General features: G+C 45.8%; 50 protein-coding genes, 1 tRNA gene and 1 other RNA gene (1 of these 52 running past the window's edge). 42 read left to right on the top strand and 10 right to left on the bottom strand.

Annotated features, from left to right (window positions below; genetic code table 11):
- The 24 genes from J2T19_RS26345 to J2T19_RS26230 form a co-directional block, all read left to right on the top strand.
- On the top strand, positions 1-1,009 hold the 3' portion of the coding sequence (locus J2T19_RS26345; RefSeq protein WP_145051889.1) for an ABC transporter ATP-binding protein. It extends 116 nt beyond the left edge of the window; only the last 1,009 of its 1,125 coding nucleotides appear in the window; its start codon lies beyond the left edge, outside the window; it ends in the stop codon at positions 1,007-1,009.
- A gap of 368 nt (positions 1,010-1,377) precedes the next feature.
- A complete protein-coding gene (gene hprK, locus J2T19_RS26340; RefSeq protein ID WP_307221299.1) occupies positions 1,378-2,316 on the top strand; it encodes an HPr(Ser) kinase/phosphatase in 939 nt (312 codons plus the stop codon).
- Between the two features lie 126 nt (positions 2,317-2,442).
- Positions 2,443-3,498 carry a prolipoprotein diacylglyceryl transferase gene (gene lgt, locus J2T19_RS26335; protein ID WP_239293569.1) on the top strand — a complete coding sequence of 352 codons (1,056 nt, stop codon included), beginning with the start codon at positions 2,443-2,445 and terminating at the stop codon, positions 3,496-3,498.
- A gap of 7 nt (positions 3,499-3,505) precedes the next feature.
- A complete protein-coding gene (gene ppaX / locus J2T19_RS26330; protein WP_307221293.1) occupies positions 3,506-4,162 on the top strand; it encodes a pyrophosphatase PpaX in 657 nt (218 codons plus the stop codon).
- Complete coding sequence (locus J2T19_RS26325; RefSeq protein WP_307221290.1) at positions 4,159-4,686, top strand: acyltransferase; 528 nt, start codon at positions 4,159-4,161, stop codon at positions 4,684-4,686. Before ppaX ends, J2T19_RS26325 begins: the two co-directional genes overlap by 4 nt.
- Positions 4,687-5,277: 591 nt before the next feature.
- Complete coding sequence (locus tag J2T19_RS26320) at positions 5,278-6,504, top strand: ATP phosphoribosyltransferase regulatory subunit (RefSeq protein ID WP_307221287.1); 1,227 nt, start codon at positions 5,278-5,280, stop codon at positions 6,502-6,504.
- Position 6,505: 1 nt separating this feature from the next.
- The gene (gene hisG / locus J2T19_RS26315; protein WP_307221284.1) at positions 6,506-7,165 is read left to right on the top strand and encodes an ATP phosphoribosyltransferase; all 660 of its coding nucleotides are present in this window, start codon (positions 6,506-6,508) and stop codon (positions 7,163-7,165) included.
- A 180-nt stretch (positions 7,166-7,345) separates the two neighbouring features.
- The gene (hisD, locus tag J2T19_RS26310) at positions 7,346-8,650 is read left to right on the top strand and encodes a histidinol dehydrogenase (RefSeq protein WP_307221281.1); all 1,305 of its coding nucleotides are present in this window, start codon (positions 7,346-7,348) and stop codon (positions 8,648-8,650) included.
- Positions 8,643-9,272: an imidazoleglycerol-phosphate dehydratase HisB gene (gene hisB / locus J2T19_RS26305; protein ID WP_275446303.1), complete on the top strand. Its 630-nt coding sequence runs from the start codon at positions 8,643-8,645 to the stop codon at positions 9,270-9,272. Before hisD ends, hisB begins: the two co-directional genes overlap by 8 nt.
- Before the next feature lie 3 nt (positions 9,273-9,275).
- On the top strand, positions 9,276-9,884 hold the full coding sequence (hisH, locus tag J2T19_RS26300) for an imidazole glycerol phosphate synthase subunit HisH (protein ID WP_307221277.1): 609 nt from the start codon (positions 9,276-9,278) through the stop codon (positions 9,882-9,884).
- Positions 9,885-10,082: 198 nt separating this feature from the next.
- Complete coding sequence (hisA, locus tag J2T19_RS26295) at positions 10,083-10,817, top strand: 1-(5-phosphoribosyl)-5-[(5-phosphoribosylamino)methylideneamino]imidazole-4-carboxamide isomerase (protein WP_307221274.1); 735 nt, start codon at positions 10,083-10,085, stop codon at positions 10,815-10,817.
- 29 nt (positions 10,818-10,846) lie between these two features.
- Complete coding sequence (gene hisF / locus J2T19_RS26290; RefSeq protein WP_128099833.1) at positions 10,847-11,608, top strand: imidazole glycerol phosphate synthase subunit HisF; 762 nt, start codon at positions 10,847-10,849, stop codon at positions 11,606-11,608.
- 13 nt (positions 11,609-11,621) lie between these two features.
- Positions 11,622-12,296 (top strand): bifunctional phosphoribosyl-AMP cyclohydrolase/phosphoribosyl-ATP diphosphatase HisIE, encoded by a 675-nt coding sequence (hisIE, locus tag J2T19_RS26285; protein WP_307221306.1) that lies wholly within the window; start codon positions 11,622-11,624, stop codon positions 12,294-12,296.
- Between the two features lie 12 nt (positions 12,297-12,308).
- On the top strand, positions 12,309-13,148 hold the full coding sequence (hisJ, locus tag J2T19_RS26280; protein WP_307221271.1) for a histidinol-phosphatase HisJ: 840 nt from the start codon (positions 12,309-12,311) through the stop codon (positions 13,146-13,148).
- A gap of 64 nt (positions 13,149-13,212) precedes the next feature.
- Entirely contained in the window at positions 13,213-14,160 is a 948-nt protein-coding gene (locus tag J2T19_RS26275) for a ribose-phosphate diphosphokinase (RefSeq protein ID WP_307221268.1), read from the top strand.
- 619 nt (positions 14,161-14,779) lie between these two features.
- Positions 14,780-16,690, top strand: a complete 1,911-nt coding sequence (locus J2T19_RS26270; protein ID WP_307221266.1) for a helix-turn-helix domain-containing protein — start codon at positions 14,780-14,782, stop codon at positions 16,688-16,690.
- Positions 16,691-17,172: 482 nt separating this feature from the next.
- On the top strand, positions 17,173-18,759 hold the full coding sequence (locus J2T19_RS26265) for an extracellular solute-binding protein (RefSeq protein ID WP_307221263.1): 1,587 nt from the start codon (positions 17,173-17,175) through the stop codon (positions 18,757-18,759).
- A gap of 130 nt (positions 18,760-18,889) precedes the next feature.
- Complete coding sequence (locus J2T19_RS26260; RefSeq protein WP_239293559.1) at positions 18,890-19,789, top strand: ABC transporter permease; 900 nt, start codon at positions 18,890-18,892, stop codon at positions 19,787-19,789.
- A gap of 60 nt (positions 19,790-19,849) precedes the next feature.
- Entirely contained in the window at positions 19,850-20,722 is an 873-nt protein-coding gene (locus tag J2T19_RS26255; RefSeq protein WP_307221259.1) for a carbohydrate ABC transporter permease, read from the top strand.
- Between the two features lie 68 nt (positions 20,723-20,790).
- Positions 20,791-21,735, top strand: a complete 945-nt coding sequence (locus J2T19_RS26250) for a sugar phosphate isomerase/epimerase family protein (RefSeq protein WP_307221255.1) — start codon at positions 20,791-20,793, stop codon at positions 21,733-21,735.
- 273 nt (positions 21,736-22,008) lie between these two features.
- Positions 22,009-23,769, top strand: coding sequence for a prenyltransferase/squalene oxidase repeat-containing protein (locus J2T19_RS26245; protein WP_307221252.1), 1,761 nt, complete (start codon positions 22,009-22,011; stop codon positions 23,767-23,769).
- Positions 23,770-23,959: 190 nt separating this feature from the next.
- On the top strand, positions 23,960-25,693 hold the full coding sequence (locus J2T19_RS26240) for a tetratricopeptide repeat protein (protein WP_307221249.1): 1,734 nt from the start codon (positions 23,960-23,962) through the stop codon (positions 25,691-25,693).
- Between the two features lie 206 nt (positions 25,694-25,899).
- Complete coding sequence (trxB, locus tag J2T19_RS26235) at positions 25,900-26,859, top strand: thioredoxin-disulfide reductase (protein WP_307221247.1); 960 nt, start codon at positions 25,900-25,902, stop codon at positions 26,857-26,859.
- Positions 26,860-27,023: 164 nt separating this feature from the next.
- On the top strand, positions 27,024-28,055 hold the full coding sequence (locus J2T19_RS26230; RefSeq protein WP_275446305.1) for an AI-2E family transporter: 1,032 nt from the start codon (positions 27,024-27,026) through the stop codon (positions 28,053-28,055).
- A gap of 200 nt (positions 28,056-28,255) precedes the next feature.
- Here the strand turns inward: J2T19_RS26230 and J2T19_RS26225 are convergent, their stop codons facing one another.
- From J2T19_RS26225 to J2T19_RS26210, 4 genes are read right to left on the bottom strand one after another with little or no spacing between them, the layout of a single operon-like run.
- Positions 28,256-28,858, bottom strand: a complete 603-nt coding sequence (locus tag J2T19_RS26225; protein WP_307221243.1) for a response regulator transcription factor — start codon at positions 28,856-28,858, stop codon at positions 28,256-28,258.
- Positions 28,855-29,988, bottom strand: coding sequence for a sensor histidine kinase (locus tag J2T19_RS26220; protein ID WP_307221241.1), 1,134 nt, complete (start codon positions 29,986-29,988; stop codon positions 28,855-28,857). Before J2T19_RS26220 ends, J2T19_RS26225 begins: the two co-directional genes overlap by 4 nt.
- Before the next feature lie 9 nt (positions 29,989-29,997).
- Complete coding sequence (locus tag J2T19_RS26215; RefSeq protein ID WP_307221238.1) at positions 29,998-30,735, bottom strand: ABC transporter permease; 738 nt, start codon at positions 30,733-30,735, stop codon at positions 29,998-30,000.
- A gap of 1 nt (position 30,736) precedes the next feature.
- The gene (locus tag J2T19_RS26210) at positions 30,737-31,717 is read right to left on the bottom strand and encodes an ABC transporter ATP-binding protein (protein WP_307221234.1); all 981 of its coding nucleotides are present in this window, start codon (positions 31,715-31,717) and stop codon (positions 30,737-30,739) included.
- Positions 31,718-32,073: 356 nt separating this feature from the next.
- Between J2T19_RS26210 and J2T19_RS26205 the strand changes: the two genes are divergently transcribed.
- The 6 genes from J2T19_RS26205 (at position 32,074) to J2T19_RS26180 (ending at position 37,344) form a co-directional block, all read left to right on the top strand.
- Positions 32,074-33,024, top strand: a complete 951-nt coding sequence (locus tag J2T19_RS26205) for an ROK family glucokinase (RefSeq protein ID WP_145051959.1) — start codon at positions 32,074-32,076, stop codon at positions 33,022-33,024.
- 50 nt (positions 33,025-33,074) lie between these two features.
- Positions 33,075-33,974, top strand: a complete 900-nt coding sequence (rapZ, locus tag J2T19_RS26200; protein ID WP_056695257.1) for an RNase adapter RapZ — start codon at positions 33,075-33,077, stop codon at positions 33,972-33,974.
- Between the two features lie 13 nt (positions 33,975-33,987).
- Positions 33,988-34,974 (top strand): gluconeogenesis morphogenetic factor MgfK, encoded by a 987-nt coding sequence (gene mgfK / locus J2T19_RS26195; RefSeq protein ID WP_056695259.1) that lies wholly within the window; start codon positions 33,988-33,990, stop codon positions 34,972-34,974.
- A gap of 6 nt (positions 34,975-34,980) precedes the next feature.
- On the top strand, positions 34,981-35,919 hold the full coding sequence (gene whiA, locus J2T19_RS26190; RefSeq protein ID WP_145051962.1) for a DNA-binding protein WhiA: 939 nt from the start codon (positions 34,981-34,983) through the stop codon (positions 35,917-35,919).
- 257 nt (positions 35,920-36,176) lie between these two features.
- Positions 36,177-36,446, top strand: coding sequence for an HPr family phosphocarrier protein (locus tag J2T19_RS26185; protein WP_056695263.1), 270 nt, complete (start codon positions 36,177-36,179; stop codon positions 36,444-36,446).
- Between the two features lie 145 nt (positions 36,447-36,591).
- Positions 36,592-37,344 (top strand): SIMPL domain-containing protein, encoded by a 753-nt coding sequence (locus tag J2T19_RS26180; RefSeq protein ID WP_307221223.1) that lies wholly within the window; start codon positions 36,592-36,594, stop codon positions 37,342-37,344.
- A 101-nt stretch (positions 37,345-37,445) separates the two neighbouring features.
- Here the strand turns inward: J2T19_RS26180 and J2T19_RS26175 are convergent, their stop codons facing one another.
- Positions 37,446-39,380: a hypothetical protein gene (locus J2T19_RS26175; protein ID WP_307221221.1), complete on the bottom strand. Its 1,935-nt coding sequence runs from the start codon at positions 39,378-39,380 to the stop codon at positions 37,446-37,448.
- Positions 39,381-39,725: 345 nt separating this feature from the next.
- On the opposite strand from J2T19_RS26175, the gene J2T19_RS26170 reads away from it, so the two are divergent.
- A complete protein-coding gene (locus J2T19_RS26170) occupies positions 39,726-40,823 on the top strand; it encodes a stalk domain-containing protein (RefSeq protein ID WP_307221219.1) in 1,098 nt (365 codons plus the stop codon).
- Positions 40,824-41,023: 200 nt separating this feature from the next.
- Here J2T19_RS26170 and clpP read toward each other — a convergent pair whose 3' ends face one another.
- Both clpP and J2T19_RS26160 read right to left on the bottom strand, forming a co-directional pair.
- On the bottom strand, positions 41,024-41,620 hold the full coding sequence (gene clpP / locus J2T19_RS26165; RefSeq protein WP_145051974.1) for an ATP-dependent Clp endopeptidase proteolytic subunit ClpP: 597 nt from the start codon (positions 41,618-41,620) through the stop codon (positions 41,024-41,026).
- Between the two features lie 179 nt (positions 41,621-41,799).
- Positions 41,800-41,874: transfer RNA gene (locus J2T19_RS26160), tRNA-Arg, on the bottom strand.
- A gap of 482 nt (positions 41,875-42,356) precedes the next feature.
- Between J2T19_RS26160 and J2T19_RS26155 the strand changes: the two genes are divergently transcribed.
- The 10 genes from J2T19_RS26155 (at position 42,357) to ssrA (ending at position 55,095) form a co-directional block, all read left to right on the top strand.
- Positions 42,357-43,382 carry a sugar-binding transcriptional regulator gene (locus J2T19_RS26155; protein ID WP_128099853.1) on the top strand — a complete coding sequence of 342 codons (1,026 nt, stop codon included), beginning with the start codon at positions 42,357-42,359 and terminating at the stop codon, positions 43,380-43,382.
- 110 nt (positions 43,383-43,492) lie between these two features.
- Complete coding sequence (gap, locus tag J2T19_RS26150) at positions 43,493-44,500, top strand: type I glyceraldehyde-3-phosphate dehydrogenase (protein WP_056695277.1); 1,008 nt, start codon at positions 43,493-43,495, stop codon at positions 44,498-44,500.
- Positions 44,501-44,650: 150 nt separating this feature from the next.
- Complete coding sequence (locus tag J2T19_RS26145; protein ID WP_307221209.1) at positions 44,651-45,832, top strand: phosphoglycerate kinase; 1,182 nt, start codon at positions 44,651-44,653, stop codon at positions 45,830-45,832.
- A 33-nt stretch (positions 45,833-45,865) separates the two neighbouring features.
- Positions 45,866-46,618 carry a triose-phosphate isomerase gene (gene tpiA, locus J2T19_RS26140; RefSeq protein WP_307221206.1) on the top strand — a complete coding sequence of 251 codons (753 nt, stop codon included), beginning with the start codon at positions 45,866-45,868 and terminating at the stop codon, positions 46,616-46,618.
- 1 nt (position 46,619) lies between these two features.
- Positions 46,620-48,164, top strand: a complete 1,545-nt coding sequence (gene gpmI, locus J2T19_RS26135; protein WP_307221203.1) for a 2,3-bisphosphoglycerate-independent phosphoglycerate mutase — start codon at positions 46,620-46,622, stop codon at positions 48,162-48,164.
- 238 nt (positions 48,165-48,402) lie between these two features.
- Positions 48,403-49,689 (top strand): phosphopyruvate hydratase, encoded by a 1,287-nt coding sequence (gene eno / locus J2T19_RS26130; RefSeq protein WP_128099857.1) that lies wholly within the window; start codon positions 48,403-48,405, stop codon positions 49,687-49,689.
- A 209-nt stretch (positions 49,690-49,898) separates the two neighbouring features.
- The gene (secG, locus tag J2T19_RS26125) at positions 49,899-50,132 is read left to right on the top strand and encodes a preprotein translocase subunit SecG (RefSeq protein ID WP_056695287.1); all 234 of its coding nucleotides are present in this window, start codon (positions 49,899-49,901) and stop codon (positions 50,130-50,132) included.
- Between the two features lie 526 nt (positions 50,133-50,658).
- Positions 50,659-53,430: a ribonuclease R gene (gene rnr, locus J2T19_RS26120; protein WP_307221196.1), complete on the top strand. Its 2,772-nt coding sequence runs from the start codon at positions 50,659-50,661 to the stop codon at positions 53,428-53,430.
- A gap of 293 nt (positions 53,431-53,723) precedes the next feature.
- Positions 53,724-54,206 (top strand): SsrA-binding protein SmpB, encoded by a 483-nt coding sequence (smpB, locus tag J2T19_RS26115; protein WP_145051992.1) that lies wholly within the window; start codon positions 53,724-53,726, stop codon positions 54,204-54,206.
- Between the two features lie 524 nt (positions 54,207-54,730).
- Positions 54,731-55,095: a transfer-messenger RNA gene (gene ssrA, locus J2T19_RS26110) on the top strand.
- Positions 55,096-55,170: 75 nt separating this feature from the next.
- On the opposite strand, the gene J2T19_RS26105 is transcribed toward ssrA, so the two are convergent.
- The 3 genes from J2T19_RS26105 to J2T19_RS26095 form a co-directional block, all read right to left on the bottom strand.
- Entirely contained in the window at positions 55,171-55,461 is a 291-nt protein-coding gene (locus tag J2T19_RS26105; RefSeq protein WP_307221193.1) for a transporter, read from the bottom strand.
- Between the two features lie 42 nt (positions 55,462-55,503).
- Positions 55,504-55,809 carry a hypothetical protein gene (locus J2T19_RS26100; RefSeq protein WP_307221189.1) on the bottom strand — a complete coding sequence of 102 codons (306 nt, stop codon included), beginning with the start codon at positions 55,807-55,809 and terminating at the stop codon, positions 55,504-55,506.
- Between the two features lie 185 nt (positions 55,810-55,994).
- A complete protein-coding gene (locus tag J2T19_RS26095) occupies positions 55,995-56,507 on the bottom strand; it encodes a hypothetical protein (protein WP_307221187.1) in 513 nt (170 codons plus the stop codon).
- A gap of 309 nt (positions 56,508-56,816) precedes the next feature.
- Between J2T19_RS26095 and J2T19_RS26090 the strand changes: the two genes are divergently transcribed.
- Complete coding sequence (locus tag J2T19_RS26090) at positions 56,817-57,443, top strand: polysaccharide deacetylase family protein (RefSeq protein ID WP_307221184.1); 627 nt, start codon at positions 56,817-56,819, stop codon at positions 57,441-57,443.
- Positions 57,444-57,671 lie beyond the last annotated feature (228 nt).

Here is a 57,671-nt window from a genome sequence, read left to right as displayed (position 1 = left end):
GTCCGGTTGTGGTAAATCAACAACACTGCGTATGATCGCAGGCCTTGAGGAAATTTCCGAAGGTAAACTCTACATCGGTGACCGTGTCGTAAATGATGTTGCTCCTAAAGACCGCGATATCGCGATGGTATTCCAATCCTACGCCTTGTATCCGCATATGAGCGTATATCAAAACATGGCGTTTGGTTTGAAATTGCGTAAAGTGAAAAAAGACGAGATCGACAAACGTGTACGTGAAGCAGCTAAAATTTTGGATATCGAGCATTTGCTTGAGCGTAAACCTAAGGCATTGTCCGGTGGTCAACGTCAGCGTGTCGCTCTAGGACGTGCGATTGTCCGTGACCCACAAGTCTTCTTGATGGATGAGCCACTTTCCAACTTGGATGCTAAACTTCGTGGTCAGATGCGTGCGGAAATCACAAAACTGGCTAAACGTTTGGAAACAACTGTTATCTACGTAACGCATGACCAAATCGAAGCAATGACGATGGGTGACCGGATCGTAGTTATGAAGGATGGTATCATCCAACAAGCTGCTTCTCCTGAAGAGCTTTACAACCATCCGTCCAACCTGTTTGTAGCTGGTTTCATCGGTTCCCCGACAATGAACTTTATCTCGGGTAAACTGGCTGAGCAAGGTGCAAACCTTCACTTCGTAGCTCCAGGCGTGGACGTTGAAATCCCGCAAGGTAAAGCACAAGTGCTGAAATCTAGAGGATATGTTGGTAAAGAAGTGATTCTGGGTGTTCGTCCAGAAGACATTCACGAAGAGCCAGTATTCTTGGAAGCATCCCCGAACTCTGTATTCTCTACACATGTAGATGTAACAGAGAACTTGGGTCACGAAATGCTCCTCTACTTGAGTGGTGTAGGTAACGATACTACAATCGCACGTGTAGACGGACGTTCTAACACTCGTGATGGTTCCACAGTTAAAATGGCAATTGACATGAACAAGGTTCATATCTTTGACAAAGAGACTGAAGTGAACGTACTTCTTCAAGACTAATATTACTGGGATTCCTCGGTAACGATGAAATCTATCAGTTAACGCAATCATACATTGTATTCAGAGCCCCTTCCGTTATTGCTGGAAGGGGCTTTTTTGACTAATAACAGGCATAGTCCAAGATTGCATTCAGTGGTGAATTCATTTAAGATTATTTGAAGGTTATCGATTGATGAAACAGAGTTCGAGTATGCTATACCTGCATAGAAAACATCCGATAACTGTGGTCTGTCTTCGCTGAATGACGTTGATTGACGTTTCGTATAGGCTGCACATGGAATCAAACTGAATGCGCTCTTAAAGTAGTGAAATAATGTGTCATCTTGATGTACATACAGAGGCAGCGAATGCTGAAAGGAAGAGACAAAATGGCGAAAAAAGTGAAAGTATCCGAGTTAGTGCAACAATTTCAGCTTGAAGTTGTTTCAGGATCTCATGGATTAAAGAGATTCATTACAGTAGACGATCTGAACCGACCTGGCCTAGAAATGGCTGGTTATTTTGAATATCATCCGCAGGAACGGGTACAGCTTCTTGGAAGAACCGAGCTGGCCTTTTTTGCAATGTTGCCTGAACAAGAACGCCGTGATCGGATGCAGCGTCTATGCACAGAAGAGACACCTTGTATTGTTGTCACGCGTGGGCTGGACGTTCCACAAGAGCTGATCGATATAAGTGAAGAGCAAAACCTCTCTGTACTTCGTAGTAATATGGCAACGACGATCCTGTCGAGCCGGATTACTGGTTTCCTTGAGGGCAAGCTGGCACCAACAGCGACCATCCATGGTGTTTTGTGTGATGTGTATGGTGTAGGGATGTTGATTACGGGAAGTAGTGGTATCGGTAAAAGTGAGACGGCCTTGGAATTGGTTAAACGTGGACATCGCTTGATTGCCGATGATGCGGTAGAGATTCGCCAAACCTCCGACTTCCAACTTCACGGAACAGCGCCAGAGTTGATTCGTCATTTGCTGGAGATTCGCGGAGTTGGTATCATCAACGTCATGACGCTGTTTGGTGCGGGTGCTGTACGTAACAATAAACGAATTACGCTTGTTGTTCGACTTGAAGCATGGCAACAAGACAAGCAGTATGACCGTCTTGGATTGGACGAGGAGACTACACGAATTATTGATACGGATGTACCTCTGGTTACGATCCCGGTTCGTCCTGGTCGAAATCTAGCTGTAATCATCGAGGTTGCAGCCATGAACTACCGTCTGAAGCAAATGGGATTGAATGCGGCGCTGCAGTTTACGAATAAGTTGACAGCAACCATCTCAGAAGATATGGAAGACATGGATTAATTAAAAATAGTACAGGGAATTGTGGTATGAGACAAAGCTGTGCTTTGCTATACCACTTTTTCTTGGATATAGGTTACGTAGGAAGTATGCACAGTGGCATGAGTGAATTTATAGGAGTGTGAATGAATGGATACATTATTACTGTTGGACCCGGTTGCGTTCTCTATTGGACCGCTGACGGTTCACTGGTACGGATTAATTCTGGGTGCAGCAGCGCTTGTTGGTCTATTGCTGGTCATCCAGGAGGGAAAACGATATGCCATCCCGCAGGAAGTCTTCATGGACATGGTTCTGCTCGGCGTACCGTCTGCTATTATTGGAGCCAGAATTTATTATGTGGCATTTAAATGGGACGATTATAAGGACAATTTCTGGGATGTATTTAAAATATGGAATGGCGGTATCGCCATTTATGGGGCACTAATTGGTGCCATCATATGTGCAGTTATTTTCTTCCGTCGTAAAGGATATAACTTCTGGCGTATGGCCGATATTTGCGCGCCAGGTCTCATCGTTGGACAGATGATTGGGCGTTGGGGGAACTTCGTGAATCAGGAAGCCTACGGCGGACCTGTAGAGGAATCATTTTTGCGGAACAATCTGCATCTTCCAGACTTTATCGTCAATCAGATGAACGTAAATGGTGTATTCCATCATCCGGCTTTCTTGTATGAATCGTTATGGAGCCTAGTAGGTTTAGGGATTCTGCTCGTATTGCGTCGTCAGAAGTTTCTACGTGCAGGTGAACTGTTCATGTCTTATTTTATCTGGTACTCTATCGGTCGTTTCTTCATTGAAGCATTGCGCACAGATAGTCTTGGGTTCCAAGCGCCAGCATGGGTGGCTTCTGTCGTAAATGGAATGTGGTCTCCAATGACGGCAATGGGCTTCGAACAAGGATATCTAGATCCAGCGTATGGCAACGTTAGAATTTCGCAACTGCTGGCGATCGCTATTATCATTGTTGCGGTAGTATTCATCGTGGTAAGAAGAGTGACGGGTCGGGCAGATGTACGTTATAGTGACCCAATCGTATCGACGAAAGTACCCTCAGAACCATCGGATGATATGCCACAGACAGGTGCGCCAGGTACAGGTGCTGGCAAAGACAGCAAAGAAGATAAAACAACATCAACGCTAGCTAGAGAAGAGCAGAGGCAAGCTGAAGACAAAAAGGAGTAATGCAGGTATGATCAACACGGTTTTGTTTGATCTCGATGGAACGATTATAGATACGAATGAACTGATCATCAGCTCGTTCCTACATGTAATGGGAGAATGGGAGCATTCAGCTCCGTGGACAAGGGAAGAGATTATTCCACATATGGGTGGTACGTTGGAACAGCAGATGCGAACATTTTCTGGACAAGAGGATGTCTCTGAGTATGTGAAGGGCTACCGTGCATATAATGATATTCACCATGAGGCAATGGTGCAGCCTTTCCCGCATGTGTTGGAGGTTATTGAAGCTCTTCATCAAGCAGGTATTGTAATGGGAGTAGTGACAACGAAAATTCGTCCTTCTACACTTAAGGTGTTAGAGCGCTTCGACTTGCTCAAGTATATGCAAACTATTGTAACAGTCACGGATGTAACCCATCCGAAACCTCATGCTGAACCGGTATTGAAGGCGATGAACGAGCTTGGTGCCGATCCTGCCAAAACATTGATGATTGGTGACAGCCCCGTGGATATTCAGTCGGCTCAAAATGCAGGTGCACTCTCCGTAGGTGTGGCTTGGTCTCTCAAGGGAGAAGAAAAACTGAAAGAATACAACCCGGATCATATTGTGCACGATATGAGGGATCTGCTTACACTTACAGGTATTGAAGCGAGACGTACATGAGAAAAGTAACCCGCTATCCGGTAGAAGGTCATAATGCATTATGGCACATCTATCAGACCGTAAGCCCATGGAAGGGTGTTCGTAATTTTATCTGGATTCAGCTATCACGTTACTGTCCGATTCTATCGGTAAAGAACTGGATCTATCGCCGAATGCTTGGCATGAAGGTAGGTAAACATACGGCATTTGGCTTAATGGTGATGGTAGATGTGTTTTTTCCGGAGAAGATCACGGTGGGCGAAAACTCAGTCATCGGATACAGCACGACCATTCTGGCTCATGAATATCTAATCAAAGAGTACAGGCTGGGCGAGGTCATTATCGGTGAGAATGTACTCATTGGTGCGAATACAACCATCTTGCCGGGGGTAACCATCGGGGATGGAGCTGTGGTTGCAGCAGGTGCTGTAGTTCACAAGGATGTTGCACCAGGAGCCTTTGTGGGAGGAAATCCACTACGGGATCTATCCCGGTCTGCATCTCTAGAGCATGATGTGCTCGTGAAGACAGATGAACCATTTTAGGAAATGAAGGTCGTTGGAAAACGGCATTTAAGGCATTACATGAATACCTAAGACTTATTATTAGAAACATAGGAACTAATAAGATATATCCAGTGGTTAAGGTGAAATCTGAACCGCTGAGGGAGAAGCTGCTAAGGGCAGCTTTTTTCATATATAAATATTCTCGTCACGCTTATAAAATGCGGGTAAACCATAGAAGGAAGATGGCAGGCTAGCTGTGTGGTTTTGTTGACGATGTGGCGTCATTCATGTTATCATATCCCATATCCTTTAGTTTGTTAGCACTTTACCATGCGAAAGCAATAGGGACAGAAAGAGAAATAAAAATTCTCCTCTCGCTGAGGGTCTGAACCCATAGAAATAATGCGCTGCATAGCAGCTAGAGCACAAGAACGGCTTAACAGAAGAACGCATAAAGGATTTACGAAGGCATTTTGGGGCTTAGGCTGATACAGATAGATGCTAACTACATAAATCCTGTTGAGATACAGATTGAAATGAAAATTGACGGATGAATTGATGCAAGAATCCATATACAGACTTACAGACTGCTGCACAATCTAAACTACTGACTCGGGGTGAATGATACAAATGTCTAAACCAAAAGGCTTCGAGAAACCAACCGGTTTCCGTGACTATACACCGCTTGTCGTGAACAAGCTGAGAACGATTGAGCGAAATGCACTAGAATGCATGGAACGCTGGGGTTATCGCCAGATTATGACGCCAACGATTGAGTATTACGATACGGTAGGTGTAGCCAGCTCTACATCAGATCGTAAATTGTTCAAGTTGCTGAATAGCCGAGGAACAACGCTCGTGTTGAGATCGGATCTGACAGCTCCTATTGCGCGGGTGGTATCTTCTCTACTGAAGGATGAGCCGCTACCACTCCGTTTGTCTTATCATGCAAATGTGTTCCGCTCCATTGAAGAGGAAGCGGGACGTGAAGCTGAATTTTTCCAGACGGGTGTTGAACTCGTAGGTGATGATTCCCCTGAAGCGGATGCAGAGGTGGTTGCTTTGGCGATTGCCTCTTTACAGGCAGCGGGTGTGTCTTCTTTTAAAATAGCGATGGGTCACATGGGTTTCCTGAATGGATTGTTGGAAGAGGTTATCCCGGGTCAGACTACACAGCAGCAAGAATTGAAGAAGGGATTGCTCGGGCGGGACTACGTTGGTTATCGGGAATCTATTGAAGCACTTGATCTTGAACCAAAGTTGAAGGCACAACTTGAGGCAATTCTACGTTTGCGAGGTGGCAAAGAGATCTGTGCTGAAGCAACTCAATTAAGCTCTAGTCCGGAAGCGGCAGAGTCTATCGCCCATCTGTGTGCAGTATTTGAGGTGTTAGAGGCGTATGGAGTCTCTGAGCATGTGTTGATCGATCTGACGATGATTGGTGACTTCTCGTATTATACAGGTATGACATTTGAAGGTTATGCGGCCGAGCTTGGATCGCCTGTATGCAGTGGTGGACGATATGATAATCTGCTGCAGCAGTTTGGACGTGCGCTTCCGGCTACAGGGTTTGCGCTTAAAACAAACCGGATCATCGACGGAGTACATGGCATTACAATAGAAGAAGAAAAGCCTGTGCTGATTGAATATCAGTCTGAATGCCGAGCTGAAGCACTTACGGAAGCGGCGCGGTTACGCAGTTTAGGAAAGAACGTTGTGACAGCCCTTCTCTCCGAAGAGAACAGCATCACTGAAACGGCGAAGGTAGCTGTAACCTCTGGTGAACATGAAGCGCGGAGTGACAAGCGGTATGCCGAGGTCATTCGTTATTCATCTGAAGAAAGGGGAGCACGCTGAGATGTCGGATATTTTGAAGGTAGCAATGCCTAAGGGTCGAATCTATAAAAAAGCTTCAAAGTTATTCCGTGAAGCAGGTCTCGACATTCCCGTTGATGTGGATGATACACGCAAGCTGGTCATTGAGGTGCCTGAAGCGGGTATGGAATTTATTATGGCGAAGCCTGTGGATGTCCCGACCTATGTAGAATATGGTGTGGCTGATATCGGGATCGTGGGCAAGGACGTACTGCTTGAGGAAAACCGGGATGTCTATGAGCTGCTCAACCTGGGAATTGCACAGTGCCGGATGTCCGTTATTGGCCTTCCTGATTGGAAGCCAGGTATTCAGCAACGTGTAGCAACCAAATACCCGATCATTGCTTCCCAATATTTCAGAGAACAAGGACAGCAGGTGGAAGTCATTAAGCTGAACGGCTCCATTGAGCTTGCTCCACTGATTGGCTTAGCAGATCGAATTGTCGATCTGGTCGAGACGGGGCAGACACTACGCGAGAATGGATTGGTGGAAATGAATTCAATTCTTGATATCACCAGTCGCCTTATTGCCAACCGGGTTAGTTATCGGATGAAGAATGATCGGATTCAGTCGTTATGCGACGCATTGCAGAAGGTTATTCCAGCTTCGACGGAGATGTCTGGCGGGATACTGCGAGGCTAACGAAAGCCTCTTAGCTTATTATCATGGACATGTAGCAGACCTCGTTAGATGTGTAGTGCAGCAGAGCATTATGTGCTGAGAACTACACTGGGAGCAAAACTGCGGCGGGATAGAAGTTATAGATATCAAAGAATGAACATATAGCACGGCAGTAATACAGGAGAGAAGGAGGTTATATGCATGAAAATTGTACCTGCACGGGAGTTTAATCTGAAGCGGGAAGTCGAATATGGTACACCTGAGCAAAATGAAACCGTACGACGCATTGTCAGTGACATCCGCCGAGAAGGTGATACCGCGTTGCTCCGGTACACAGAGCAACTGGATCGGACGAAGCTCGCGGCTTCAGAGCTTCATGTGCCGCAGGAAGAGCTACAAGCAGCGTATGCCGCGGTGGAGCCATCATTTGTAACGGCGATTCGGCAGGCAGCCGCTAATATTCGTGCGTTTCATGAGAAGCAGAAACGCAATTCTTGGATGGATTGGCAGCCAGACGGCAGTCTGCTGGGCCAGGTAATCCGACCGCTGAAGCGGGTCGGTGTATATGTACCTGGCGGCAAAGCAGCGTACCCTTCGTCGGTGCTGATGAATGTGATTCCGGCACAGGTAGCGGGTGTGCCGGAGATTGTTCTGGTAACGCCGCCATCTACTAATGGTGGCGAAGGTATTAACCCGTACATTCTCGTGGCTGCCGCGGAAGCAGGCGTAAGCGAGATGTACCGGGTTGGCGGCGCGCAAGCCATCGCCGCCCTCGCCTACGGCACGGAGAGTATTGCCCCGGTGGATAAGATCTGTGGACCGGGCAATATTTACGTGGCGCTCGCGAAGCGCGAAGTGTATGGGGCGGTCGATATCGACAGTATCGCGGGGCCGAGTGAGATTGTGGTGCTTGCCGATGATACGGCGAATCCGGTGTATGTTGCCGCAGACTTATTGTCGCAGGCGGAACATGACGAGATGGCATCGGCTATTCTCGTCACGACTTCGGCTACGCTGGCGGAAGCCGTGCAGGCCGAGGTGAAGCGGCAACTGGACGTGCTGCCGCGTAGAGATATTGCGGCTGCTTCGGTGGAGCAGTATGGTGCAATTATCGTGGTTGATTCCTTAGATGAAGGAATTGATGTGGTGAATCGCCTTGCACCGGAGCACTTAGAGATTATGGTGCAAGAGCCGATGGCTTATGCTGGACGGATTGAGAACGCTGGTGCCATCTTCTTAGGGCCATATAGCTCGGAACCGGTAGGGGATTATTTTGCCGGTCCGAATCATATTATTCCGACGAATGGTACAGCCCGGTTCAGTTCACCGGTGGATGTGGATGATTTTATTAAGAAATCCAGCTTGATCTATTACAGCAAGGAAGCGTTGCTCCAGAACGGAGCGGCTATTATAGAGTTGGCAAGGCATGAAGGGCTTGAAGGTCACGCCCGCGCAATCGCTGTGCGGTTAGAACAGGAAGGAAAGGCGGAATCAGATCATGGATAATCAAGAGAATGGCTTGGGACTAGAGAACAAAGGTGCTGTGCGCGAGGCACAGGTAGACCGCAAAACGAATGAGACCAATATTCAACTCGCATTTTCCGTCGATGGAACGGGTCAATCGGTGATCGAGACGGATGTGCCATTTCTGAACCACATGCTGGATCTGTTCACGAAGCACGGACAATTCGATCTAAACGTACAAGCGCGCGGGGACATTGATATTGATGATCACCACACTGTAGAGGACATCGGGATCTGTCTTGGACAGACTTTACGAGAAGCATTGGGCGACAAACGGGGCATTAAGCGTTATGCCAGTGTATTCGTACCTATGGATGAGGCTCTGGCTCAGGTCATCATTGATGTCTCCAACCGACCTCACTTTGAGTATCGTGCAGAATATCCATCCCAGCAGGTTGGCAGCTTCTCCACAGAGCTTGTGCATGAGTTTCTGTGGAAACTGGCATTGGAAGCTCGGATTACCTTACATGTGATTGTGCACTACGGACAGAACACACATCATATGATTGAAGCAATATTCAAGGCACTTGGCCGAGCATTAGATGAGGCAACGATGATTGATCCACGTGTAACGGGTGTGCCTTCCACGAAGGGAGTGCTGTAGACGATGGCGATTGCAATTGTCGATTACGGTATGGGGAACCTGCACAGCGTCGGCAAAGCGGTCGAACGTCTAGGCTATGAAGCGCTGGTAACGGGAGACCGTGAGGCGATTCTGGGTGCAGATGGTGTGATTCTGCCCGGTGTAGGTGCATTTGGTGATGCGATGGAGCATCTCCGGGAGAGTGGTCTGGATGCTGTAGTTAAAGAAGCTGCTGCTGGGTCGAAGCCTCTGCTCGGTATTTGTCTTGGGATGCAGTTATTGTTCAGCTCTAGTGAAGAGCACGGGGAACATAAGGGACTAAACATTTTACCAGGTAAAGTGGTGCGCTTCGCCCCAGGCGAACTGAAGGTTCCACATATGGGCTGGAACCGTCTGGAGTTCCTACAACCGGAAAACCCGTTGTTGGCTGGCCTTGATGCAGGTCACGTGTATTTCGTCCATTCATATCATGCAGTTACTGAAGTGCAAAGTGATCTACTGGCAGTCACCGATTACGGACATCCTGTGACGGCAATTGTGGGTAGAGGATCAAACTTCGGTATGCAGTTCCATCCGGAAAAAAGTGGCGAGCTAGGCATGAAGCTTCTGGGTAATTTCTTGGCTTTAACGTAAACGGCTGTATATGTTTGAGCATTAATTATGTTCAAAGTAGAGCTTCACTGGAATGAATTGAATAGCTCGTGTAAGACAACATAATTTGAATATTCGGTACATTGAGGACAGATTGAATCATTATGCAGTAGAGTAGTGAGTTCTGAAATGTACTCTAAACTAAACATCAGCTATAAAGCGATAATCAGGAGGGCTTGTATGTCATCTTTTATCATATATCCAGCAATCGATATCCGAGACGGCAAATGTGTAAGACTGGTGCAAGGCGATTACAATCAGGAGACGGTATACAACGATGACCCTGTACAAGTTGCCCTATCTTGGGAGAAGCAAGGCGGTACATATGTTCATCTCGTAGATCTGGACGGTGCTAAGGCTGGACATCCCGTTAATGATGAGCTGATCGGGCGAATCGCTTCAGCAGTAAACGTGCCTGTTCAGGTTGGTGGCGGTCTTCGTACAGTTGCCGATGTGGAGCGTTTGCTCGGACTTGGTGTTAGCCGACTTATTATTGGAACAGCGGCGATTGAGGATCGTGCTTTTACGGAGGAAGTGTTGGGACGATACGGCGATAAGGTTGCCATCGGGATAGATGCTCGTAACGGTTATGTCGCTACACGAGGCTGGCTTGAAACATCAGAAGTTCAGGCTGAAGTGCTGGCGAAGGAGCTGGCTGCATTCGGCGCAGAAACATTCATCTTCACTGATATTTCTCGGGACGGCATGATGCAAGGACCCAATGTGGAAGCGATTGTGTCTCTAGCTAAGGCGAGCGGCAGAACCGTCATTGCTTCCGGTGGTGTGAGCGTCATGGATGATCTACTTCGCCTTAGCCGCCATGCAGAGGATGGCGTTGGTGGAGCAATCGTGGGCAAAGCGCTATATACAGGTAGCATCGATCTGACTGAAGCGGTACGTTCGGTGAATAAATAAGCGATATTCGGGTAGAGAGGAAGAGGAGCATGCTGGCAAAAAGAATCATTCCTTGTCTGGACGTGAAGGACGGGCGGGTTGTCAAAGGCGTTAACTTCGTCAATCTCCGCGATGCGGGTGATCCGGTTGAGCTGGCGGCGCTATATGATCGCGAAGGTGCCGACGAACTGGTATTCCTCGATATTTCCGCTTCGGTAGAAGGACGGGAAACGATGGAAGAAGTTGTACGTCAAACGGCTGGCGAAATTGCGATTCCATTTACGGTGGGTGGAGGTATCTCCAAGGTTGAAGATATGAAGCGTATTTTGCGAGCAGGCGCGGACAAAATTGCCGTTAATACAGCAGCAGTGCTTAATCCTCAGTTGATTGCAGATGGGGCACGTCGGTTTGGTTCCCAGTGTATTGTGGTAGCGGTGGATGCCAAGTACAACGATGCTTGGGGCGAGTGGGAAGTCTATACCCATGGAGGCCGGAAAGCTTCAGGCATCAAGGCACTGGAATGGGTCAAGCAGGCTGAAGAATTAGGAGCAGGTGAAATTTTGCTGACAAGTATGGATGCGGACGGCACCAAAGATGGCTTCGATCTGAAGCTGACGGCTGCGGTATCAGAATCGGTGCGTATACCGGTTATCGCCTCAGGTGGTGCCGGCAAGGAATCCCACTTCTACGATGTGTTCACGGCGGGTAAAGCGGATGCGGGGCTCGCAGCAACGATATTCCATTATAAAGAAATCGCCGTACCGGCACTAAAACAACATTTGAGCGAACAAGGGGTGGAGATCCGTGAGTAATACAAGTAATGAAATGAAGGAACAATTGTCCCTTACACAGGTAGTGGAGCATATCCGCTGGAACGATGGATTGGTACCTGCCATTGTACAGGATGCTGAAACTCGCGAAGTCTTGATGATGGCTTACATGAACCGGGAGTCTTTGAAGCTGTCGCTGGAATCTGGTGAAACGTGGTTCTGGTCACGCTCTCGTCAAGAGCTATGGCACAAAGGAGCAACATCAGGCAACGTACAACAGATCACTTCGCTTAAATATGATTGCGATGGAGATACGTTACTTGTTGAGGTTAAACCGAATGGACCAGCTTGCCACACAGGTGAAGTGACTTGTTTCCACAATGAAATCACTGGTTTGCCGGAAACGTCCAAACAAGCAAGCGAAGCGGAGACACGTTTTGCTGTACTTGGTGAACTTGAATCTGTCATTGCTGAACGTGAGCGTGAGCGCCCAGAAGGGGCTTATACGACATATCTGTTCGACAAGGGCGTAGATAAAATTCTCAAAAAAATCGGTGAAGAAGCATCGGAGACGATCATTGCCGCGAAAAATAAAGATAATGACGAGCTGCGTCTGGAAGTCAGTGACCTCATGTATCACTTGCTCGTTCTCCTTCAAGAGCGCAAGTTGCCACTGGACGATATTATGTCAGAGCTGAGCCGTCGTCACGAGCGGCCGCGCCGCGATTAGGAGGAGACAGGCGTGCGAATAGACTATCATACACATCATGAGCGGTGTGGTCATGCCGTTGGTAAGTTGGAAGAGTATGTGAAGCGTGGCATAGACATTGGGCTATCCCAGATCGGGCTGTCTGATCATATGCCGTTACTCCATGTAGATCCAGCCAATTATTATCCCGAGATGGCTATGCCGATGGATGAGCTTCCACGCTATGTTGAGGAGTGTTTCTCCCTGAAGGAAAAATATCGTGGTCAGATTGATGTGCGTGTCGGTCTGGAGGGCGATTATATTGAAGGCTGGGAGAATGAGATTCGAGCGATTATTGAACGGTATCCGTGGGATTATGTCATTGGATCTGTGCATTTCCTGGGCGAATGGGATATTACTGACTTCCGTCAAACGCATCACTGGGAAGGGCGTAACGTGTTGGAAGTATATCGCCAATACTATGATGCGGTGAGTAAGGCTGCTGCTACGGGAATGTATGACATTATGGGACATAGTGACGTCATCAAGCGATTCGGCTTCTTCCCTGCACCTGAGGAGGTAGATGAGCGTATTACACTAGAGAATGCTACTCTGCAAGTGATAGCTAAGAGCGGCTGTGCAATGGAGCTTAATGCCTCAGGGTTATCGAAGCCCTGTGCTGAGATGTTTCCTGGGCGTCGGATGCTAACGAAAGCGATTGAGTTAGGTATCCCGTTGACGCTTGGCTCCGATGCGCATGATCCTATGAAGCTGGGGGACTACCTACCTGAGGCAGAAGCACTTTTGCATGAGTTGGGGTGCACCGAGGTGGCTGTCTTTGAAAGTCGCCGTCGCTCTTTCGTTCCTTTAAATAGAGGAGACAGTAGAGTATAATAAGGTTGAAAATAACCTTATTCATAAGGGATTATATAGGGGCTTCAACCCTCGGGAGGGCATTATGCAGCAATCGTTACGTATTTTTTCCGGTTCATCGAACCCGAAGCTGGCAGAACAAGTATGCGACAAGCTGGGAGTACAGCTAGGCAAGATCAAGCTGTCCCGGTTCAAGAGCGGAGAGATATACGTTCATTATGAAGAGACTATTCGTAACTGTGATGTGTTTCTAATTCAGTCGTTGTCTAACCCGATTAATGAGTTGTTCGTTGAACTGCTCGTTATGATTGATGCTGCGAAGCGAGCGTCTGCTCGGACAGTGAATATCATCGTTCCCTATTATGGATATGCTCGTCAGGAGCGTAAGTCAGCCCCGCGTGAACCGATCTCAGCCAAGATGGTTGCCGATGTGTTGACCACGGCTGGAGCGAACCGGGTTGTGACGATTGACCTCCATGCAGCAGCTATCCAAGGATTCTTCAATATTCCGGTTGATCATATGACGTCATTAGATCTAATCAGTGAATATTTGTTAAGCAAAGGTATTGAACATCCGGTTGTTGTCTCCCCGGATGCTGGGCGTGCCTCTATGGCAGAGAAGCTAGCGAACCGGCTGGATTCACCTTTTGCCATCATGATCAAGAAGAGACCAAACCATAACGAATCTATCATTACCCATGTCATTGGTGATGTTGAAGGTCGCACACCGATCATTATTGAGGATCTAATTGATACAGGCACGACCATTCTGAATGTCGTTGAGGGACTCAAGGAGCGCGGTTCCAATAATGTATACGTATGTGCTACACACGGGTTGTTCTCCGATGGGGCATTAGCGAAACTCAATCATCCTTCGATAGCAGAGGTGGTTGTTACCGATTCGATTGCGCTGCCAGATGATCATCCTGAGTGCTTCAAAGTATTACCTGTTGCTCCGATGCTGGCAAGAGCCATTCGTATTATCGTTGATGGCGGCTCTATGGCAACACTGTTTAGAGATTCCGGCATTTAATGAAGGATCGGAGAATGAGTTTACTCCATAGAGTTGTTCCGTGTCTGAGATACCTGCTCAGCACGGCTTTTTTGTTTATTCATGAGACCGTCTGAATTCTAGGGAGTCAATTCCTTGCTTGTACTTCCGAAGCATGTGCTATAATAACATCAAATTAAATTTATGAGAGCGCTTTAATATGGGATGATCCAGCCCAGAGGTGCGACAGATGATAAACAATAGAACTGCGGCCGATTCTGTAGTTGGCATCGTGGAGTGAGGAGTGGGTCGATTGTCCCGTACTTGGTATTATCGGTTACTATTTTCATACTTTCCTATTTTCTTTCTGACTGTGACCATACTCATTTTTATCGCGTTTGTTTTCATTAATGACATCTCTAGGGCCGAAACGAAAAAAGCGGATCGCATCTCGTCTAGCTATCTAGTAGATACGCTAGATCACACCATAAGAGATATCGAATTATCTTTGATGGAGACGGTACAGAATGACCAGGCCTATAGAGACTATTTTAATCATAGAGATGGGGCAAATTCCGAAACAGTCTATTCAATTGCACAGAGTTTGCGCGAGTTAACCAGTTCTTCTTCATGGATTGAATCCATTTATTTATATGACAATATGAATAAGAGTATTGTGACGGTGAGTGGGCCTAGAGATGTGGAGAGCTTCTCAGACAAGGCATGGGTTGAGCAGACGGTGTCTGGGAAGTTATCTCCGGGATGGCAGCCCGTTAGAGAGTACGATGGAGGTATTATTCAGCGTGCCCCTATTCGAGTGGTAACGGTTAATAAGGATATGCCTTTGCCTTTTGGATCCCAAGGTACACTGGTGATCAATATTAAAATGAGCAGTATTGAACAAACAGTCGATAACATGGTTAACGGACAACTGTCCTTCATGACCATTTCAAACCGTGACGGTCAGGTGGTATACAACGCACACTTGGATGATGAAGATGCCACAGAAGGAAGAGTATTGAACACGCTTACGCTCGATAGATTAGGTTGGACGTTATCCAGTGGGATCAAGGCGGGAAATCTGTTTGGATGGGTATCTGTTATTTCTTATGTATGGGTAGTCATTGCCATTGTGACCGTGGTTAGTGCGATCATCTACATCATTTATGTTACACGTCGAAATTATAAGCCAATTCAGATTATTATGAACCGGATTGAAGCACATCAGATTCGGACACTTGAAGATTCGGGATCTCGTAAAGATGAGATGAAAATGATTGATGGTGCGCTTGAAAATCTGATTAACCACATGATGGATTATGATGATAAAAAGAGGGAAAATGTGCTGTTGCAGCGCAGCAAGCTGTTCAACAGTCTGTTGCACGGCGAGCATCTCGACCAAGCCGCAGCACGGCTTGAGGAGCTATCTCCATTTGACACTGTAGGAGAGTCTTCACGCTTCGCTGTTGTTGTTGGAGAGATTAACCGTTATGAGAAGGGATTTCAAGAGCTATATACGAGAGGTGAACAAAATACTCTCAAATTCGCATTGATGAATGTGCTACAGGAGCTCTCACGCAACAAAGGGGTGCAATGCTGGGCTGAATGGGTCAGTGCAGAACGAGTGGCCATTCTATTTCTCTCCACAGAGGATAGCAGCGAGCATGATATGACGGGACAGATTCGTGATGTTGCAGAGGATTGTCGGTTCTGGGTTGATCAGAATCTGCGTATTTCACTAAGCTTTGGGATTGGTCCGATTGCAGATGGCATTGGGGCAATTCGAGAGTCCTATACTGGTGCAGAGGCAGTAATGCATCGGAAATGGCTGATGAACGGAGACGTGGGTTTGGCCGAGAGTGGAGAGAAGTCGAAGCCATTAATAGAGACGTACACCTATTTGCAGATGATTGCTGACTTTGTTAAGCGATTCCGAATGTCGAGCGGCCAGTGGCGGGAAGAGCTGGAGGAGATTTTCGCGGCGTTTGAACGTAATATGCTGCCGGATGAAGATATTCAATCCCTCATTCAAGCGATGCTACAGATGCTTAGCCGTGAAGTGGCACTAATGTCGGACGAACTTCAGGAGAAGTTGTCAGAAGACAATATGAACAAGTGGCTCAAGTCGATCGAGGAAGCAGCGGCACTTGCTGATGTTAAAGCATTGCTGTTCGAGGACTTAACTGATCTGTTCAGAACGTATGTCTCAGTGACAGAAACCAAGAGCTACAAGGCCATGGTCAATGAGATGAAAAGTTATATCGAAGAACAATTTGCCAACCCTGACCTTTCTCTGAAACATTTAAGTGATCGGTTTCAGATCTCTGGCAAACATGCGAGTTACTTGTTCAAGACGGAATTCAATATGAAGTTTGTGGACTTCGTGACCGAGCTGCGAATGAAGGAGACGGAACGGCTTCTTCGCTCGACTGATTTGGCGTTGCAGGATATTGCCCTGAAGGTGGGGTATGCTAATGGTATTACGTTGGGGCGTGTATTTAAACGGGTTACAGGCATTACGCCAGGCGATTATCGCCGAGCAAAGCGTGAACATCCTGCGGATGAGTCATAGCCATAGGATGCCATGTAACGTGGATTGCTTTATTTTTCGGGTAAACGAGCTTAAAGTGAGGGGTGGAATTCTCGCAGGTGTTCTCCGTAGGAGGGTTACTTGCTGGAATCCACCCTTTTACTATGATCCAGGCAGTATACCGGATCAATTCGTTCATTGATCTACAATTATGTGGTAATACCGAAGGTCGGCATGGGCAGATATTCCAGTTATTATGTCGGATACGAAAATAGGCAGTATAAGAAAATGGTTTATCGACGTAGCTAAGAACAAACTGTACAGAAGTGGGGATAGAGTCTGTCTGCGCGCGGGTTTAGAGCGATGTTATTGAAAGCGGATTGTCTGCGAAAATGGTTAGGTGAATAAACCACAACTGCTCTGTAAGCGCTTCCGAAACTGGTTTATTGCATGAGAGCAAGAAGGTATGGAATACTCGGATCAAGCTTTACAACATTCAACGCAAAGCCAAAGGGGATGACAAAATGACAAGAAGAGCAACCAAAGGGAGTACGAAGAAATGGATGGGTCTGGCGCTTACAATGGTAATGGGAGTTTCACTGTTAGCAGGATGTTCATCGGCATCTGATCAATCAGCTGAAGGCGGTGCATCAGGTAGTGGTGAACGTGTCACCTTAAAAGTGGAGGTATTCGATCGTGGTAACAGTCCTTCTCCACATACGATTACGAACAACTACTTAACAAAATTTGTTCAAGAGAAATTTGGCGATCCGAATAACATTGATGTGCAATTCGTACCTGTTCAACGTTCAGAAGAAACAACCAAGCTCAACGTGTTAATGGCCAGCCCCAGCGACGTTCCAGATATTGTGTTTGTATATGACTCCAGTGTGTTCTACCGTTACGCTCAGCAAGGTGGTCTAACTGACGTAGGCGAGCTTCTTAATGAACATGCACCTAACTTAAAAGAATATCTCGGCGATGACCTGTTGAAATTCGGTCAGCTTGAAGGTCAGCAATTCGCTATTCCGGGTAAACGTGCCATTACGGCTCGTTACAACTCCTATATCCGCCAGGATTGGCTCGATAAAGTTGGTATGAAAGCTCCAACAACAACAGATGAGTTGTATGAAACGTTGAAAGCATTCAAAGAGAAGGATCCGGGCAATCTGGGTAGCAAAAACATCCCAATGGGTATGGCACTTGCCCCAGCACAGTATGAAACACTGATTTACTCCTTTATCAAGCCTGTACAAGATGGACTTACGTACAGTCAGCGCTACGAACTACCATTGCATGATGGCTTCAAAGATGCGATGCAGTTCCTTAACAAGCTATACAATGAAGGTCTGATCAGCAAAGACTTCAGTCTTGATGAAGAAAAAGCACAATTGGTCAAAGACTTCCAAAACGGTAATATTGGCTACATGTCTGAGGACGTAGGTCAGATTTTGTATGCAGATGGTATGCTTGATAATTTGTACAAAAATGTACCGGATAGCAAAGTTATAGCAGTTGACGCTTATACTAACCCGAATGTGGACAATAAACACATCAAATCACGTTATGGTAGCAACGGTATGTACATCATGATTCCAAAAAGCAGCAAACGTTCGGTTGAAGCAGTGAAATACTTAGACTGGATGGCTTCTGGAACGAACTTGCTGGAGATGAACACCGGTGTCGAAGGTGAGAATTACGATATGGTTGATGGTGTTCCAGTTGTTAAAGATGATGCACCACAGGATGTCAAAGATCGTCTCTACAACGGTGGTGACATGGCGATTATTGCCAACGGTAAAGTAGTTGGAGATCAGGCGGCCAATGAAGCGGCATGGATTGCAGGCTTCCCTGAGCGTAACCAAGAGCTAATGAGACAGTCCATTGATATTGCAAATACAGACACAATCGGCCCGGTTATCTTCAGCAAACCGATTGAAGCAGAATCGAAATATGGTACGGCACTAAATGATAAGTTGAAAGTGCTTATTGTGAAAACAGCGATGGCTAAGCCAGCAGATTTTGAATCGGTATATGAAAAAGAAATGAATGACTTCATGTCACTGGGTGGCACGGAACTGAAGAAAGAGCTTGAAGCAGCACTTCAGTAAGCGTTATCAATTAAAAGGTTCATCTTGTGATTACCAAATCAATATGTAATTTACCGCATAACTTTAGAAGGAACGTGTGCCGCCAGTATGGGCGGCACAGCCGTTTCTCTGTTGATAGGAGGAAACCGACTTGACCATCACATACTTGAAAAGGTATTGGCAATTATATGCGCTCATCTCACTGCCTCTGATCTACTTCTTGATCTTTCGTTACGGCCCAATGTACGGGGTTCAGATCGCTTTTAAGGATTTCAACTTGTTTCAGGGCATTAATGGGAGTGAGTGGATCGGTTTCGATGCTTTCCGTGAAGTATTTGGAATGCGGGACTTCTACACCACATTACGAAATACGTTCATGCTTAACTTTCTAGATTTGCTCGTTTCATTCCCTGCTCCAATTATCTTGGCGATCATGCTCTACGAAGTTCGGTTTAAGTGGTTTAAAAAGATTTCACAAACGATCCTGTATATTCCTCACTTTATTTCCTGGGTTATTATCGGGGGGATCGTGTATCAATTATTCGGCAATCAATCCGGTATGGTGAACGGTTTGCTGGAGAGTATGGGTCTCAACTCCATACCATTTTTGACAGAGAAGAATCCATGGCTTGTTACGTACCTGTTCACAGGTGTTTGGCAGAGCGCTGGATGGGGAACCATTCTGTATCTGGCTGCATTAACCGGCGTTAACAAGGAATTGTTTGAAGCTGCTGAGATTGATGGAGCGTCACGTCTGAAAAAAATCTGGCATATTACCTTGCCTAGCATTAAACCAACGATTGTCACTTTGCTTATTCTGAATCTCGGACAAATGGTCAGCATTGGTTTTGATCGTCCTTACATTATTGGTAACACTGCTGTACGTGAATACTCCGATGTACTGAGTACCTTCGTGTACAGGGTTGGTTTGGAATCTGGACAATATACACTGGCGACTGTCGTCGGACTCTTCCAGGCTGTTGTAGGACTGATCTTCGTACTCGGTTCAAATTATATTTCGAAAAAGGCGACCGGTGAAGGTATTTTGTAAGAGCGAAGGGGATACCAATCGGCTGTTTGTATAGACCATCAGTAAAGGAGCTGTGCGCATATGAGTGAACGCACCTCAAACCGGGTTTTTGACATCGTTAATATTACCTTTATCAGTTTGTTTGTTATCTTCTGTCTAGCTCCGTTCTTGCACACGATTGCGATCTCACTAAGTTCCAATCGGGCAATTACATCTGGTGAAGTGACCATATTTCCTAAAGAATTTAATTGGGATGCCTACATTCAGGTATTCTCTGATCAATCCATGATCTATTCACTGGGCTTCACGAGTATTCTAACGGTAGCAACCACTGTGCTATGTATGCTCTTCACACTGGCGGCTGCATATCCGTTAACGAAGAAAAAATTGAAAGGGCGCAAGCTCTTCATGTACGTCATCATCATTACCATGTTCTTCAGTGGTGGGATGATTCCTGAATATTTGCTCATTCGTGACCTAAATTTGCTTAACTCCGTCTGGGCGCTGATTTTACCTGGTCTCGTGAGTCCGTTTAACCTGATTATCCTGATTTCCTTCTTCCGCGGCATTCCAGAAAGCTTGGAGGAATCGGCTGAGATTGACGGTAGTTCGCATGTACACACACTCTTCAAAATTATATTGCCATTATCTATGCCTGTATTGGCTACACTGGCTCTATTCTATGCGGTTGGTCGCTGGAATGGCTTCCAGGATTCATTGCTGTATATTAATGATCCGAAGCTGTACCCGCTGCAGCTTAAACTCTTCCAAATGGTACAAAACAATATGGTCAGCGAGCTTACGCTCATGGAAGGTGCTAACCGTGCACCATTGACTCCAGAGAGCCTCAAGGCAGCAACGGTTATATTTGCAACTGTACCGATTCTGCTCGTGTACCCTTGGCTGCAAAAGTATTTTGTCAGCGGTGCGATGCTGGGCGCGGTAAAAGGCTAATTCTAGAGTTAGCGTAAGTATAGGATAGATAGTTCGACTTACCATAATGGGAAGGAGAAGGAATTCGAATGCAGGCACAGCACAAGGGAATATACTCATTTTCGACATGTTGGAACATCAGGAAGCATACGGTTGGAGCAGATATGATTCGAGAGATTGCAGAGCTTGGCTTCAGCCGGGTGGAGCTTAACTATAATGTGACGAAGGAAATGCTCACCACTATAGAGCCCATGATTGAGCGAGGAGAGATCGGAATCTCCAGTGTTCATAATACCTTCCCGCATGATCCAGATCCAGATTACGGAACAGACTCTGTCTTGCTTGGCTTTGAAGATGAAGTGAAGCGTCAACGAGCGATTGAATTGCTGGTAGGGTCAGCAGAATATGCCCATCGTTACGGAGGGGAAGCCGTTGTTGTACATCCTGGCGAGGTACCTTTCCCAGAGGATATCAGCAAGGATCTTAGTAAGCTCTATAACGAAGAAGGGTCGGATTCACCGAAATATCGTAGCAAGTGGGAAGAACTGATGGAACGTCGGCAAGCTCTTAGTTCGGGCTATGTCGAGAGAATTATCGCGAGTCTGGATGAGGTCTGTAATCGTGCGGCTGCCAAAGGTCTGAATGTGCGCTTTGGGATCGAGACGAGATCCAGACCTCAACAGATTCCTACACTCGCAGAAGCAAAGACGATCATTCAAGCGCTCAAAGGGGCTCCGGTTGGGATCTGGTATGATACGGGTCATGCCATCATGATGGATCGACTAGGTCTCTATGATAGTGTAGGAGAAATGCAGGGACTGATGGACGATATCGTAGGTGTCCATATTCATGAAACGCTTGGACTTTCGGATCACTGGTGCCCATATGTACACAGCAAGGATATGCATTTCTATGATGCTTATCTGCCGATGATAGAGCGCGCACAGGTGAAGGTCTATGAGTTGAAATCAGCCTGCCAACCGGCTGAAATTCATGAGAGTCATGACTTGTTAATGAAGAAGCTGAATTCGTAGAGTCATAAACAAAGAGCGTAATAAAGTACTTTCGAAAGCCGTTTGGTAGAGCCGAATAAACGGCAGATATTTGTAAGACGTTAGTGTCTAATATAGCCGCGGCTATTGCTGCTATGATGTCTAAATCTCCTGGCGACTTTTGGTGAGATAAGGTATATACTGACGAGAAATTAGCTCGTATACAGGCGAGGTGAGTAGCTTCCACCCTATGTAGGGGGTGCGCCATGTCCTTCGTTCATCGGGCAAATGCATTGGTATGGAGGGGAACTGCACATGTACAGACAACTGGTAGATAGTAATGACAGAGCAGTAGAACGAGGTATGGCCAGGCAGATGCTTGATCCAGAGAATCGATACTACGGTGGTACGATTGATCCGTATACAGGTGTGGCTTGGGTGAACCATACCACTGGAACGCCGACGGATATGTGCTACTGGGGAGCAGCGCTCTCTAATCCGGACTCGATCTATTACCGGGATGAGGCATTGTTAGATAGACTGCTATTGGCCACAGAGTTTGTACTTCGTCTACAGCATGAGGATGGCTCGATATCACCCGGCTGGACGAACTACCATTCCCCGCCGGATACCGCATTTGTCGTTGTAGGATATTCGCAGTTATATCAGCTACTTGTTAAACAGGAATGGACGCCTCTGCAACCTGTCCTTAACAATATGCGGCAATTCCTAGAGCGAACGATTCCTGTGATGTTGGCAGGGGGATGCCATACGCCGAATCACCGCTGGGTGCTATGCGCGGCGCTTGGTTTCCTGCATGACATCTTTGGTCTGGAGGAAGCTGTGCAGCGCGCAGAGCAGTGGCTGGCAGAAGGCATAGACATTACGCCCGATGGCGAGTGGACCGAGCGAAGCAACGGAATTTATAATGCAGTGAGTGACATTATGCTCATTCATGCAGCAAGGCTGCTCGGTCGTCCGGAATTGCTGGAACCTGTACGTTTGAATCTTCGCATGATGGTATATTTGGTGCACCCAACGGGAGAGATCGTTACGGATTATTCAGGTCGTCAGGATCTGGGTAGCATCCATGACTTATCATCGTATTACCTGCCCTATGCCATCTTAGCCCAATTGGACGGAGATCCGATTTTTGCAGGCATGGCTGCCCTGGCAGATGGTACTCTGACAGACCCGGGGGTATGCTCGGTCAATGCGCTCGTAAGGTTACTGTTAGAGCCGGAGCTTCAACAGGCGAACGGCTCGCTGGATGTGTTACCACAGCAGTATGAGGTTATGCTGAACGAGCATTTTGCAAGAGCCAGCTATTTGGATCAGATGGAGGCTGTTGGCCACCATGGACGGATATTCCATAGCCGAATGCATACCGATTTTGGTGCACCTGTAGCTCGAATCCGCGATGGTGAGACCAGTGTAACGGTGATGACGGAGGTGCCTCCTTTCTTCGCTCTGCGTCATGGTAAGGTGCGTCTACTTGCTGTACAACTGGCTTCCTACTTTAATCCAGGGTATATCCCGATGCAAGATATGACCCGTTTGCCTCAAGGGTATCGATTAACAGGGGAGCAGAAGAAGGGTTATTATGACCCGATTCCTGCTAATGAACTGCCAGAGACGGCGTCTTCAGATATAAGTCCGTGGTACCTACTTCCCCATCAGAGTCGCCGACTTACCCATGAGCAGACATTCCGTGTGGGAGCTGAGGTGTTACATACGGAGAACGGTTGGACAATGCATCTGACGGGGGAAGAACCGGAGGACATCATGATGCAGTTATCCTTTGTATTCGGAAGCGAAGGAGAGTTAACCTACGAGGACGGAACGGAGACTAGTGATGGTCATCACTTATGGAGCAGCGGTAATTTGCGTTATACCTGCGGTGAAGACTGGATCGAGATCAGTGGAGGCGAAACGGGACATTTGGCTTCATCGGTTCGTGAGGCGAAGCTGCCAGAGAAGTGCAAGATTGTGCTCGTTAACTTCATGACGCCGTTTGATAAAACGATTCATATCTCGCTTTCACCATCCATGGCGAAGAAGTTGCAAGACCAATAAGTCCTCTTACGAAATTGAATATGGTTACCAAGAACAAGGCGGTATTTCATTCCAATTATGGATGATGGAATACCGCTTTCTTTTGCACATTTTTTGCCTAAATCACATGAAACTACATGTTGAGAAGCCTACCGCAAGATGTGGTATACTGGAGAGTATGAATGAAAGCAAAGAGGAGGTGCCTTGGAAGATGAAGGGCAAGCTACTGCGGGCTGAGGGAGACCTCGCCAACATTATACCGATTCATTTGGATGCGTCTTTCTTTTTTGAAAGAGCTGTCCGCTCGCTGGACCGTAATCACGTCGACAAGGCATTAAAATATTTTCGTAAAGCTGTTGAATATGAACCGGAAAACCCGGTGAATCATTGTAATATGGCGGGTATATTATCTGAGAAAGGGGATTACGAGGCATCTAATGCGATTCTCGCGAATGTACTGGATGCCGTAGATCCGTCGATGACCGAATGTTATTTCTATATGGCGAACAATTATGCCAATATGGATCGGTTTGAAGAAGCGGAGCAAGCGTTAGTAACGTATTTGGAAGAAGACACCCAGGGTCAGTTTATGACGGAGGCAGAAGAGATGATGGAGCTTCTGTATTACGAGTTGGACCGCCCATCTAAACTGAACCGGATCAAATCACGTAAGGGTGTTGTGGAGCATGATCATGCACGAGAATTGCTAGAGGAAGGGAAATTTGCACAAGCAGCTGAGCTTCTGGAGGGCATGTCACCTGATTATCCAGATTATCTGGCTGTACGCAATAACCTGGCTCTTGCCTATTATTATATGGGTCAATTCCCCAAAGCGCGTGAGACCATTGCCGAGGTGCTTGAGCAAGAGCCTGGCAATCTGCATGCTCTGTGTAATCTGGCAATCTTCCATCAGAATGAGAACCGTACAGATCAGGTGCTCCTATTAATCAAAAAGTTGCGTGTCATTGTACCTTTCCAACACGAACAGGTCTATAAGCTAGCAACCACAATGGGTATTTTGGGACAGCATGATACCGCCTATGTACACTTTCGTAGATTGCTTAAAGTGGAAGAGACGGCAGCTGACCCTGCGCTTGCGCACTATGCTGCAGTGGCGGCCTTTAATACCGGACGTTATGATGCAGCCGAGCGGTTATGGCATCATGTAAGCAAGCTTGACCCTGTGTCTGAAGTGTCTCCGTTTTATTTGTCTCGACTTAAGGCGGTACAACAAGACGAGCTTCAGCCTGAAAATTTAAGCTATCATTACCATCTTCCTTTTGATGAGCAATTCAAGCAATGGGAGAACTACGGAAATGGCATTCCGGAGGAAATGAAGAATGATCCACTGATTCGTTCATCATTTTTCTGGGCATTACGCCATGGTGATCGGGCAACCAAGCTTCAAGTCATTCATGCGCTCGGTATGATCGGAGACTATGAAGTACAGCAAGCGTTACAATCCTTCATACAGGAATCCGATGAGCAGCAGGATCTCGTGGAAGCTGCTCAATCTGTACTGAATGAACTGCTTGCGACTGAGCAGCATTCGGAGCGGAGCCGCGCAGTACTACCGCTCTCAACGGTAGCCGCGCGATCTATTCAGAATGCAGCAATCAGCACAGAAGGCTCGCAGACAGAATCCATTTCTCACTGGCAAGCTGTCGTTGACCGTGCGCTACAGATGACGGAAACGAAAGCAGAGTTACAGCAGGAAATGGAGCGTATATGGACCGATTATGTGTCCCGTGCTCATCCTGAAATGACAGCGATGAAGCATATTGAGGGATGGGCTGCAGGGCTGGAATATTTGGCTGCCAAAATTCACAGAAGACCTGTAACCTATCAAAGTGTAGCAGAGCGATATGGCATTTCGGCATCAACGGTTAGTAAATATGCGAAGCAGATTAACAAGGTGTGTAGTACGGTACCACCTACAGTATAATCGGATGATTTAGAGTGGTTATTCCAAATGTTTTAAAGGCATGACAGGGATTTAAGCGGCTTGAAGCACGATTGAGGAAGATTGGGATTTCATGAAGGATACATTTGCCTGCAAAACGGGTAAACTTAATGGATGGCTATTGTCACATGGATCTAGAAATGAACCAGTTCATATACTCTCAACCTAATCAAGGAGGCTGTATCTATATGTCTAAATACAGAACGATTGTGATTGGAACCGGACCTGCCGGATTAACAGCAGCAATTTATTTGGCGCGTGCCAACCTTAATCCATTGGTTATCGAAGGTCTTCAACCAGGTGGACAATTGACTACCACGACAGAGGTTGAGAACTTCCCTGGATTCCCGCAAGGCATTATGGGGCCAGAATTGATGGACAACATGCGGAAGCAAGCGGAGCGTTTTGGCGCAGAATTTAAGAATGGCTGGGTGGAAGAGGTAGACTTCAGTAAGCCCCCATTCAAAGTGAAAGTTGGCGGCATTGGTGATCTCGAGGCCGATTCAATCATAATCTCGACCGGTGCATCTGCCCGCTACCTCGGTATCCCGGGAGAGCAGGAAAATGTAGGGCGCGGGGTAAGTACATGTGCGACATGTGATGGATTCTTTTTCCGTGGCAAAAAGATTGTCGTTGTTGGTGGGGGAGACTCCGCGATGGAAGAGGCCAGTTTCTTGACCAGATTCGCAACAGATGTAACCTTAGTGCACCGTCGGGATGAATTACGCGCATCGAAGATCATGCAGGATCGCGCGCGCAGTAACGAAAAGGTGAAATGGGCATTGAACCGTACACCGCTTGAAGTGGTGCCTGAAGCGCTGGGTGTGAAGGGACTTAAGGTACGGAACAATGAGACAGGCCAAGAAGAGCTGTTGGAGGCGGATGGCGTGTTTGTTGCCATCGGACATACACCAAATACCGGATTCCTCGGCAACCAAGTGGTGTTGGATGATCATGGGTATGTGGTTGTTAAACCAGGTACGACGGAAACGAACATCCCAGGTGTATTTGCTTGTGGCGACGTCCAGGATACGAAGTATCGTCAAGCGATTACTGCAGCAGGGTCAGGTTGTATGGCAGCAATGGACTGTGAGAAATTTTTGGAAGGCAGCATTGTGCACGACTGGAGCGAAACATTGGATAAATAAGCATGTTTGGCTTGAATGTCCACATAAGATAAGGAATAGAGACAACGGGAAGTCTCATGATGTGAGAGAAGCCGGTAGGCTTCTCTTTTTTTCTGAAACGAAAGTGGGCATGAGATCGTATACATAATGGGCATATTAGCTGTGAGGTGAAGACTTTGGGGGAAATGATAAAAGATTGGCTACAGAACACAACGGTCAGACGTTTTCTGATCCTGCTGTTGTTCTGTTTGGTTCTATTCAGCATGGGGAGTATGCTGCACATGATTTTGCTGTTGTTCCTCGTGACGTATGTCATGAATCGACTACAGCACTTCATTACGGGACAGTTAAATCGACTGTTTCCGATTAACTACAAGGTCGTTGTCATCTTGCTATATTTGATTGTGATTGCGGCGATTGTGCTAGGAATATCTAAGTATTCGCCGAGGATTGTCGATCAGGTCATACAACTGACGAATGAAATCATTAAGTTTCTGGATACGGCTGAAGGCGATAATTATGCATCGAAGATTGCAGGGTATCTGCAGTCATTTGATATTAAGAACTATACGAATAATGCGCTGAAGTATATTTTTGCTCTGAGTAAAGGGCTGGAGTTTATTTTGCTGGTTATTATTCTGAGTCTGTTCTTCTTGCTGCAAAAACAAGAAATCGTCAAATTCACATCCAAGTTCAAAACAAGTAAGCTCGGCTGGTTCTATAAAGAAGTGGCTTATCTTGGAGATAAATTTGTATCTTCCTTCGGAAAAGTCATTGAAGCTCAGCTATTGATTGCGGTGTTCAACACGGTTCTAACGATGTTGGGACTATGGATTCTTGGATATCCGTATCTGTTCGCATTAACCATTCTGGTATTCCTACTAAGCTTGGTTCCCGTTGCGGGGGTTGTCATCTCATTGGTGCCATTGTGTCTGATTGGGTATCAGATTGGCGGATTGCAGCTTAGCATTATCGTTATTGTCATGATTATTATCATTCATGCGCTGGAGACCTATTTCTTGAATCCAAAGTTAATGGCGCACAAAACAAAGCTTCCAATGTTCTACACATTTATCGTATTGATTCTGTCACAGCATTTCCTCGGAATCTGGGGACTGATCATCGGAATTCCGATCTTTGTATTCCTGTTGGACATCCTTGATGTAAATAAAATGGAGAAATCAAACGAACCGGTGCGTGTAGATTCGAAGCTGTAGCTTAGTGTAACGCTTGTAAGTAGTGTGTTGTATTTATCCAATAGCATGTGAAAATAGTGAAGAACGCCTCCTTGGCTGATCAAGGAGGCGTTCTTTTGGTGTACATTTTTACGCTTGCGCTTGTATGAGAAATGCATAGCTCATGCTTGAATCATTCATTTTGACGATAGGTATTACACGAATAGATGATGGATCTACTGCTATAACCAGCCCTTCTCTTGGGCAATGCGTATAGCTTCTACACGATTCTTAGCCTCTAGCTTATTGAAGGCTTCCGATAGGTAATTGCGAACTGTGCCGTAGGACAGATGAAGTGATGCTGCGATCTGGTTGGCATTCATGCCTGTGGCGGCAAGTTTCAACATTTCTCTCTCTCGTTCCGTTAGTGGATTAACACCTTTGGATGCGCCAAAAATAAGTTCGGGAGATACTTCTCGTCCGCCCCCCATAACACTACGAATGGCCTGAGCTAAGCGGTCACTTGGCTCATCTTTTAGCAAATAACCTTGTACGCCAGCTTGAACCGCACGCTCTAGAAAACCAGGACGAGCGAATGTGGTTAGGATGATGATCCGACAGGGGTTACCTTGTTCTTGTAAACGTTCTGCCACGTCAAGTCCACTCATGACTGGCATTTCAATATCCATCAAAGTGAGATCTGGTTCAAGAGAGGAGATTAGCTTCAATGCTTCTTCTCCGTTACCGGCTTCCCCAATGACTTCAAAATCATCTTCGAGATCCAACAGGGAGGCGAGAGCACCCCGAAGCATGCGTTGATCTTCTGCAATTAAAATACGAATCATGATGATACTCCTCCTTGGGAATCGCTTACGATTAATGGAAAGAAAAAGGATAGCTCGGTTCCTGCTGAATCGGAAGAGATCTGAAGGGAACCATCGATCAGGTTCAGCCGCTCTGACATGCCTTTTAGACCGTTACCATGAGGTTTGCTGGAATCTATCCCTTGTCCATTATCTCTAATACGTAGCTTGATCCCTTCCTGCGTGCGCTCAATTGATAATGTACTTCGTGTTGCTTGACTGTGTTTGACAATGTTCGTGACCGCTTCAATAAGACATAGGCTCGCCATATTCTGCGTTAAGTCTGGCACATCATCGTAGGAGTCCTGCTCCTGAGTCACTTGAAGTGTGATATCTGCACTCTTTAACATCTCTATCGCATCTGCGACTGCTTCAGGAATGCTAATGGCTCGCATATCCGAGACGAGTTGACGCACCTCACGTAGGGCAGCACGGGAAGTCCGTTCGATCTCGCGTGCCTCCTGAACTGCCCGTTCTGGATTTTTGATGATTAGCTTGGTCACGAGTTCACTCTTAAGGGTGATTAAAGATAACGTATGTCCCATGGTATCATGCAAATCTCGGGCGATGCGCATACGCTCCTCACGCTTAATCAGTTCTTTGATATGCTGCTGAGCTTCATCGAGCTGCTCCTCTAGATGCCGCTGTTGCATCATGGATCGAATGCCATAAGGAGACGCAAGCATGATGAGGTAAAAGGGAGTGAAGAACATGAGCTGAGAAGCTGTTAGTGACGAGAAATGAATAGCAATGGGAATGGTCTGAACAATGGCGAACACCAATAGAAATAGGCGAAACATCCGTTTATCTGTGTACCATCCAATAAAATTAGCTGTGAAAAAACCGAGAAAAAACATGTTTAAATCAATAACGACAGTCAAAATAAAAACAGTAAGCATCTGTAACGTCATCCAATAGGAAAATAAAACGGTTCCTGCTGTCATATACAGCTGACGATAGGTCAGGATAAACACAAGGAAAGCAGAGAGCCCAATATATAGTTCATGACCACGGGCTACCCATAAATAATAGATTGGCATGGCCAAGTAGATCATCCAAATGTAAGGATAGAAGCCATATCGCTTCGGGAAAATCTCAAACTTCTGAAGCATAGATGAGGGTTAAGCCTCCTTTTGTTTGCTGCGGATATAAGTGGATATTAACATAAACACGATCAGGTACGCTGTCAAAATTAGTATATCACGGAAAGCTGGCGCGTTACCGCTAACGATCGCCCAGGCGCCGTTGCCAAAGCTGTTCGACGGAAGCCAACTTCCGATCTGACCCAGCCATGAAGGCATAATATCGAGCGGCATCCACATGCCGCCAAGAAGTGCTAGTGAGAGATAGAGAGCATTGCTAAGACCACTGGCGGTGTCGACCTTGCGTAAGGTTCCAATGCAAGTGCCTAGAGCAAGAAAGGGTAGCGATCCAGCTAGAATCCATAGGGCACTTCCTATCCATTGTAAGGCAGATAAAGAGACACCATTAATCAGATATCCAGCGGTAAAAATAACGATGATCGAGAACAGGTGCACCGTCGTCTGACCAACCATTTTGCCACCAAAATAAATGGCATCAGATAACGGGGTTACCCGCAGGTACGAAACCCAGCCATGTACACGTTCCTGAACCAAACGTATGCCGAGTGTCATGATGGATGAACCCATCACGCTGAAACAGGTCATGGACATTAAGTAGTGAGCATTCCACTGTTCTGGGTCAACCGCATCCGTTGTGAAGATTCGGGTATATAGCACATAGAATAAGACAGGCATCATCAGAGACCAGAAGATAAAGTAAACGTTGCGAAACATGCGGAGCATTTCCATCCGCGATTGTACAAGTAATGTAGACATATTATTGTTCCTCCTTCATCGTAGCAAGCAGTTCAGCATAAGCGTCGTCGAGTTGTCCCGTCTCAATGCGGATATCCCGTACAGGTAGCTGACGCTGGATTACATCACGAATCAGTGTGTCTGTATCGGTGGTGTAGAGACTCCAGCGTCCGTTACGATATTCCACCTGGTCAACGTTAGGTAGCATCGCAATCTGAGCTTCAATATGTATGTGATGTGAGTTCGCGTTGTTGTGATCAGGTTGTGTGTCTGATGGGGAAGAAGCTGATCCCCCAGGTATCATTCCATGCTGAGCGGAGAAAGAAAGAATACGCTTGGTAAGCCCCGACTTGAGACTCTCCGGTGTTCCATCCGCAATGATCCTACCTTCGTTAAACAGAATAATCCGATCAGCTGCTTCATCAGCTTCTTGAAGATAGTGGGTGGTGAAAAGCACAGTTTTCCCCGCTTGTGTCAATTGGCGAACCTGTTTCCAGAAATGTTTACGTGTCTCTGAATCCATGCCTACCGTTGGTTCATCCAAAAATAAGAGCTGTGGATTGCCTGCCATCGCGAGGGCAAAGTTCAGGCTGCGTTTCTGACCGCCCGATAGTTTCTCTGCTCTTCTCTTCAGATCAATCTCTGAAAGTCCAGTCAGCTGCTCGATTTCATGGATTGGAAGTGAATGATGATAATAACTGTGAACCATGCGGATGATCTCGCGCACCGTCAATCCATCGATGACACTTACATCCTGTAGCATAACTCCAATCTGCTGACGTACCTGCTGATGATTCGGAGACTGTCCTAATACCGTGATGTTCCCGGAGGTCGGTTTACACATTCCTAGAAGCATCTTCATCGTTGTCGTCTTGCCGGCTCCATTCGGGCCGAGGATTGCTACAATTTCGCCAGGCTGGATTTCAAGAGACAGGTCGCTTACCGCGAGCTTGTTTTTAAATTGTTTGTTTATATGTTCAAGTTGGATGATGGGTGAACTCATCTGTACTCACGTCCTTCGTTTTGATCTAACTTCATTTTAGAGGGCGAAGGCATAGGATTTTAGTAAGAGTTGTCATGACTTTTAGGTGACAACTGTCATCTTTTACGAATGGAACGAATCAAAATGCAATATGATTAGATGAGACTTCCTCTACTAAGGAGGTAGGTATAAGCGGTGCGTTTTGATAGAGAACATAGAGGGTGAATGCGTATTCATGAAAAGGGTGTGACAGTGTTCACAATAGCGTCAGGACTGGAGATAGCAAAGGTCTTATCGTCCTTGACCCAGGCGTATCCTTCAATTATAGTTGGTACGTAGGATTAAACTATTTTAGATAGATAAAGGTGGCTTGCAGCATGTCTGAGAAAATCTACGTTGGGGTCGATCTCGGCGGAACAGCAATTAAGGTCGGTATATGCGATGATCAAGGTCAACTTAAGCATACGTATGAAGGACCGACAGAAGTGGATAAGGGCGTAGATACGGTTATCGCCAACATCGAGAAGTATGTCCGTCATATCGTTGCCGAGTCGCCGTATAGCTGGGAACAGCTTGAAGGTGTCGGTGCTGGAGTTGCCGGGTTCACGAATGTACGTGAGGGAATTATTGTCCTTGCCCCTAACATTGGATTTCGGAATGTACCTATTCGTTCGATTCTGGAAGAACGTCTGGGCAAGCCAGTCAAAATAGATAATGATGCCAATGTTGCGGCGCTTGGCGAAGCTTGGGCGGGTGCCGGCAAAGGTGTAGATAACTGTGTATGTTACACGCTGGGTACAGGCGTTGGCGGCGGCTTGATCTTGAACGGCAGAATATATCAGGGGTTCTCCGGTATGGCGGGTGAACTGGGACATATTAATGTTGTACCTGATCTGGAAGCAATTAAGTGTGGTTGTGGCAAAATGGGATGTTTAGAGACGGTATCGTCTGCAACGGGTATTATCCGTATGGCGAAGGATGCTGTCGAGCGTGGGGATCATACTTCGCTTGCTCTTGTTGATCGGATCGCTGCGAAGGAAGTATTCGATGCTGCTAAAGCGGGTGATGAAGTGGCACTGCGGATCGTTAATCGTGCTGCTTTCTACCTAGGTAAATCGATGGCTACAGTAGCGGCTGTTATTAATCCGGAAGTGTTCATTATTGGCGGCGGCGTATCCAAAGCGGGTGATTTCCTGTTTGACGAGATCCGTACGGTATTTGCTCAATTAACCCCAGAACCGCTGCAGGGCGGCGTGAAGATTCTGGAAGCTACGCTTGGCAATGATGCAGGTATTGTTGGTGCAGCAGGTCTTCTCTTGCGTTCCTAGTCCACTGTAACAGTATAAACCGACAGCAATATGATAAGGAGGGGACATATATGCTTGAAGGTGAAGTTTCACCGAACACAGGCGCCACGCTCATTATCATTACGGGTATGTCCGGGGCGGGAAAGACCATTGCAGTTCAGAGCTTGGAAGACCTTGGCTTCTTCTGTGTAGATAATCTACCACCCGTGCTGATTCCAAAATTCGCAGAATTGATCGAGCAGTCCAATGGTAAGATTGGCAAGGTCGCTCTCGTTATTGACTTGAGAGGTCGTGAATTTTTCACAGCGTTGTCCGAGTCGTTGAACTACATTAAAGATCATTTTACCATCCATTGTGAAATTTTATTCCTGGATGCTACAGATTCTGTCCTTGTTCAGCGCTATAAAGAGAGCAGACGTAGACATCCTTTAGCTCCGGAAGGAATGCCGCTGGACGGTATCCGGCTTGAGCGCAAAATGCTGGAGGAGCTTAAAAACTCCGCAACCCAGGTACTCAATACCAGCACGATGAAACCGGCTCAATTGAAGGAACGGATTATATCCCGTTTTTCTCATTTAGAGAGCCATATGTTATCTGTAAATATAACGTCATTTGGATTTAAATACGGAATACCGATTGATGCTGATCTGGTATTTGATGTTCGTTTTTTACCGAACCCGCATTATATTGACCATCTGCGTCCAAATACAGGACAGAACAGCGACGTATATGAATACGTTATGAAATGGCCAGAGACACAGTCCTTTCTGACGAAGTTGCTGGATATGCTGCATTTCCTGATTCCGCAGTACCGGAAGGAAGGCAAGAGCCAGGTTATTATTGGAATCGGTTGTACCGGAGGCAAGCATCGTTCGGTAGCAATATCGGAATATTTGGGCAAAATGTTGGGAAGCAGCGAGACTGAAGCTGTTACCGTAAGCCATCGCGACGCTGACCGGGATCGTCATTGAAGAGGGTGAAGGGATGAAAGAAGCCGGACCACGAAGAGAACGTCCAAGAATTGTAGTTATGGGCGGGGGAACCGGATTATCCGTGATGCTGCGCGGTTTAAAAGAAAAGCCGCTAGACATCACGGCCATCGTCACGGTTGCTGATGACGGTGGGAGTTCAGGCATACTGCGCAGTGAGTTGCATATGCCGCCTCCGGGCGACATTCGTAACGTACTTACGGCGCTAGCCGATGTAGAGCCACTGCTTTCGGATATGCTGAGTTATCGTTTCAACACAGGCGCGGGGCTTGCAGGCCACAGCTTGGGGAATTTAATTTTGGCGGCAATGACAGATATATCAGGCGACTTCGTAACCGCAGTGCGGGAACTTAGCCGCGTGTTTGCTGTTCGGGGTGAGGTGCTTCCCGCAGCGGGTCAGGCGGTTGTGCTACATGCTGAGATGGAGGATGGATCAATTGTTACAGGCGAGTCCAAAATCCCTGAAGCAGGTGGGCGCATTAAACGTGTTTTTCTTGAACCGGATCACGTGGAGCCGTTGCCAGAGGCTGTAGAGGCTATCCGTCAAGCGGATGCGATATTGATTGGGCCAGGTAGTCTGTATACGAGTATTCTGCCGAATCTGCTTGTACCCAAATTAGCTGAAGCTGTCGTTGAGGCTGACGCAGTTAAAATGTTTATATGCAATGTTATGACACAGCCAGGAGAAACCGATGACTATACCGTGAGTGACCATCTCAAAGCGATTCATGAGCATATAGGTCATCAGCTCTTTGACTATGTCATCGTTAATAATGGTGAAATTCCGCTGCAAGTTCAGAATAGATATGCAGAAAAAGGAGCAAAACCAGTAGTATTAGATATGAATGTGCTGAAAAGTTCTGGATATCAGGTTGTCGCAGATACGTTGGTGCTATTCCGTACCTATCTTCGTCATGATGCCGACAAGCTCAGCCATCACATCTATCAACTTGTACAAAATTGGATGTTACGGAAGAGGTGAAGTCCCATGTCGTTTGCAGCACAGACCAAAAAAGAATTAACGATGATTGAGAGTGAACCGTGCTGCGAAAAGGCGGAACTTTCAGCCCTCATCCGTATGCTTGGTGCGGTGCAGTTATCGAATAAAAAAGTGATCTTAGATATTTCGACGGAGAATGCCGCTATTGCTAGACGGGCATACTCTCTGCTTAAAAAGCATTTTCAAGTGCATACGGAATTGCTTGTCCGCAAAAAAATGCGGCTGAAAAAGAACAATGTGTATATTGTTCGTATTCCGACCATGGTACAAGAGATTTTAAAGGAATTGTACATCGTATCCGAGGGCTTTCTGTTCACGCCAGGAATTAATCAGGAGCTGCTTCGGAAAAACTGTTGTAAACGAGCTTATCTTCGCGGTGCCTTCATGGCTGGTGGCTCGGTGAATAACCCTGAGGGTTCCTCCTACCATCTAGAGATTGCATCAATGTATGAGGAGCACTGCCAAGCTTTGGTTGATCTAGCCAATGAATTTCATCTTAATGCCCGGTGTATAGAACGCAAAAAAGGATTCATCCTATACATCAAGGAAGGCGAAAAGATTATTGAGCTGCTCAGCATCATTGGTGCACACCAAGCTTTGTTTAAGTTTGAAGATGTTCGCATTATGCGCGATATGCGGAATTCCGTGAATCGGATCGTCAACTGTGAGACGGCGAACCTGAACAAAACCATTGGAGCTGCTGTAAGACAGATCGATAACATCAAGCTTTTGCAAAAGGAAGTTGGCCTAGAGTCCTTACCTGAGAAGCTGCGTGAAGTGGCTGAAGTGCGACTTGCCCATCCTGATATTAACTTGAAGGAAGTTGGCGAGTTGTTGAAGGGGACGGTCAGTAAATCGGGGGTAAACCATCGTTTACGTAAAATTGATGAGCTAGCCGAGAAGGTTCGTAATGAACGGATGGGGTAGGCTGTTAGGAGCCGGAGCTCTTACTTAGGTTAATTTATTCGTATTTTAAACCGTTATTGGGCAACATTAACTCATGTGCAGAGAAGCAGGGATCGGCGTCCTGAAGTGTGATTCCGTGTCAATATAATGTCCTTGATTGTGAGTTCATACCTGACTGGTTTTTTTCTTCTAGTGTCCTGCACGGGTTAATGGTATAATGTTATATAAATATAATTGTGTATTTAATGTCTAGATTTCATAATAGGGGGTAAGTTTCTATGACAAAGCACCCGGTAGTTGTCCGTTTGAAAACGGGTCTCCATGCCAGACCTGCGGCACTGTTCGTTCAAGAGGCGAATAAGTACTCATCTGAAGTGTTCGTCGAGAAGGACGACAAGAAAGTAAATGCAAAAAGTATCATGGGGATCATGAGTCTTGCAATCAGTACGGGTACAGAAATCCATATTAGTGCTGAAGGCGCGGACGCCGAACAGGCTGTAAACGCTTTAGTTAGTCTGGTTAGCAAAGAAGAGCTTGAAAACCAATAAGATATGACTGAACGAATGAAGAAGTCCCGAAAGGGGCTTTTTTGCGTTTCAGGGTCAAGCAATGCAACATTTTGGAATTAGCTCCGTCTGTTAAGGTATCAAATCACTTTGAATTTGAGATGTTAACTACAAGGAGGCTACGGTCATGGGCAAACAATGGATGAGACCGCTTGGTGCGGTACTGGTGGCAAGTACACTATTGGTTGGAGGAACAGCTTGGGTTGCTCCAGGGAATTATGCATATGCTGCTGAGGTTCAAGGCGTACAGCAGAATGTAATTAATGTTGTTGGTAAAGGTGAAATTCAGGTGAAACCGGACATCGCTTATCTATCCATCGGGGTAAATAGTACAGCGGAAACAGCGGCATCAGCTCAAAAGGCAAACGCAGCTAAAATCCAAAAGGTAACAAATTTGCTGAAGAATACGTGGAAAATCAGTGAAAATGACATTCAAACAAGCCAATTTTATGTGCAACCTAACTACACATACAGTGAAAAAGATGGACAGCAAGTAAAAGGGTACACGGCTCATCACACATTGACAGTAACCTATCGTGAGATGGATAAGATCGGTGAGTTGTTGGATGCAGTTTCCCAAGCTGGCGCGAATAACATTGAAAATGTACGTTTTACGGTAGAGAATCCAGAGAACTATGAATCTCAAGTGATTGAGAAGGCTGTAGCTAACGCGGATGTAAAAGCTGGAGCGATTGCAAAGGCGGTTAAACGTCAACTGGGGGCAGTATTATCTGTGAGCCAGCCTGATGCTAACGTTCCTGTGTTCTATGCATCGGAGAGTTTAATGTCCAAAGCTACAGATACCGCAGCTGGTACTGAAATTGAAACCGGTCAGGTTAAAGTAAGTACTACACTGAACATCACATATGAGATGAAATAAGATACGTTGTTCATATTTAGGGATTTTGTATAAACAAGCGACCACCTGCTCTGAGGCAGCTGGTCGCTTTTCTTTATTTTAATAAGTGAATTGCTAATAGCTTAGAATCGATTAGGGTCAAAGACCGGTAGTTGCAGCTTGTATGCAAGATACACCTCTGGATTGTAAGGAATGGCGATGGTTGCTACTCCGTTGTCCAATACATCGGTTGGTATAGCGGTGGATGTTGCCTCGTATCTATTGAGCATATCCACGGGAATGTCCATTAACACTTTACTGTAATCGTTGCTTAATATCTTCACATGGAGCATTTCTCCATTATTCTTATAATTCTGCATCCGAATTCGTAACGTGCGATTGTGGTTCAGCACAACTTCTATATTTCGAAATGCAGCACGATCAGGATTGCTCGTCTCATAAGGTTGAGTACCTACAAAAGAAGCAGATTCCCCGGCTACCTGCTTCACCTCTTCCACAGTTGCTCGATACGCGAGTGGTGCAGGTGTCATGGCAGCATCCGTTTTACGTTCCTCATCGCTGAATTGTAGCTCGGTATTCATGACATGTTTGCTTGCAATAGATACTTTAAGTCCGAGATCCTTATTCCATTGCCCGAGTGGAAGATAAACCTTACCTCCGACAACCTGTTGCTTGCTTTGACTCACGGCTAGCTTACTGGTTCTGCTATTCCGCTCAAATAACAGGTCTCCTCCTTGAATTTCATATTTAATATGGAAGGCATTCGTGAACTCCTCTAAAGGAACATAATATAAGCCATTCATGTAGAACGTAGGTTGTCCATTATAACGAAGCACACCTTCACCAGAGGTGATTGCTACAGGTAGTGTTAAAAAGAACATGCCTTCATATGAGAAGGAGTCCCAATAATTCACCCAATCTCTGTATTGACTGTACTCAATCTTAAAGTGTTTTCCTTCCGGAATATAGTAGAAGGAAGGTGGGTATGCCTGTGGGTTAGAGAAATAATAATCGATGACATACAAATCATCTGAGGCCCATTGTATTCTTTCCACGCTCGCCCGGTACAAGCTTTCGTAGGATCGAACCTGCTTCAACGTTTTGAGATCATATACAAGCACTTTGCTTGCCTTGGTTTTCTTAATTCCCATCGAGGGATCAGCGATCAGTACCAAATACTTAAGATTAGGTGAGACGAACGTTTTGACATCTCTGACTTCGCCTTTAAAAAGGGAGGTCGTTTTCCCGCCGCGAATCCCTTCTACAACCGCACGGTAGGTCTGTTCTTTGTAAGTGCTAGTCCACTTAATTTTTGTGTCTCCTGCTATAAAGGTCTTACTGGAGACGGGTTGTTTGGTGTCGTACACAATGTCATTTTTGGTTACTTTCACGGGGCTCCCCTTTAATCCGCCAAATAAGAGGGTAAAACAACTGGTGAATTTTGCGTCAGGGCAGTATACACCAAGAGGTGTGGACGAAATTGAATGATTTGTACTGTATTTAGTATCTGTCACATCTTGGCTCGTAATAATGCTGCCATTAGATAAAACTCGCTTGTTATCTACAAGGGAATAGTACTGCGTATCACCGTTATCCGATCTTACGGAGTACAGCCCTTGTGTGGCCCAAAGTTTGAGCCATTTGGTGGATTTGATCTCTGTGATTTTGCGAAGCTTAATGGAGGCATAGTCATATTCATAAATGACGGCACCTGTGTTCAGGTAGGCTAATGTATAAGCCTTCAAACCTTGTGGGGTGTCTACGACAACACCGTCTTGTTGGTTGAATCCGTTCGTCGATGTGAATCGATATGAAGAGGGCTGCAACGATGAGTCAGTGAAATCATACTCTTTAACCTTTTTCATACCTGTGTCATAGCTAATTACCGTTGTTCGTACAGTGACTTGCTGTTGTCTTTCATCAAATATGTAGGTTGTGCGGTGTCTTACTTTGTCCTTGCTACCTTCTGTAGCTGCTGCTGAATGTCCAGTCTCGGGATGGATTGTGAGCAATAGGGAACAGATCAACAACAGGGCAATACATTTCCTAATAATCATACGACGTTTCCTCTTTCCTCTTCTCATATTGTCTTTTTTTCAAGATGTGTGCGGGTTAACCCTAATTCATATTATCGGTGAGTTTACTGATGTTGTTTAATGAATTTTGGATGGGTTGGACGCTGTTAATTGTTCATTTGGTATCTTTTTTGTATATATGTTCGTGACAAAACGGTCATTTTCGGTGCAATTTATTAGAAGCTAATCGTCAAGATTGTAACTGGAGCTGTAAACCTTTCCTCAAATGGGTTAATTATAATAAAGAGGTGAGCGTATGAGACATTTCCGTTCAACATACATACGCAATGAACCCTTAGTGCGAATTATGGAGAGGAGTTTTTATATATGACATCATGGAAGAAATGGACAAGTGCGTTGCTGGCAGCTGGAATTATTGTAGGTAGTGGAGCAGGGTGGCAAGAAAGTTCGGTTCAAGCGGCTTCTGTCTCATCCAAAGTGACGGCACCTATTGAAGTAACACTGAAATCGGCAGGTAAAACGTTGACTCAAAAAGGGCTTCTACAGGGTGGATCTACATGGGTATCTCTAACTGCGGTCAAAGACGTTGCAGGCGGAACGTTAACATATGATGCGAAGAACAAAGAGTATACACTGACCGCAGCTAACAACAAGATGAAAATTAGTCTAGCTGATGGATCACCAATGCTTAGAGTGAACAATTACTATCCGGGCGTTGAGGCGAAGCTGATTCAAGGGCGGTTATACATTCCTTTCTCAGCGATGAGAGATTATCTGGGTGTTCAGGGAAGCTGGAATGGGCAAGCGAAGACGTTAACACTTAGCAAGGTGAAGCAGAACAATGTAACGGTAAAAGCAGCTACAGTGAAAGCGAATGTGAAAAATGCTGAGGTGGATATTCAATATCCACAAGTAAGTGGACTTGGCAATGACAAAGCTGAAGCGGCAATCAATAAAGTGCTCAAGGGTGAGGCTGATGCATTTGTAGCAGACTTCAAGAAGCAAGCTAGTGAATATGGAGCTGCCACTGCGAATCGCCCATACGCTTTTGAGAGCACATATGTTGTGACATATAACGAAAATGGCGTGCTGGGACTCATTACACAGCGCTATGAAGACTACGCGGGAGCTCATGGCATGACGTTCCGTACAGGACACACGTTTGATCTAGAAACGGGTAAGGAACTGACGCTGAATGATGTGCTTCAAAACAATGCAGCGATGCGTGATACGCTTGGCAAAAAAGTAGGGACTCAGCTTAAAGCACGTGGCGGTTACCTAGATGGATATACTGGTCTGAACAAAGATCAGGACTTCTACGTTACGCCAACCGGTATTGTCGTGTTCTTCCAACTGTATGAGTACACGGCATATGCTGAAGGATTCCCAGAGTTCCCATTCACGTACAAAGAAGTGCTTCCTAAAGGTGCAACGCCATTCAGTGGAGTAGCGGCTGAAAAGTAAGAATAGGATCGTTATTATATGTTCAATAATTTCGGATTTATCACGTATAGAACAGAAGTTTAAACGACGCGCAGTTGCAATTGCCATCATCATAAAACCAAAAAAAAAATCCCACCATTCATAGAATGGTGGGATTTTACTAGTTCATAATTAGAAGCCAAGAAGACTTCAACTCATGACTTTATAGGTGAGTTCTGCAATTATACGCCTTGTGAACCTACTCTTTCGATAACTTTATCAATGATACCGTAATCGGCAGCTTCAGCAGCACTCATGAAGTAGTCACGATCTGTATCTTTCTCGATACGCTCCAGTGGTTGACCTGTGCGCTCGGAGATGATGCGGTTCAATGTGTCACGCATTTTCAGAATGCGACGAGCACGGATTTCGATGTCTGTAGCTTGACCTTGTGCTCCACCAAGTGGTTGGTGAATCATGATCTCACTGTTAGGCAATGCAAAACGTTTACCTTTAGCGCCTGCATTGAGCAAGAAAGCGCCCATAGAAGCTGCCATACCTACACAGATGGTAGATACATCCGGTTTGATGAATTGCATTGTATCGTAAATGGCCATACCGGCTGTGATGGATCCGCCTGGGCTGTTGATGTATAAGTGAATGTCTTTCTCTGGATCTTCTGCAGCCAAGAATAACATCTGTGCCATAATGGCATTCGCCACAACGTCATTCACGTCGCTGCCAAGGAAGATGATACGATCCTTCAGCAATCTGGAATAGATGTCATAGGCCCGCTCACCGCGGTTGCTCTGTTCAACGACCATTGGAATATAACTCACGTGAAAAACCTCCTCGGAAATGTAAATGTTAAATTGGTGTTTATATTTAAACTGTTACCGTATTACCCACATCATAAACAATTCCAAACAAAAAGTCAAAGAAAGTCAAACTAACTTTGAAAAAAAAGAAACCTTTACGGTTTCATTGGTTAAAAGGGTTATGTACTACGATAAAAGAATGGCGCGCCCGCCAAGAATCGAACTTGGATCTCAGGCTTCGGAGGCCTACGTCATATCCATTGGACCACGGGCGCACATGAATTGTTGGCTACTCTTTTGTAGCACGGGCGCTTGCACACAAATGAGCTTCAAATATGTGACAGCATTAATGATTATATCTTAAGCGTGGTCGAAATGCAAGCAAATGATCAGCCTCGTAGTTTGGAATAGAGCGAAAATGATCATGATGAAGATATGTGGATAAAGAATGCATTTAAGTACATGCTATAAGAGGTTTTGCACATGTTGAGCAAGGTAGGAATGAAGCCATATGTAGATAAGAATGTAGACTTTCTTCTATATATAGTGTGAAACAGATTCAACACCTACTAGAAGTTCAAGATTGTGAAAATAAGCGCGTACAAGCTTAGAGAAAGGTTATGAAATGGGGCGTTTGAAACACTTGCATGTCGCGTCAGTTTTAGGTAGAATAGACGTGGGACTTAAAAAGTTAACCCGGGACATTTTGAGGCCATGAAAGAGAGCTTGGAACGAGAAGCTTGCGGGAGTGGAAAGCATGCGAAAGATTTTAGAAGTGCAGAAGCAGCTTCTGCCTGATCTCATGGATGTCTTGAAGAAGAGGTATACGATTCTACACCAGATCATGTTATCGGATGTGATTGGACGAAGAACGTTAGCTAATTCCATGCAGATGACCGAGCGGGTTCTGAGGGCTGAGACCGATCTATTAAAGGCTCAGGGACTTATCGAAATTGACAGTACAGGAATGAAGATCAGCGAGGCAGGTCATGATTTGCTGCAGCAGTTAGAGCCTGTCGCCAAAGAGCTGTTCGGATTGTCCGAACTGGAAGAGCGCATCAAGCAAGCCTACGGTCTGCAAAAGGTAGTCGTTGTTCCTGGCGATTCGGACGTATCTCCATTTGCCAAACGGGAACTGGGCAAGGCCGGAGCCAAGGCTCTCGGCAATATTATGAATGATAACGACGTTGTTGCCGTAACTGGCGGTTCAACAACGGCTGAAGTTGCAGAGCAGCTTAATCCGCCAACACCACTCAAAGGTGTCTGGTTCGTCCCTGCACGCGGTGGACTAGGAGAGAGCCTCGAAATTCAGGCCAATACGATCGCATCCACGATGGCAAAACGGGTAGGAGCACAATACAAACTCCTGCATGTACCGGATTTGCTTAGTGACCATGCCTATGAATCCCTTGTTCAAGATCCGGGTGTCCAGGAGATTCTGCAGCTGATTAGACAATCGCGCATCGTTATTCACGGAATCGGTGATGCTGTGGAGATGGCACGGCGACGTAAACTTGCTACAGAGATCGTGGAAGAACTTCAGGAGCAAGGAGCCGTATCGGAATCATTCGGTTATTACTTTAATGATCAGGGTAACGTGGTTCACACCATGCTTACACTCGGTATGCGACTTCAAGATATCGAACGAACCGATGTAGTGATCGGGATTGCGGGTGGCAAAAGCAAAGCAGCTGCCATTCACTCGGTGCTTAGATTCGGCCAGGAAGATATATTGATTATTGATGAGGCTGCTGCCAAAGTCATCGTTGCCGAACTGGAATAAGAGTTTATTTTCTAGAACACTTCAAATTTGTTGTCTTGACGGACTTCACGGTCTGTCTTGAATATATAGCTTCATAAAAAAATCAATCAAAACTTGGGAGGAACTTACTCATGATTAAAGTAGGTATTAACGGTTTTGGACGTATTGGTCGCTTGGCATTCCGTCGTATTCAAAATGTAGAGGGCATTGAAGTTGTAGCAATCAACGACTTGACTGATGCTAAAATGCTGGCTCATTTGCTTAAATATGATACAACTCAAGGTCGCTTCGATGGCGATGTTGAAGTACATGATGGCTTCTTCAAAGTGAACGGCAAAGAAGTTAAAGTATTGGCTAACCGTAACCCAGAAGAACTTCCTTGGGGAGACCTCGGTGTAGATATCGTTCTGGAATGTACTGGTTTCTTCACAACGAAAGAAGCTGCTGAGAAACACTTGAAAGGTGGAGCTAAGAAAGTTGTTATCTCCGCACCAGCTACTGGCGACATGAAAACCATCGTTTACAACGTAAACCATGAAATCCTCGACGGTACTGAAACTGTAATCTCCGGCGCATCTTGCACAACGAACTGCCTGGCACCTATGGCAAAAACGTTGCAAGACAAATTCGGAATCGTTCAAGGTTTGATGACTACAATTCACGCTTACACTGGCGACCAAAACACATTGGATGCTCCACACCCTAAAGGTGACTTCCGTCGTGCTCGCGCAGCGGCTGAAAACATCATCCCTAACACAACTGGTGCTGCTAAAGCAATCGGTTTGGTTATCCCTGAACTGCAAGGTAAATTGGACGGTGCAGCTCAACGTGTACCAGTAGCTACTGGTTCCCTGACTGAGCTTGTAACTGTATTGGGTAAAAAAGTTACTGCTGAAGAAGTTAACGCAGTAATGAAAGAAGCTTCCGATCCACAAACTTTCGGATACACTGAAGACGAAATCGTATCTTCCGATATCCAAGGTATCACTTTCGGATCCCTGTTTGATGCAACTCAAACTAAAGTTCTGACTGTTGGCGACCAACAATTGGTTAAAACTGTAGCTTGGTATGACAATGAAATGTCCTACACTGCACAATTGGTTCGCACTTTGGAGCACTTTGCAAAAATGATTAAGTAATATCTGCAATAACATAGAGCGGAAACAGAGTTGTATTGTTTCCGCTCTTTATATATCAACCTTTTGCAAATTTCTCAAAAACACCAGGATTGACAAGGGTTTTTCGCTCTTCATTGGTCCACAAAATACATGGGTGCGGAGGAAATACAGATGAACAAAAAAAGTGTACGTGATATCGAATTGACAGGAAAACGGGCTTTTGTACGTGTAGATTTTAATGTGCCGCTCGAAGATGGTAAAATTACAGATGACAAGCGTATTCGTGCAACGCTGCCTACGATCAATTTCTTGATCGAAAAAGGTGCCAAAGTCATTTTGGCAAGCCACATGGGTCGTCCTAACGGCGAAGTGGTTGAATCCTTGCGTTTGACTCCAGCAGCAGAGCGTTTGTCTGAATTGCTTGGTAAAACAGTTGTTAAAGCTGACGATTCCGTTGGCGAAACGGTTAAAGCTCAAATCGCTGAATTGAACAACGGTGACGTATTGTTGCTTGAAAATGTTCGTTTCCACGCAGGCGAAGAGAAAAACGATCCAGAACTCGCAAAACAATTTGCTGAACTGGCTGACGTTTTCGTTAACGATGCGTTTGGTGCAGCACACAGAGCACATGCTTCAACAGAAGGTATCGCTCACTTGCTGCCAGCTGTATCTGGTTTGTTGATGGAAAAAGAGCTTGAAGTGTTGGGTAAAGCAATCTCCAACCCTGAGCGTCCTTTCACAGCAATCATCGGTGGTTCCAAAGTTAAAGACAAAATCGATGTGATCGACAACCTGTTGAACATTGCAGACAACGTAATCATCGGTGGAGGTCTGTCCTACACGTTCATGAAGGCTCAAGGTCATGAAGTAGGTCAATCCCTGTTGGATGAGTCCAAATTGGATGTTGCTCTGGGCTTCATTGAAAAAGCGAAGAAATTGGGCAAGAACTTCTACCTGCCAGTGGATATCGTAATTTCCGATGATTTCAGTGCGAATGCAAACACGAAGATCGTTGAAGTTGGCGACATTCCTGCAGATTGGGAAGGGATCGACATCGGTCCTAAAACACGTGAGATTTATGCTGACGTTGTTAAAAACTCCAAACTCGTTGTATGGAACGGACCAATGGGCGTATTCGAAATTGAGCCATTCTCCCACGGTACTCGTGCAGTGGCGGAAGCTTGCGCAACAACTGATGCTTACACAGTAATTGGTGGTGGTGACTCCGCAGCAGCAGCTGAGAAGTTCAAATTGGCTGACAAAATGGATCACATCTCCACTGGTGGCGGTGCATCCCTCGAATTCATGGAAGGCAAAGTGCTTCCAGGCGTAGTTGCATTGAACGACAAATAAGATTTAAGCTATAGCATGAAGGAGTTGAAAACCATGAGAACACCGATTATTGCAGGTAACTGGAAAATGTTCAAAACTGTTTCCGAATCTAATGACTTCATTCAGGAAGTTAAAGGAAAAGCGGAAGTAGAAGGCGTGGAAACTGTAATCTGCGCACCATTTACAAATCTGCCAACATTGGTAGAAGCAGTTAAAGGTACAAACATCAAAATTGGTGCCCAAAATCTTCACTTTGAGGATAATGGTGCTTTCACAGGTGAAATCAGCGGCGTTATGCTGAAGGATCTTGGTGTGGATTATGTAATCATTGGTCACTCGGAGCGCCGTCAATATTTTGCGGAAACCGATGAGACTGTTAATAAAAAGCTGCATGCAACATTCCGTCATGGATTGACTCCAATCTTCTGCCTCGGTGAAACACTTGAAGAGCGTGAAGCTGACAAAACCAAAGACGTATGCAAAGTGCAAACGGTAGCTGCTTTTGAAGGTCTGTCCGCAGAGCAAGCAGCACAAGTCGTTATTGCTTATGAGCCAATCTGGGCGATTGGAACAGGCAAATCTTCCACTTCCCAAGATGCGAATGAAGTTATTGCTTACATCCGTACATTGGTGAAAGATCTGTACAACGAGCAGGTTGCTGATGCAGTTCGTATTCAATACGGCGGCAGCGTTAAACCTGAGAACGTAACTGAATACCTCGGACAAAGCGACATCGACGGCGCACTTGTTGGCGGTGCTAGCTTGCAGCCGGCTTCGTTCATCGCGCTTGTTGAGGGGGCGAAGTAAGATGACAGCTCCAAAACCTGTAGCACTGATCATCATGGATGGCTTCGGTCTTCGTAATACGGTGGAAGGCAACGCGGTAGCGCAAGCCAAAAAACCGAACTATGACCGTTTTATGAGCCAATTCCCACACACAACACTCACTGCTTGCGGTGAGGCTGTAGGTTTGCCAGAAGGGCAAATGGGGAACTCTGAGGTTGGTCACCTTAACATTGGTGCTGGCCGGATCGTTTACCAGGATTTGACCCGTATTTCCAAATCGATTCGCGATGGTGAGTTTTTCGATAACGAAACGCTCGTTAAAGCTGTACGCGAAGCGAAACAAAACGGTAAAAAGCTTCATCTCTACGGCTTGTTGTCTGATGGTGGCGTACATAGTCACATCGACCACTTGTTCGCTATGCTGGATCTCGCCAAAAAAGAAGAAATGAATGATGTGTATATTCATGCCTTCTTGGATGGCCGTGATGTTATGCCGGACAGTGGTAAAGACTTCATGCAAAAACTGATCGCGAAAATTGAAGAGGTTGGTGTAGGACAGATCGCTACGGTACAAGGTCGCTATTATGCGATGGACCGTGACAAACGTTGGGAGCGAGTTGAGAAATCATACCGCGCTATCGTTTATGGAGATGGCCCTAAATACACTGATCCACTCAAAGCGGTTGAAGAATCGTATGAGAAATCCGTATTTGATGAATTCGTTGAACCAACGGTTATCGTCAAAGCGGATGGTGAGCCGGTAGGTTTGGTAGAAAGCGGCGATTCCGTTATCTTCCTTAACTTCCGTCCTGACCGTGCAATTCAGTTGTCACAAGTATTCACGAACCAAGACTTTCGCGGTTTCGATCGTGGGCCGAAGTTCCCAGAAGGCTTGCACTTTGTGTGCCTAACTCTGTTCAGTGAGACGGTTGAAGGTTATGTGGCGTACTCGCCGAAGAACCTCGACAATACACTGGGTGAGGTTCTGGTACAGAACAACAAAAAACAACTGCGTATTGCAGAAACAGAGAAATACCCGCACGTAACGTTCTTCTTCAGCGGCGGACGTGATGTTGAGCTTCCAGGCGAAACTCGCGTACTGATTAACTCACCAAAAGTTGCAACATATGACTTGCAACCAGAGATGAGCGCTTATGAAGTGGCAGACGCATGTGTACGCGAGATTGAAGCAGACAAACACGATGCAATCATTCTGAACTTCGCTAACCCTGATATGGTTGGACACTCCGGCATGCTGGAGCCAACAATCAAAGCGGTTGAAGTAACAGACGAGTGCATGGGACGTGTTGTCGACGCAGTTCTCGCAAAAGGCGGCGTTGTGCTGATTACTGCGGATCATGGTAACGCGGATATGGTATTCGATGAGCAAGGGCGTCCGTTCACTGCACATACAACGAACCCAGTTCCATTTATCGTTACTGACCCTAATGTAACATTGCGTGAAGGCGGAATTTTGGCTGATATCGCGCCAACAATCCTTGACCTGATGCAATTGCCAAAACCGGAAGAAATGACAGGAACATCTGTCATCGCTACCCGTAAATAATTTAATCTTAATAGGTTTTTGAATAAGACTGGAGTTACACTTTAACGGAGCGGGCAGAACCAATCTGCAGAAGCGAAGCGTTCGCCTTTATCACATGATTTCAACTTATGACGATAAGTTCGAAGAAATCAGGGGATAACAGCGATCGAAAGATGGTACTGCACGCGGAGTGTTTTGGTGAAACCAATTGTTCTGAACGTATTAAATAAAATTCCAAATTTAAAGGAGATTATCACTCATGACTATTATTTCTGACGTGTACGCTCGCGAAGTCCTCGACTCCCGCGGTAACCCTACAGTAGAAGTTGAAGTATACCTGGAGTCCGGCGCAATCGGACGCGCAATCGTTCCATCTGGTGCATCCACTGGTGCCCACGAAGCTGTTGAGCTTCGCGATGGTGACAAATCCCGTTACCTCGGTAAAGGTGTTCTGCAAGCTGTTAAAAACGTAAACGAAACAATCGCTCCAGAAGTAATCGGTATGGACGCATTGGATCAACTGGGTATCGACAAATTGATGATCACTTTGGATGGTACGCCAAACAAAGGTAAATTGGGCGCAAACGCAATCTTGGCAGTATCTATGGCTGTAGCTCGCGCTGCTGCTGACGCTTTGGACTTGCCACTTTACGTTTACCTCGGCGGATTCAACGCTAAAGCTCTTCCAGTACCAATGATGAACATCATCAACGGTGGTGAGCACGCTGACAACAACATCGACGTTCAAGAGTTCATGGTTCTTCCTGTTGGCGCACCAAGCTTCAAAGAAGCTCTTCGCGTAGGCGCAGAAATCTTCCACAACCTGAAATCTGTATTGAGCTCCAAAGGCTTGAACACAGCAGTAGGTGACGAAGGTGGTTTCGCACCAAACCTTGGTTCTAACGAAGAAGCAATCACTACAATCATCGAAGCGATCGAAAAAGCTGGTTACAAACCAGGCGTTGACGTATTCTTGGGTATGGACGTAGCTTCCACTGAGTTCTACAAAGATGGTAAATATACACTTGCTGGCGAAGGTAAATCTTACACTTCCGCTGAGTATGTTGACCTTCTGGCTTCATGGGTTGAGAAATACCCAATCATCACAATTGAAGACGGTATGTCCGAAGATGACTGGGATGGTTGGAAATTGCTCACTGAAAAATTGGGAGACAAAGTACAGCTCGTTGGTGACGACTTGTTCGTAACAAACACAGAGCGTCTGGGTAGAGGTATCGAGCAAGGTATTGGTAACTCCATCCTGATCAAAGTAAACCAAATCGGTACATTGACTGAAACATTCGATGCAATCGAAATGGCTAAACGTGCAGGATACACTGCTGTTATCTCCCACCGTTCCGGTGAGTCCGAAGATAGCACAATCGCTGACATCGCGGTTGCAACTAACGCTGGACAAATCAAAACAGGTGCTCCTTCCCGTACAGACCGTATCGCGAAGTATAACCAATTGCTCCGCATTGAGGATCAACTGGGTGAACTGGCTCAATACAATGGTCTTAAAGGATTCTACAACCTCAAAAAATAAGCTGTGTACACAGCTTTTCGGGCAAGCCGGGTAACCGGCTTGTCTTTTTATTATGTAGAAGAATCTTCGGATAATCTTACTACTATAGTGGATAAAGTTGGATGAATGTATAGCAAGCACTACTTGTATCACAGCAGTAGCTATGGTACAATCAAACTAACTGTTTTTATGGTGAGATGTTATGCCCACATGGGTAGGAGGTGGAAAGAATGGATATTGCTTTGAAATTGCTGCTCGTTGTTTTCTCGATCGGTCTAATCACTGTAGTATTGCTGCAGCACGGGAAAAGCGCTGGTTTGGCGGGTGCCATCTCCGGTGGTGCGGAACATCTTTTCGGTAAAACGAAAGCGCGCGGACTGGATCTTTTCTTGCAACGTGCAACGGTTGTTCTCGGTGCAGGTTTCATGATTTTGTCTATTATTGTTACGATCGTCTCCAAGTAAGAAGGATACTTTCTTATACAATTCAATAGCATGAGCGGAATTCGCTTGTAAGATTAACCTTCGTTTCGAGAAGAAACGGAGGTTTTTTAATAAGTTTTAACGTGTCCAGTATTTTCCTGCCACTACAATCACATGATTTAATTTTCTCTTCTGTTCGGTTCTCCTTCCTTCGAAGGTATACCCCTGCAATGTAGGGAATGTACCTGTCTGTGCTTCCGCGCATAATCTATTCCTATAATGAGGTTCATGATACATGAACATGTGGATTGATCCCTTTTTCAGTAAGTATAGAAGAAGTAATTCTAACTTGGAACGATCCGTAGTTACGTTTGAAAGCGTGCTTATGCTTAAGCAATCCTGCGTCTGTGGTTTTTTTGTTAGGGACGGATGTGCTGGATTGAATTCGTGTATACTAGGGTATGAGATAGTAAGGTATGCATTACATTGCATGAAATTGGTAAGGATTCCGATACATAAAGAGATGAGACCAGATCATACTTTTATGTTTCCCGAGGTGAATATATTAATGATAACAGAACAACAATTGCTCGATTTTATGCGGGAGACCGCTTATAAACCAATGACTTATCAAGAGCTGGAACAGCACTTCGAGATTAAAGATGCGGCTGATTTCAAATCTTTTTTGATTATGCTCAATACGCTGGAGGAATCCGGCAAGATTTTGCTTACCCGTAACAATCGTTACGGTATGCCTGAACGTATGGACTTGGTTCGTGGACGTTTGCAGGCACATGCCAAAGGGTTTGCGTTTTTGATCCCAGAGGATCGAGAGCACCCTGACGTGTACATTCACGCCAATGATATGAAAAGTGCGATGAATGGAGACATCGTGTTCGTGAAGGTCACTTCTAAAGGGCCATCAGGTGGACGTCTGGAGGGCGAGATTGTTCGCATTGTTACACGTGCGGTGACACAAGTCGTCGGTGTATTTCAAAGCCATGAAGTATACGGATTCGTCATTCCGGATGATAAACGCATTAACCGGGATATCTTCATTCCACGTACCAATTTTGCTGGAGCTGTCGATGGACAGAAGGTTGTAGCGAAGATCGTTAGTTACCCAGAAGGCCGTGCGGCGGCTGAGGGTGAGATTATTGAGATTCTTGGGCATAAGGATGAGCCGGGCATTGATATTTTGTCCGTCATTCGTAAACACCAATTGCCAGAAGCTTTCCCAGATGAAGTCGTTGGTGAAGCAGAACAGGCTCCAGACTCCATCACAGATGAAGAGATCGTGCAACAGGGTCGCCGTGATCTGCGTGGACTGAATATCGTTACGATTGATGGCGAAGATGCTAAGGATCTGGATGATGCGGTAAACGTTGAGAAGCTACCTAATGGCAATTACCGCCTGGGCGTTCATATTGCTGACGTCGGTTACTACGTGCGCGAGAACTCTAAGCTGGATCAAGAAGCTTACAACCGTGGATGTAGTGTGTATTTGGTGGATCGGGTTATTCCGATGTTGCCACAGCGCCTGTCTAACGGCATATGCAGCTTGAATCCGCAAGTGGATCGTCTGACATTGTCCTGTGAGATGGAGTTTAACGACCAGATGAAGGTTGTGAAGCACGATATTTTCACAAGTGTCATTAAGACCAAAGAGCGCATGACGTATACCAACGTTCGTAAAATCCTTGAAGGCGAAGAGCCTGAATTGCTCGAACGATATAAAGATCTGGTGGATGACTTCCATCTGATGAAGGAGATTGCCTTGAAGCTGCGTGCGATGCGTATGCGTCGGGGGGCAGTTGACTTTGATTTTGAAGAGTCCAAGATCATTGTAGATAAAGAATGCAAACCGATCGATATTGTGAAACGGGAGCGTTCGATTGCGGAGCAGATCATTGAGGAGTTCATGTTAGCGGCTAATGAAACGGTGGCAGAGCATTTCCACTGGCTTAAAGTACCATTTATCTATCGTGTGCATGAAGACCCGGATCAAGAAAAACTACAAAATTTCCTCGCCTTTGCGGCGAATTTTGGACACCACGTTAAAGGTCGCGGTAACGCCATCCATCCACGTGCACTCCAATCGTTGCTTGAGGACATCAACGGAACAAAAGAGCAGACGGTCATTAGTACGATGATGCTTCGTTCCATGAAACAGGCGAAGTATGATTCTGAGATGTCGGGTCACTTCGGTCTGGCGGCAGAATTCTATAGTCATTTCACATCTCCAATCCGTCGTTATCCTGACCTAGTTATTCACCGTGTGATTCGTGAGGTTATCGAGAACAACGGAGCTCTGCCAGAAAACCGTCAAGAGTACTTGGCTGGACGTATGGCAGATATTGCACAGCAATCATCCGAACGAGAGCGTGTCGCGGTGGAAGCAGAGCGTGATACGGAGAAAATGAAAAAAGCGGAGTATATGCTGGATAAAGTAGGCGAAGAGTTCGAGGGCATGATCAGCAGCGTAACGAGCTTCGGTATGTTTATTGAGCTGGAGAATACAGTAGAGGGTCTCATTCGCCTGAGTGCGCTCACGGACGACTACTACCATTTTGACGATCAACATATGGCTCTCATTGGGGAGCGTACTTCCAAAGTGTTCCGCATCGGTGATGAAGTGAAGATTCGTGTGGCACGTGTGAGCATGGAAGAGTATACGATTGACTTTGAAATGGTGGATATGAAGCCTCGCGGTGAGCGTCCTGGTGGTTTCGGTGGTGGTCGCGGCGGTAAAGGCGGTCGCCCTGGAGGTAACGGTGGACGTGGTGCAGCGAAAGGTGGATTCAGTGGTTCACGTGGTGGCAAAGGTGGCTCTGGCTCTACAGGTGGTGCTGGAAGAGGTCGTGGCGGCAGATCACCAGAAGAGAGCAGCAAAGGTGGACGCGGTGGCGCAGTGAGTGCTGGAGCAGGCTCAACTGGCGGCTTTGCTGGGAAAGGTAGCGGCAAACCGAAAGGCGAGCGCCGGAGTGGAGAAGCTGGTGGATCGACTAATCGTGGCAAAGGAGCAGTAAGTTTCGGCTTCGGTTCAGGCAAAGGCGGCTACAGCTCTGCACCAAATGGTAGTCAGGAGAGTAGTGCTGGCGGAGGCCATGGAAGTGGTTCCAGCGGTCGCAGCGAACGCGGTGAGGGCAGCTTCAAATCCGGTAAAGGTAGCAAAGGCGGCAGTGGCCGCAAAAAAACGTCACCTAGCGGTATCTTTATTGGCGATGCGGCAACACCTGGAGGTACTCAGGAAGGTGGAGCACCTCGTCGTAAGCGGAAGAAGAACAAAGGCGGAGCGGGTAATAGTACGGCAGCTTTTGTACGGAAGAAGAAAAAGTAAGGTAAGGCTGTTAGGTAGATAAGGTTGAACTGACAGGTTCATGATCTGGATGAGCAGAACAATCCTTGAAAAAGCGTTATAGATGAAAAGAGATAGTCTTGAGGAATGTGTGAAGCTGTTTCGTATCGTCTGGAAAAGGTGTAATGAGGAGGGGCGGCTGAGGTCGCCTCTTTCTTGATTTTAACAGCCGTACTTGCTACAATTGAGGTCTGGCACAGGTACTATGGTGCAACATGGATGCATGTGGACACAGGCATCGGAACGGATTTATTTTACGAAGAAGGAGTGAGGACATGGGTAAGAATGATGGACAGAGTAAAGTGCTCGCACAGAACAAAAAGGCTTCCCATGACTACTTCATTGAAGATACGTATGAAGCGGGCATGGTGCTTACTGGAACGGAGATTAAGTCTATTCGTAACGGACGTGCGAATATTGGAGATGCGTTTGCCACGATTCGGAACGGTGAAATTCATATTCACAATATGCATATTAGTCCTTTTGAACAAGGGAACCGACATAACCCGATTGATCCAACACGTACGCGTAAGTTACTGATGCACAAGGCACAGATTCACAAGCTGCTCGGGCTGTCGAAACAGGATGGTTACAGCATTGTGCCGCTGAAGATTTATGTGCGTAATGGGTATGCCAAGCTGTTGCTTGGACTAGGTAAAGGTAAGAAACAATATGATAAACGTGAGACTGCTGCTAAACGGGATGCACAACGTGATATTCAAAGAGCAATGCGCGAGAAGCAGAAGATCGCTCGTTAATTGGATGGTTAGGCGTGAGAGGCTGTATCTAAATTTGTTGAGACATTGGTTATTGGTAAATTAGTGACAGTCATATCACGATAGAGAATCTCAAGACTTGTCCGGTAATAGACGGGGTTGAGATTTTTTTTATTATTGTTTGGAACACACAGGGTTGCGTATGATGCGATAAGATCATGTAGTAGTTGCTTAATTTGTTCGAATCGTGGGTAAGATAGTTAAGTGAAGCTGACTATACATTGTTGCTACATGGCAGTGAACTTTACTTCGTCTGAGGGACGCGGTATAATATGTAGACGATTCGCTGGTAACTGCTGTATTGGTTAAATTTGCACAGTTACTTAGCCTGCTGGAATGTCTTCCAGCAATCTGTACTATTTCGGTGAGCTGTCCTGTGATAAGATTACTTATGTAGCAGACAGGAATGCCGAGTTAGAAAGAGCATCTTTTTACCTTGGAGGAAAAAGATGTGCAGCACCTTTGCTCCGTATTCACGGATTAATCCTGGAGCCCTTCTTAGTTGAGGGGGCGTTTATGGATTCGACGGGGATAGTTCGAGCATGGGTAGCGGGTAGTGGGGACGCGTCCGCTTCATCAACGCTAAAGCCTATTAAACGGCAAACAACAAACAAACTACGCTTTCGCAGCCTAAGAAACTGTGTGCGTGCTTCTAACCTGCATCGCCCATGTGACAGGATTAGGGGCTAACTAGTAGTGGGATACGCTGTCACATCTCCGCCTGGGGTGTGCTGAAGAAGACAATCAGGCTGACCCAACGTATAGCCGGTTACGGGGCGATACTCGGGTGACATCAAAACTGTGACTACACCCGTAGAAGCTTATGTGTCGTTATCTTCGGACAGGGGTTCGACTCCCCTCGCCTCCATTAGTAGTATTAGAAAAAGCACCCAAGAGGGTGCTTTTTTGTTTTTGGTGAGTTGAAAAGGGATCGCTATTTTCTTCTCTAAAAACATGTAAATGACACAATGCTTCTTAGATCGACTCCAGTAAACACCCATCTTCGACCGGTCCATCTAAAACCTGCAACGGATGTACGCCCTACAAAGGTTGGGAAGAACCAGAACGAGTTCCCATTTCTCAGCCACACATAGGTGTTGCGGAATAAACAACCGACAATAGCTCCGGGGTCGATGGCGAACGCTGTAGCAGCGGGTTGCGGTGGTGTGAATTGTGGAGGAGGAGAGGGTGGCGGCTGCTGTGTTCCTTGTGGTCCTTGAGGCGGCATGAATGCCATAAGATTTCACTCCTTAATGATAGGATTAGGCTTAGGTCAGGCCTATAATAATGAAATGGCGAGTAAATTAAACAGCACTAGGGGTAATACGACATCATTTTGGAAACCAGGAACAAAGCCTCGATTAGTCATAGGGCTTGGTAGTTTTAAGTATAAAATTCCCCTTTCGCAGTGGATGAGGAACCCTTCAAAAACATCGCCATCTACTGTCTCCACTCGGACAAGTGTATTCACATGGTGTTTACATGTATTTGTTACATGGTCTTGAATGGATTTTAAGTTATTCATAGTAGTTGGATCCATTCGAAACAATGTTTGTTCTTTTTGCCCCTGCAGTTGCAAGTTCATGGTCATGACCTCCAATTTAGATTCGTTCATATTCTCCATGCTATGCAGAAGCCTATAGGGGAGTTACAGTTTGCATGTGATTGATAATAGATATCCATTCTTTTAAACGAAATGACTCGAAGGAGGTCGAGTAAATAAAAAAGCCCCTGGATATCAGGAGCTTCCTCAACAGCACACTTGAATCGTTAATTCATTACATCAGAAATGGATGAACCCGTTACCCCAGAGAAATCTCCATTTACTTTACTCCCCCCGGCACTCCATTGAAGTGTATAGTCTCCACCACGCACGCCTTGTTCAAAACCTTGTTCGAAGCTTTTCCACGTAAAATCATCTTTTCCGGTAATCTCCTGAGAGAAATATACTTTTCCCGTACTATTGTGTGTTAAGGAAACAAAAACCGAATGACTACTATGGTTGTTCATAGAAAGTTTAATATGGCCATACCCCGCATTTACAGTGAAGGATTTTTGTACAACTGCATCACCACTAACAGTATCACCAATGGGGTTGTCCGTATCAATAACCATGGGGGCGATCAATTGATCTTCGGTAGAAGGACTATTATCAGAAATTTCAGGTGTATTTGATCTTGCAAGTACACCTTCCTGATTTGTGCTTGTTGAAGCATAAACAATTATCGCTGTTATCGTCATAGCTAGAGCTAGGGTCACCCATAAGCCACGTATCTTCTTCATAAAATTAGTTTCTCCCTTATAGAGTGTGTTCTCTTTGAGGTATTTAATATAAAGATATCTACATATTATTAAGTATATTTGTAATATTATTACACTTAATGCTGCTAGTAAAGTTAGGTCTGCTATTGCCAGGTCAGAATTGAGAAAACTGATGACGACTAATTTCTATTTCAGACCTCATATTTCTCCTATATTCCAATGCTGTTTGATATAATTATTACCATAATACGATTGTACATATATCTTAACTCCATGTGTAAAACACACACTTCAATGTCTATGAATCTATGAAAGAGGAGCTATTATTTCATGAATAAAATGTTGTTAGTTGAACAGGTATCCGTACGGGAAAAGGCTGTAGCTTTCACATTTGATGATGGGCCACATCCGGTGTACACACAGCAAATCCTTGAGATTTTCCGTCGTGCAGGAGGACAAGCGACCTTCTTCATGATTGGTAAGGAGATTGAATCTTACCCGGAAATTGCAGCTGAGGTTCACCGTGAAGGGCATGAGATAGTCAACCATACGTTTACACATCCCAATCTGACCGAATTGACGTTGGAGCAAGCAGGGGAGGAACTACAACGAGCGGAGAATGTCATTCGGGAAGTAACAGGGAAACCGACAAATCTTTTCAGACCACCATACTTTGGGATAAATGACGATATCCTATCTCTGGCTGTGGAACAGGGTTACCATACGGTTGCTGCGGTTAACGGTGGTGCGAAGGATTGGGACAATCCTGGTGTAGATTATATTTTGGAGCATACAAGGCCTACGGTAAAGCCTGGTAGTGTACTCATTTTTCATGATGGGTATGGGGATCGTTCTCAGACGGTGGAGGCTGTTCGAATAATGGTAGAAGAGCTTATTGCGGAAGGGTACCGTTTGGTCACAGTAAGTGAATTACTAGCCATTTCGAATGAAGCGTGAGGAAATGAATTAAGGTGAACCTAGCATGAAGTTGTTATTCGCACCGCGTGCAATGTCCAGCACGCGGTGCCCTGCATCATACAACTGATATTAACCAGCCCACTTTAGACATTAAGAATGGAACATAATTTTAAAAAGAACTAAAAGAACTAAAAGAACTAAAAGAACTAAAAGAACTAAAAGAACTAAAAGAACTAAAAGAACTAAAAGAACTAAAAGAACTAAAAG

The organism is Paenibacillus tundrae, assembly GCF_030812775.1.
GTDB classification, from domain to species: domain Bacteria; phylum Bacillota; class Bacilli; order Paenibacillales; family Paenibacillaceae; genus Paenibacillus; species Paenibacillus tundrae_A.
The sequence above is the reverse complement of the archived record's forward strand: the minus strand, read 5'-3'. Positions and strand labels throughout refer to the sequence as shown.

Excerpts from the sequence above, each read along its gene's own strand:
- J2T19_RS26265 (WP_307221263.1), top strand. The coding sequence starts at position 17,173 with ATGACAAGAAGAGCAACCAAAGGGAGTACGAAGAAATGGATGGGTCTG.
- J2T19_RS26250 (WP_307221255.1), top strand. The coding sequence starts at position 20,791 with ATGCAGGCACAGCACAAGGGAATATACTCATTTTCGACATGTTGGAAC.
- J2T19_RS26145 (WP_307221209.1), top strand. The coding sequence starts at position 44,651 with ATGAACAAAAAAAGTGTACGTGATATCGAATTGACAGGAAAACGGGCT.
- gpmI (WP_307221203.1), top strand. The coding sequence starts at position 46,620 with ATGACAGCTCCAAAACCTGTAGCACTGATCATCATGGATGGCTTCGGT.
- J2T19_RS26205 (WP_145051959.1), top strand. The coding sequence starts at position 32,074 with ATGTCTGAGAAAATCTACGTTGGGGTCGATCTCGGCGGAACAGCAATT.
- J2T19_RS26210 (WP_307221234.1), bottom strand. The coding sequence starts at position 31,717 with ATGAGTTCACCCATCATCCAACTTGAACATATAAACAAACAATTTAAA.
- whiA (WP_145051962.1), top strand. The coding sequence starts at position 34,981 with ATGTCGTTTGCAGCACAGACCAAAAAAGAATTAACGATGATTGAGAGT.
- rnr (WP_307221196.1), top strand. The coding sequence starts at position 50,659 with ATGATAACAGAACAACAATTGCTCGATTTTATGCGGGAGACCGCTTAT.
- hisA (WP_307221274.1), top strand. The coding sequence starts at position 10,083 with ATGTCATCTTTTATCATATATCCAGCAATCGATATCCGAGACGGCAAA.
- J2T19_RS26155 (WP_128099853.1), top strand. The coding sequence starts at position 42,357 with ATGCGAAAGATTTTAGAAGTGCAGAAGCAGCTTCTGCCTGATCTCATG.
- hisB (WP_275446303.1), top strand. The coding sequence starts at position 8,643 with ATGGATAATCAAGAGAATGGCTTGGGACTAGAGAACAAAGGTGCTGTG.
- J2T19_RS26245 (WP_307221252.1), top strand. The coding sequence starts at position 22,009 with ATGTACAGACAACTGGTAGATAGTAATGACAGAGCAGTAGAACGAGGT.
- hisIE (WP_307221306.1), top strand. The coding sequence starts at position 11,622 with ATGAAGGAACAATTGTCCCTTACACAGGTAGTGGAGCATATCCGCTGG.
- J2T19_RS26255 (WP_307221259.1), top strand. The coding sequence starts at position 19,850 with ATGAGTGAACGCACCTCAAACCGGGTTTTTGACATCGTTAATATTACC.
- hisD (WP_307221281.1), top strand. The coding sequence starts at position 7,346 with ATGAAAATTGTACCTGCACGGGAGTTTAATCTGAAGCGGGAAGTCGAA.
- J2T19_RS26105 (WP_307221193.1), bottom strand. The coding sequence starts at position 55,461 with ATGGCATTCATGCCGCCTCAAGGACCACAAGGAACACAGCAGCCGCCA.
- J2T19_RS26175 (WP_307221221.1), bottom strand. The coding sequence starts at position 39,380 with ATGATTATTAGGAAATGTATTGCCCTGTTGTTGATCTGTTCCCTATTG.
- ppaX (WP_307221293.1), top strand. The coding sequence starts at position 3,506 with ATGATCAACACGGTTTTGTTTGATCTCGATGGAACGATTATAGATACG.
- gap (WP_056695277.1), top strand. The coding sequence starts at position 43,493 with ATGATTAAAGTAGGTATTAACGGTTTTGGACGTATTGGTCGCTTGGCA.
- J2T19_RS26215 (WP_307221238.1), bottom strand. The coding sequence starts at position 30,735 with ATGTCTACATTACTTGTACAATCGCGGATGGAAATGCTCCGCATGTTT.
- secG (WP_056695287.1), top strand. The coding sequence starts at position 49,899 with ATGGATATTGCTTTGAAATTGCTGCTCGTTGTTTTCTCGATCGGTCTA.
- hprK (WP_307221299.1), top strand. The coding sequence starts at position 1,378 with ATGGCGAAAAAAGTGAAAGTATCCGAGTTAGTGCAACAATTTCAGCTT.
- J2T19_RS26320 (WP_307221287.1), top strand. The coding sequence starts at position 5,278 with ATGTCTAAACCAAAAGGCTTCGAGAAACCAACCGGTTTCCGTGACTAT.
- J2T19_RS26325 (WP_307221290.1), top strand. The coding sequence starts at position 4,159 with ATGAGAAAAGTAACCCGCTATCCGGTAGAAGGTCATAATGCATTATGG.
- J2T19_RS26100 (WP_307221189.1), bottom strand. The coding sequence starts at position 55,809 with ATGAACTTGCAACTGCAGGGGCAAAAAGAACAAACATTGTTTCGAATG.
- J2T19_RS26095 (WP_307221187.1), bottom strand. The coding sequence starts at position 56,507 with ATGAAGAAGATACGTGGCTTATGGGTGACCCTAGCTCTAGCTATGACG.
- lgt (WP_239293569.1), top strand. The coding sequence starts at position 2,443 with ATGGATACATTATTACTGTTGGACCCGGTTGCGTTCTCTATTGGACCG.
- hisH (WP_307221277.1), top strand. The coding sequence starts at position 9,276 with ATGGCGATTGCAATTGTCGATTACGGTATGGGGAACCTGCACAGCGTC.
- hisG (WP_307221284.1), top strand. The coding sequence starts at position 6,506 with ATGTCGGATATTTTGAAGGTAGCAATGCCTAAGGGTCGAATCTATAAA.
- J2T19_RS26170 (WP_307221219.1), top strand. The coding sequence starts at position 39,726 with ATGACATCATGGAAGAAATGGACAAGTGCGTTGCTGGCAGCTGGAATT.
- J2T19_RS26090 (WP_307221184.1), top strand. The coding sequence starts at position 56,817 with ATGAATAAAATGTTGTTAGTTGAACAGGTATCCGTACGGGAAAAGGCT.
- eno (WP_128099857.1), top strand. The coding sequence starts at position 48,403 with ATGACTATTATTTCTGACGTGTACGCTCGCGAAGTCCTCGACTCCCGC.
- J2T19_RS26240 (WP_307221249.1), top strand. The coding sequence starts at position 23,960 with ATGAAGGGCAAGCTACTGCGGGCTGAGGGAGACCTCGCCAACATTATA.
- J2T19_RS26185 (WP_056695263.1), top strand. The coding sequence starts at position 36,177 with ATGACAAAGCACCCGGTAGTTGTCCGTTTGAAAACGGGTCTCCATGCC.
- J2T19_RS26270 (WP_307221266.1), top strand. The coding sequence starts at position 14,780 with ATGAATAAGAGTATTGTGACGGTGAGTGGGCCTAGAGATGTGGAGAGC.
- tpiA (WP_307221206.1), top strand. The coding sequence starts at position 45,866 with ATGAGAACACCGATTATTGCAGGTAACTGGAAAATGTTCAAAACTGTT.
- J2T19_RS26230 (WP_275446305.1), top strand. The coding sequence starts at position 27,024 with ATGATAAAAGATTGGCTACAGAACACAACGGTCAGACGTTTTCTGATC.
- J2T19_RS26275 (WP_307221268.1), top strand. The coding sequence starts at position 13,213 with ATGCAGCAATCGTTACGTATTTTTTCCGGTTCATCGAACCCGAAGCTG.
- trxB (WP_307221247.1), top strand. The coding sequence starts at position 25,900 with ATGTCTAAATACAGAACGATTGTGATTGGAACCGGACCTGCCGGATTA.
- J2T19_RS26220 (WP_307221241.1), bottom strand. The coding sequence starts at position 29,988 with ATGCTTCAGAAGTTTGAGATTTTCCCGAAGCGATATGGCTTCTATCCT.
- mgfK (WP_056695259.1), top strand. The coding sequence starts at position 33,988 with ATGAAAGAAGCCGGACCACGAAGAGAACGTCCAAGAATTGTAGTTATG.
- J2T19_RS26180 (WP_307221223.1), top strand. The coding sequence starts at position 36,592 with ATGGGCAAACAATGGATGAGACCGCTTGGTGCGGTACTGGTGGCAAGT.
- J2T19_RS26225 (WP_307221243.1), bottom strand. The coding sequence starts at position 28,858 with ATGATTCGTATTTTAATTGCAGAAGATCAACGCATGCTTCGGGGTGCT.
- smpB (WP_145051992.1), top strand. The coding sequence starts at position 53,724 with ATGGGTAAGAATGATGGACAGAGTAAAGTGCTCGCACAGAACAAAAAG.
- hisF (WP_128099833.1), top strand. The coding sequence starts at position 10,847 with ATGCTGGCAAAAAGAATCATTCCTTGTCTGGACGTGAAGGACGGGCGG.
- rapZ (WP_056695257.1), top strand. The coding sequence starts at position 33,075 with ATGCTTGAAGGTGAAGTTTCACCGAACACAGGCGCCACGCTCATTATC.